Source organism: Castellaniella sp. UC4447_H14 (assembly GCF_052978285.1).
The window spans coordinates 2,483,780-2,538,616 of sequence record NZ_CM129666.1 but is presented as its reverse complement, the minus strand read 5'-3'; the positions used below and the strand labels follow the sequence as shown (position 1 = coordinate 2,538,616).

At 63.8% G+C, this 54,837-nt stretch carries 62 protein-coding genes (1 of these 62 running past the window's edge); 16 read left to right on the top strand and 46 right to left on the bottom strand.

What is annotated here, in order from left to right; translation table 11 throughout:
* Positions 1-189: 189 nt before the first annotated feature.
* The 24 genes from ACVCMJ_RS12275 to ACVCMJ_RS12160 all read right to left on the bottom strand — a co-directional run bounded on the left by ACVCMJ_RS12275 (position 190) and on the right by ACVCMJ_RS12160 (position 17,497).
* Positions 190-2,577: a cytochrome c biogenesis protein CcdA gene (locus ACVCMJ_RS12275; RefSeq protein WP_447081681.1), complete on the bottom strand. Its 2,388-nt coding sequence runs from the start codon at positions 2,575-2,577 to the stop codon at positions 190-192.
* Complete coding sequence (gene cutA, locus ACVCMJ_RS12270; protein WP_447081680.1) at positions 2,561-3,019, bottom strand: divalent-cation tolerance protein CutA; 459 nt, start codon at positions 3,017-3,019, stop codon at positions 2,561-2,563. Before cutA ends, ACVCMJ_RS12275 begins: the two co-directional genes overlap by 17 nt.
* Positions 3,020-3,233: 214 nt before the next feature.
* Entirely contained in the window at positions 3,234-3,614 is a 381-nt protein-coding gene (rplQ, locus tag ACVCMJ_RS12265) for a 50S ribosomal protein L17 (protein ID WP_447081679.1), read from the bottom strand.
* 146 nt (positions 3,615-3,760) lie between these two features.
* Complete coding sequence (locus ACVCMJ_RS12260) at positions 3,761-4,756, bottom strand: DNA-directed RNA polymerase subunit alpha (RefSeq protein WP_447081678.1); 996 nt, start codon at positions 4,754-4,756, stop codon at positions 3,761-3,763.
* A 137-nt stretch (positions 4,757-4,893) separates the two neighbouring features.
* The gene (gene rpsD / locus ACVCMJ_RS12255) at positions 4,894-5,517 is read right to left on the bottom strand and encodes a 30S ribosomal protein S4 (RefSeq protein WP_447081677.1); all 624 of its coding nucleotides are present in this window, start codon (positions 5,515-5,517) and stop codon (positions 4,894-4,896) included.
* Positions 5,518-5,527: 10 nt separating this feature from the next.
* Entirely contained in the window at positions 5,528-5,929 is a 402-nt protein-coding gene (gene rpsK, locus ACVCMJ_RS12250) for a 30S ribosomal protein S11 (RefSeq protein ID WP_291775092.1), read from the bottom strand.
* A gap of 13 nt (positions 5,930-5,942) precedes the next feature.
* Positions 5,943-6,308 (bottom strand): 30S ribosomal protein S13, encoded by a 366-nt coding sequence (gene rpsM, locus ACVCMJ_RS12245; protein WP_291775095.1) that lies wholly within the window; start codon positions 6,306-6,308, stop codon positions 5,943-5,945.
* A 33-nt stretch (positions 6,309-6,341) separates the two neighbouring features.
* Positions 6,342-6,455, bottom strand: coding sequence for a 50S ribosomal protein L36 (gene rpmJ / locus ACVCMJ_RS12240; RefSeq protein WP_003805360.1), 114 nt, complete (start codon positions 6,453-6,455; stop codon positions 6,342-6,344).
* A gap of 28 nt (positions 6,456-6,483) precedes the next feature.
* Entirely contained in the window at positions 6,484-6,702 is a 219-nt protein-coding gene (infA, locus tag ACVCMJ_RS12235) for a translation initiation factor IF-1 (protein WP_043678924.1), read from the bottom strand.
* Between the two features lie 5 nt (positions 6,703-6,707).
* On the bottom strand, positions 6,708-8,030 hold the full coding sequence (secY, locus tag ACVCMJ_RS12230) for a preprotein translocase subunit SecY (protein ID WP_447081676.1): 1,323 nt from the start codon (positions 8,028-8,030) through the stop codon (positions 6,708-6,710).
* A gap of 12 nt (positions 8,031-8,042) precedes the next feature.
* Complete coding sequence (gene rplO, locus ACVCMJ_RS12225) at positions 8,043-8,483, bottom strand: 50S ribosomal protein L15 (RefSeq protein WP_447081675.1); 441 nt, start codon at positions 8,481-8,483, stop codon at positions 8,043-8,045.
* A gap of 14 nt (positions 8,484-8,497) precedes the next feature.
* The gene (gene rpmD / locus ACVCMJ_RS12220) at positions 8,498-8,686 is read right to left on the bottom strand and encodes a 50S ribosomal protein L30 (protein WP_447081674.1); all 189 of its coding nucleotides are present in this window, start codon (positions 8,684-8,686) and stop codon (positions 8,498-8,500) included.
* A gap of 3 nt (positions 8,687-8,689) precedes the next feature.
* Positions 8,690-9,208, bottom strand: a complete 519-nt coding sequence (gene rpsE, locus ACVCMJ_RS12215; RefSeq protein ID WP_291775269.1) for a 30S ribosomal protein S5 — start codon at positions 9,206-9,208, stop codon at positions 8,690-8,692.
* A gap of 9 nt (positions 9,209-9,217) precedes the next feature.
* Complete coding sequence (gene rplR, locus ACVCMJ_RS12210; protein ID WP_447081673.1) at positions 9,218-9,583, bottom strand: 50S ribosomal protein L18; 366 nt, start codon at positions 9,581-9,583, stop codon at positions 9,218-9,220.
* A gap of 21 nt (positions 9,584-9,604) precedes the next feature.
* Complete coding sequence (gene rplF, locus ACVCMJ_RS12205) at positions 9,605-10,138, bottom strand: 50S ribosomal protein L6 (RefSeq protein ID WP_447081672.1); 534 nt, start codon at positions 10,136-10,138, stop codon at positions 9,605-9,607.
* 13 nt (positions 10,139-10,151) lie between these two features.
* Positions 10,152-10,547, bottom strand: a complete 396-nt coding sequence (rpsH, locus tag ACVCMJ_RS12200) for a 30S ribosomal protein S8 (RefSeq protein ID WP_447081671.1) — start codon at positions 10,545-10,547, stop codon at positions 10,152-10,154.
* 11 nt (positions 10,548-10,558) lie between these two features.
* On the bottom strand, positions 10,559-10,864 hold the full coding sequence (gene rpsN, locus ACVCMJ_RS12195) for a 30S ribosomal protein S14 (RefSeq protein ID WP_447081670.1): 306 nt from the start codon (positions 10,862-10,864) through the stop codon (positions 10,559-10,561).
* Between the two features lie 9 nt (positions 10,865-10,873).
* Positions 10,874-11,413: a 50S ribosomal protein L5 gene (rplE, locus tag ACVCMJ_RS12190; RefSeq protein WP_447081669.1), complete on the bottom strand. Its 540-nt coding sequence runs from the start codon at positions 11,411-11,413 to the stop codon at positions 10,874-10,876.
* A 12-nt stretch (positions 11,414-11,425) separates the two neighbouring features.
* Positions 11,426-11,746: a 50S ribosomal protein L24 gene (gene rplX, locus ACVCMJ_RS12185; RefSeq protein ID WP_447081668.1), complete on the bottom strand. Its 321-nt coding sequence runs from the start codon at positions 11,744-11,746 to the stop codon at positions 11,426-11,428.
* A 10-nt stretch (positions 11,747-11,756) separates the two neighbouring features.
* Positions 11,757-12,125 carry a 50S ribosomal protein L14 gene (gene rplN, locus ACVCMJ_RS12180; RefSeq protein ID WP_043678954.1) on the bottom strand — a complete coding sequence of 123 codons (369 nt, stop codon included), beginning with the start codon at positions 12,123-12,125 and terminating at the stop codon, positions 11,757-11,759.
* A gap of 268 nt (positions 12,126-12,393) precedes the next feature.
* Positions 12,394-13,713 carry a TRAP transporter large permease gene (locus ACVCMJ_RS12175; protein WP_447081667.1) on the bottom strand — a complete coding sequence of 440 codons (1,320 nt, stop codon included), beginning with the start codon at positions 13,711-13,713 and terminating at the stop codon, positions 12,394-12,396.
* A complete protein-coding gene (locus ACVCMJ_RS12170; protein WP_447081666.1) occupies positions 13,710-14,231 on the bottom strand; it encodes a TRAP transporter small permease subunit in 522 nt (173 codons plus the stop codon). The genes ACVCMJ_RS12175 and ACVCMJ_RS12170 overlap by 4 nt, the downstream gene beginning before the upstream one ends.
* A gap of 23 nt (positions 14,232-14,254) precedes the next feature.
* Positions 14,255-15,310, bottom strand: a complete 1,056-nt coding sequence (gene dctP / locus ACVCMJ_RS12165; protein ID WP_447081665.1) for a TRAP transporter substrate-binding protein DctP — start codon at positions 15,308-15,310, stop codon at positions 14,255-14,257.
* Between the two features lie 252 nt (positions 15,311-15,562).
* On the bottom strand, positions 15,563-17,497 hold the full coding sequence (locus ACVCMJ_RS12160) for an EAL domain-containing protein (RefSeq protein WP_447081664.1): 1,935 nt from the start codon (positions 17,495-17,497) through the stop codon (positions 15,563-15,565).
* Positions 17,498-17,696: 199 nt separating this feature from the next.
* Between ACVCMJ_RS12160 and ACVCMJ_RS12155 the strand changes: the two genes are divergently transcribed.
* The 5 genes from ACVCMJ_RS12155 to ACVCMJ_RS12135 all read left to right on the top strand — a co-directional run bounded on the left by ACVCMJ_RS12155 (position 17,697) and on the right by ACVCMJ_RS12135 (position 25,600).
* Positions 17,697-20,039, top strand: a complete 2,343-nt coding sequence (locus tag ACVCMJ_RS12155) for an acyl-CoA dehydrogenase (RefSeq protein WP_447081663.1) — start codon at positions 17,697-17,699, stop codon at positions 20,037-20,039.
* Positions 20,040-20,106: 67 nt separating this feature from the next.
* A complete protein-coding gene (locus tag ACVCMJ_RS12150) occupies positions 20,107-21,795 on the top strand; it encodes an AMP-binding protein (protein WP_447081662.1) in 1,689 nt (562 codons plus the stop codon).
* A gap of 311 nt (positions 21,796-22,106) precedes the next feature.
* Entirely contained in the window at positions 22,107-23,102 is a 996-nt protein-coding gene (locus tag ACVCMJ_RS12145) for a TAXI family TRAP transporter solute-binding subunit (protein WP_447081661.1), read from the top strand.
* A gap of 6 nt (positions 23,103-23,108) precedes the next feature.
* A complete protein-coding gene (locus ACVCMJ_RS12140) occupies positions 23,109-23,516 on the top strand; it encodes a hypothetical protein (protein ID WP_447081660.1) in 408 nt (135 codons plus the stop codon).
* Complete coding sequence (locus ACVCMJ_RS12135) at positions 23,495-25,600, top strand: TRAP transporter permease (RefSeq protein ID WP_447081658.1); 2,106 nt, start codon at positions 23,495-23,497, stop codon at positions 25,598-25,600. The genes ACVCMJ_RS12140 and ACVCMJ_RS12135 overlap by 22 nt, the downstream gene beginning before the upstream one ends.
* A 64-nt stretch (positions 25,601-25,664) precedes the next feature.
* Here ACVCMJ_RS12135 and ACVCMJ_RS12130 read toward each other — a convergent pair whose 3' ends face one another.
* Positions 25,665-25,817 carry a hypothetical protein gene (locus ACVCMJ_RS12130; RefSeq protein WP_447082726.1) on the bottom strand — a complete coding sequence of 51 codons (153 nt, stop codon included), beginning with the start codon at positions 25,815-25,817 and terminating at the stop codon, positions 25,665-25,667.
* A gap of 161 nt (positions 25,818-25,978) precedes the next feature.
* On the opposite strand from ACVCMJ_RS12130, the gene ACVCMJ_RS12125 reads away from it, so the two are divergent.
* Genes ACVCMJ_RS12125 through ACVCMJ_RS12100 form a run of 6 tightly spaced genes read left to right on the top strand, consistent with a single transcriptional unit; the run spans position 25,979 to position 32,177 of the window.
* Positions 25,979-26,671, top strand: a complete 693-nt coding sequence (locus tag ACVCMJ_RS12125; protein WP_447082731.1) for a GntR family transcriptional regulator — start codon at positions 25,979-25,981, stop codon at positions 26,669-26,671.
* 31 nt (positions 26,672-26,702) lie between these two features.
* Positions 26,703-27,491 carry an ABC transporter permease gene (locus tag ACVCMJ_RS12120; RefSeq protein ID WP_447081656.1) on the top strand — a complete coding sequence of 263 codons (789 nt, stop codon included), beginning with the start codon at positions 26,703-26,705 and terminating at the stop codon, positions 27,489-27,491.
* Between the two features lie 11 nt (positions 27,492-27,502).
* The gene (locus ACVCMJ_RS12115) at positions 27,503-28,330 is read left to right on the top strand and encodes an ABC transporter ATP-binding protein (protein WP_447081655.1); all 828 of its coding nucleotides are present in this window, start codon (positions 27,503-27,505) and stop codon (positions 28,328-28,330) included.
* A 34-nt stretch (positions 28,331-28,364) separates the two neighbouring features.
* Positions 28,365-29,360, top strand: a complete 996-nt coding sequence (locus ACVCMJ_RS12110; protein ID WP_447081654.1) for a substrate-binding domain-containing protein — start codon at positions 28,365-28,367, stop codon at positions 29,358-29,360.
* On the top strand, positions 29,357-31,006 hold the full coding sequence (locus tag ACVCMJ_RS12105; protein ID WP_447081653.1) for a GMC family oxidoreductase: 1,650 nt from the start codon (positions 29,357-29,359) through the stop codon (positions 31,004-31,006). The genes ACVCMJ_RS12110 and ACVCMJ_RS12105 overlap by 4 nt, the downstream gene beginning before the upstream one ends.
* Positions 31,007-31,013: 7 nt before the next feature.
* Complete coding sequence (locus ACVCMJ_RS12100) at positions 31,014-32,177, top strand: mandelate racemase/muconate lactonizing enzyme family protein (protein ID WP_447081652.1); 1,164 nt, start codon at positions 31,014-31,016, stop codon at positions 32,175-32,177.
* Positions 32,178-32,194: 17 nt separating this feature from the next.
* On the opposite strand, the gene ggt is transcribed toward ACVCMJ_RS12100, so the two are convergent.
* Both ggt and ACVCMJ_RS12090 read right to left on the bottom strand, forming a co-directional pair.
* Positions 32,195-34,027 (bottom strand): gamma-glutamyltransferase, encoded by a 1,833-nt coding sequence (ggt, locus tag ACVCMJ_RS12095; protein ID WP_447081651.1) that lies wholly within the window; start codon positions 34,025-34,027, stop codon positions 32,195-32,197.
* Positions 34,024-35,133, bottom strand: coding sequence for an NAD(P)/FAD-dependent oxidoreductase (locus ACVCMJ_RS12090; protein ID WP_447081650.1), 1,110 nt, complete (start codon positions 35,131-35,133; stop codon positions 34,024-34,026). The genes ggt and ACVCMJ_RS12090 overlap by 4 nt, the downstream gene beginning before the upstream one ends.
* A gap of 242 nt (positions 35,134-35,375) precedes the next feature.
* Between ACVCMJ_RS12090 and ACVCMJ_RS12085 the strand changes: the two genes are divergently transcribed.
* Entirely contained in the window at positions 35,376-36,272 is an 897-nt protein-coding gene (locus tag ACVCMJ_RS12085) for an amidohydrolase family protein (RefSeq protein ID WP_447081649.1), read from the top strand.
* Between the two features lie 44 nt (positions 36,273-36,316).
* The gene (locus ACVCMJ_RS12080) at positions 36,317-37,564 is read left to right on the top strand and encodes an MFS transporter (RefSeq protein ID WP_447082586.1); all 1,248 of its coding nucleotides are present in this window, start codon (positions 36,317-36,319) and stop codon (positions 37,562-37,564) included.
* 81 nt (positions 37,565-37,645) lie between these two features.
* Here ACVCMJ_RS12080 and rpsQ read toward each other — a convergent pair whose 3' ends face one another.
* From rpsQ to ACVCMJ_RS12025, 11 genes are all read right to left on the bottom strand, one after another.
* Positions 37,646-37,927, bottom strand: coding sequence for a 30S ribosomal protein S17 (gene rpsQ, locus ACVCMJ_RS12075; protein ID WP_447081648.1), 282 nt, complete (start codon positions 37,925-37,927; stop codon positions 37,646-37,648).
* A 1-nt stretch (position 37,928) separates the two neighbouring features.
* On the bottom strand, positions 37,929-38,120 hold the full coding sequence (rpmC, locus tag ACVCMJ_RS12070) for a 50S ribosomal protein L29 (RefSeq protein ID WP_447081647.1): 192 nt from the start codon (positions 38,118-38,120) through the stop codon (positions 37,929-37,931).
* A 9-nt stretch (positions 38,121-38,129) separates the two neighbouring features.
* Positions 38,130-38,546, bottom strand: coding sequence for a 50S ribosomal protein L16 (gene rplP, locus ACVCMJ_RS12065; protein ID WP_447081646.1), 417 nt, complete (start codon positions 38,544-38,546; stop codon positions 38,130-38,132).
* Between the two features lie 3 nt (positions 38,547-38,549).
* A complete protein-coding gene (rpsC, locus tag ACVCMJ_RS12060) occupies positions 38,550-39,329 on the bottom strand; it encodes a 30S ribosomal protein S3 (protein WP_447081645.1) in 780 nt (259 codons plus the stop codon).
* 9 nt (positions 39,330-39,338) lie between these two features.
* Positions 39,339-39,668: a 50S ribosomal protein L22 gene (gene rplV / locus ACVCMJ_RS12055; RefSeq protein ID WP_447081644.1), complete on the bottom strand. Its 330-nt coding sequence runs from the start codon at positions 39,666-39,668 to the stop codon at positions 39,339-39,341.
* A gap of 3 nt (positions 39,669-39,671) precedes the next feature.
* Entirely contained in the window at positions 39,672-39,947 is a 276-nt protein-coding gene (gene rpsS / locus ACVCMJ_RS12050) for a 30S ribosomal protein S19 (RefSeq protein ID WP_043678997.1), read from the bottom strand.
* A gap of 10 nt (positions 39,948-39,957) precedes the next feature.
* Positions 39,958-40,785: a 50S ribosomal protein L2 gene (gene rplB / locus ACVCMJ_RS12045; RefSeq protein ID WP_447081643.1), complete on the bottom strand. Its 828-nt coding sequence runs from the start codon at positions 40,783-40,785 to the stop codon at positions 39,958-39,960.
* The gene (gene rplW / locus ACVCMJ_RS12040) at positions 40,786-41,082 is read right to left on the bottom strand and encodes a 50S ribosomal protein L23 (protein ID WP_447081642.1); all 297 of its coding nucleotides are present in this window, start codon (positions 41,080-41,082) and stop codon (positions 40,786-40,788) included.
* Positions 41,079-41,702, bottom strand: a complete 624-nt coding sequence (gene rplD / locus ACVCMJ_RS12035; protein ID WP_447081641.1) for a 50S ribosomal protein L4 — start codon at positions 41,700-41,702, stop codon at positions 41,079-41,081. The genes rplW and rplD overlap by 4 nt, the downstream gene beginning before the upstream one ends.
* Positions 41,703-41,704: 2 nt before the next feature.
* Positions 41,705-42,394 carry a 50S ribosomal protein L3 gene (rplC, locus tag ACVCMJ_RS12030; RefSeq protein WP_447081640.1) on the bottom strand — a complete coding sequence of 230 codons (690 nt, stop codon included), beginning with the start codon at positions 42,392-42,394 and terminating at the stop codon, positions 41,705-41,707.
* A gap of 213 nt (positions 42,395-42,607) precedes the next feature.
* Positions 42,608-43,267 (bottom strand): GntR family transcriptional regulator, encoded by a 660-nt coding sequence (locus tag ACVCMJ_RS12025; protein WP_447081639.1) that lies wholly within the window; start codon positions 43,265-43,267, stop codon positions 42,608-42,610.
* Positions 43,268-43,488: 221 nt separating this feature from the next.
* Between ACVCMJ_RS12025 and eno the strand changes: the two genes are divergently transcribed.
* Genes eno through ACVCMJ_RS12010 form a run of 3 tightly spaced genes read left to right on the top strand, consistent with a single transcriptional unit; the run spans position 43,489 to position 46,816 of the window.
* Positions 43,489-44,787: a phosphopyruvate hydratase gene (eno, locus tag ACVCMJ_RS12020; RefSeq protein ID WP_447081638.1), complete on the top strand. Its 1,299-nt coding sequence runs from the start codon at positions 43,489-43,491 to the stop codon at positions 44,785-44,787.
* 11 nt (positions 44,788-44,798) lie between these two features.
* Complete coding sequence (locus ACVCMJ_RS12015; protein ID WP_447081637.1) at positions 44,799-45,806, top strand: phosphotransferase family protein; 1,008 nt, start codon at positions 44,799-44,801, stop codon at positions 45,804-45,806.
* Entirely contained in the window at positions 45,803-46,816 is a 1,014-nt protein-coding gene (locus ACVCMJ_RS12010) for a LacI family DNA-binding transcriptional regulator (RefSeq protein WP_447081636.1), read from the top strand. The genes ACVCMJ_RS12015 and ACVCMJ_RS12010 overlap by 4 nt, the downstream gene beginning before the upstream one ends.
* A 50-nt stretch (positions 46,817-46,866) precedes the next feature.
* On the opposite strand, the gene ACVCMJ_RS12005 is transcribed toward ACVCMJ_RS12010, so the two are convergent.
* The 8 genes from ACVCMJ_RS12005 to tuf form a co-directional block, all read right to left on the bottom strand.
* Positions 46,867-48,459, bottom strand: a complete 1,593-nt coding sequence (locus ACVCMJ_RS12005) for an acyl CoA:acetate/3-ketoacid CoA transferase (protein WP_447081635.1) — start codon at positions 48,457-48,459, stop codon at positions 46,867-46,869.
* A complete protein-coding gene (locus tag ACVCMJ_RS12000) occupies positions 48,456-49,202 on the bottom strand; it encodes an enoyl-CoA hydratase/isomerase family protein (RefSeq protein WP_447081634.1) in 747 nt (248 codons plus the stop codon). The genes ACVCMJ_RS12005 and ACVCMJ_RS12000 overlap by 4 nt, the downstream gene beginning before the upstream one ends.
* A gap of 1 nt (position 49,203) precedes the next feature.
* On the bottom strand, positions 49,204-50,571 hold the full coding sequence (locus tag ACVCMJ_RS11995) for an FAD-dependent oxidoreductase (RefSeq protein ID WP_447081633.1): 1,368 nt from the start codon (positions 50,569-50,571) through the stop codon (positions 49,204-49,206).
* Between the two features lie 7 nt (positions 50,572-50,578).
* Positions 50,579-51,898, bottom strand: a complete 1,320-nt coding sequence (locus tag ACVCMJ_RS11990) for a TRAP transporter large permease (RefSeq protein WP_447081632.1) — start codon at positions 51,896-51,898, stop codon at positions 50,579-50,581.
* Positions 51,899-51,943: 45 nt separating this feature from the next.
* Positions 51,944-52,438 carry a TRAP transporter small permease subunit gene (locus ACVCMJ_RS11985; protein WP_447081631.1) on the bottom strand — a complete coding sequence of 165 codons (495 nt, stop codon included), beginning with the start codon at positions 52,436-52,438 and terminating at the stop codon, positions 51,944-51,946.
* A 2-nt stretch (positions 52,439-52,440) separates the two neighbouring features.
* Positions 52,441-53,478, bottom strand: a complete 1,038-nt coding sequence (locus ACVCMJ_RS11980) for a TRAP transporter substrate-binding protein (protein ID WP_447081630.1) — start codon at positions 53,476-53,478, stop codon at positions 52,441-52,443.
* Positions 53,479-53,855: 377 nt separating this feature from the next.
* The gene (gene rpsJ, locus ACVCMJ_RS11975; RefSeq protein ID WP_291771496.1) at positions 53,856-54,167 is read right to left on the bottom strand and encodes a 30S ribosomal protein S10; all 312 of its coding nucleotides are present in this window, start codon (positions 54,165-54,167) and stop codon (positions 53,856-53,858) included.
* Positions 54,168-54,224: 57 nt separating this feature from the next.
* On the bottom strand, positions 54,225-54,837 hold the 3' portion of the coding sequence (gene tuf, locus ACVCMJ_RS11970) for an elongation factor Tu (RefSeq protein ID WP_447081524.1). 581 nt of this gene lie beyond the right edge of the window; the window shows 613 of its 1,194 coding nt (coding positions 582-1,194); its start codon lies off the right edge, out of view — the gene reads right to left on this strand; its stop codon occupies positions 54,225-54,227.

Below are 54,837 nucleotides of genomic sequence, written 5' to 3'. Positions count from 1 at the left end.
GAGACCGTCGGCCTCTTTTTTCCGGGGGGTGCAAAACCGTGCATAAATCGCCTGCTATGCTTCTAAACCGCCATTTGTGAGCGATTTTGCGCGTTTTCCCGGCGGCACCATCATGCTGCCGAGCGACGTCAGAAATCGGGACTGACAGGGATTGTGCCGTTCTCGACTGATAGGGATTGCCCCGCTCACTTATCCGGCCGAACGCCTGGCGGTCGCACGGTCCAGCACCTGGTCCTGCACGCGGCTGAAGGCGTCCGCCTTCAGGAACCCCACCACGCGACCCACGGGCGCCGCTCCGCCACGCGCGTCAAAGAACAGGATACCGGGCGGCCCGAACAGATCGAATTGCTTCAACAGCGCCCTATCGTCCGGCGTCATGCGGGTCACGTCGGCCTGAAGCAGCAGCATCCGGTCCATGCGGGCCGCAACCCGCGGATCGCTGAAGGTGAACTTCTCCATCTCGATGCAGGACACGCACCAGTCGGCGTAGAAGTCCAGCATCACCGGCCGGTCGGCGGTCGCCAGCCGCGACCGGAGGTCGTCCAGCGACGTCACCCGCGTGAAACGGGCCCGGATGGCGGCCGGATCAGCGGGAACGCCCACGCCCGGCAGGCCGACCGCGCCGCCAGCGCCATCGACCTTCGGGCCGTTGACCGCACCGCGAACGGCCACGAAAGGCGCCAGCGGCCTGAGCATATCGCGGCCGCCAGCCAGCAGGCCGGCGCCTTGCGCCAGCCCCCAGGCGGCCAGCACCAACGCCAACGCACGAAACAACAGCCGGAGCGGCGTGGCTGCCGCCGGCGTGACGGACCAGGAAGGATCGGCGGATCCGCCCACAGCCGCAGCGCCTGCCGACCCGTCTGCCTGGATCACGTTTCCTCGGACACCACTTGTCCAGGCTGCGTCTGCCGGGGATTCAGCCGCGCTCCACAGCAGCAACGCTGCCCAGAAGGACAGCACAATCCAGCCCGTGGTGTACAAAGCCCCGTCCAGCAGGGGGCGAGCCATCCACCAGGCCGTCGCCAGCAGCAGCAATCCGAAGCCCGTCTTGAGGGTATCCATCCAGGCGCCGGCGCGCGGCAGCAGCGCCCCGGAGCCGGCCCCGACCGCCAGCAGGATCAGCCCCTCGCCCCAGGCCATGGCGAAGAGCGCGCTGCCCCCCACCACCACGTCGCCCGTCTGCGAGATGAACAGCAGCACCCCCGCCAGCGGCGCGGCCACGCAGGGCCCCACGATGAGCGCGGACAGCATTCCCATGAGGAACACGCCGCCGGCCCGCCCACCAGGCATCCGCTGCAAACGCGTCTGGATCGCGGACTGCAGTCCTACGGGGACCTGCAGTGTGAAGACATCCAGCATGGCCAGCGCGAAGAGCGCCAGGAGCACTGCAAAGGCGCCAATGACCCAGGGGGACTGCAGCCACGCCGCCAACCCCGCCCCCAACAGCCCCGCCGCCACGCCCAGAGCGGTGTAGACCAGCGACATGCCCAATACGTACATCGCCGCCAGCCCGAGACCGCGCGCGCGGCTCGTGGCGCCCGGCCGGCCGCCCGCGACCACGGCCAACAGGATCGGAATCATCGGCAGCACACAAGGCGTCAGCGACAGCAGCAGCCCGAAGACCAGGCTGAGCCCCAGGATCTGCCACAGCGGCGCCTGATGCAGCCACGCCGCCATGCCGGTGTCGCCCAGGTTCAGCCAGCCTGTGCCGTTGCCGGCCGGGCCCGCCAGCGCAGCCGCTGCGCCGGGGGTGGCACCCGACGCGGCATCGGGCTGGGCACCAAGCTGGGCACCAAGCTGGGCACCAGGCGTGGGGCCAGAGGTGGTGTCGGTTGCTGCCCCGGGCAGGGCGCCGGATGCGCCGGGGGAAGACTGTGCCCCGAGCAGATCCAGGCTTCCCCGAGGCGCAGCCGGTACCGTCGGAACGTCACGCGCGGCCGTTTCATCCATGGGCCCCGGCACGCTGGCCCGGACCTGCGGCCCCTCTGCCTGATAGCCTCCGGTGGCGGCAAGGAGTTTCAAAGTCTGCGTCATGGGCGGATAGCACAAGCCCTGGTCGGCGCAGCCTTGGCTCGTCACGCTGACCTCAAGAGGCGCTGCCGCGCCCGCGCGCAGCGGGATGCGCAGCGTCACCCCATGGTGGTAGACCTCCATGTTCTTTTCAAAGGTGGGGTCGTATTTCACGGTTCCCCGGGGGAACACCACTGCGGCATCCCACTGCGCATCCGATGGGCGCAGATCGGGCGGCGTCAGCGTGGATGGCCGATACAGCAGCAGGTGGCCCTGGGCATCCTCCACGCGGACCTCGAACCGCTCCTGGTATAGGTAGTAGCCTGGGGCCACCGCGTAGTGGACGTCCAGCGTCTGCCGGTCGGGCATGGCCGCCGTGGCAACGAACGCAACAGCCGGATCCAGGAAGGGCTGGTCATCCGCCGATGCGAGACCGGACCATCCCGCCAGGAGCACCGACGCCAGAAGCACAGCCATCCAGCGTCCCGAGGCGCGCAGTGCGGGCTCCAGGGAGCCCCAGGCAAATGAGTGCGCGCGCCGCCTCATGGAATCATTCTTCAGCATCATGTTTCCCGGAGTGCCCGGGATGGGCCGGCTGGTCCCCATCCAGCGAACCGTGGGCAGGTGTCACCGCACGGCGCGTGGCCTGCGCCGTCCAGTCCAGATAGGCGCGGCTCCCGGCGTCAACCGGAAGCACCAGGAATTCGGGAACCTGATAGGGGTGCAGTTCGCAGAGGCGCGCATGCAGCGCCGGCACGACGTCAGCCGTGGTCTTCAGCGTCAGTGGAAATTCGTTCCCGCCCTCGAGCTTGCCTTCCCACAGATACATGGCGGTGACCGCCGCGCCCACGTGCGCACACGCGACCAGCGATTCTTCCACCAGGCAGTGCGCAATGCGTTTGCCCAGGAGCGCATCGGGGACCGCGGTGAGCACCACCACGGCATCGGTGGGCGCGCCTTGCTGACGGCGCACTGCCACCGGGTCCGCGCCAAGTGTCTGATCTTGCATGATTTTCCAACTGAACGCCGCAAGTGTGCCGTTTCCTGGCGCCCGAACCGGTCCAGGGACACACATCATCACATTGTACCCATGGCGCTCTCCACCGGGCGAGCGGGCGGGCGGGGCGCTGCGACAAGGACCAATCAGACGGATTCGGAGGAAGGCTCCAATAAACGAGGGGCCTTGCGGCCCCTGCTCTGGCGATACGCGAAACCGGCGCGGATTACGCTTCAGCGGCCTCGACTTCGGGGCGATCCACCAGTTCCACGAAGGCCATGGGCGCGTTGTCGCCCTGACGGAAACCCATCTTCAGGATACGGGTGTAGCCGCCGTTGCGGGCCTGGTAGCGCGGGCCGACCTCGGCAAAAAGCCGGGTGACCGCGTCACGGTCGCGCAGACGGGCAAACGCGAGGCGGCGATTGGCCAGCGTCGGGTTCTTGCCCAGGGTGATCAGCGGTTCCACCACGCGGCGCAGTTCCTTGGCCTTGGGCAGCGTGGTCTTGATGGCGTCGTGCGTGAGCAGCGACACGGCCATGTTGCGGAACATGGCGAGCCGATGGCTGCTGGTGCGGTTGAGTTTGCGAAGGCCTGAACGATGGCGCATTTCAATTTCCTTTGAATCTATGACCCGGATCTTCTATCGCACGAGGCGCGGCCCGGGTGGGGGTTTGAGGCGCCTGCCACGGGGCGGGCAGGCGCCGGATTAAAGCAATGAGCCCGGCGACGCGCGCCGGATTCGTGCGGGTGTGGTTACGGACGCTCCAGACCGACCGGCGGCCAGTTTTCCAGCTTCATGCCCAAAGTCAGGCCGCGTGCGGCCAGGACTTCCTTGATCTCGTTCAACGACTTGCGGCCGAGATTGGGGGTCTTGAGCAGCTCGTTTTCGGTGCGCTGGATCAGATCGCCGATGTAATAGATGTTCTCGGCCTTCAGGCAGTTGGCCGAACGCACGGTCAGTTCCAGATCATCCACAGGGCGCAGCAGCACCGGATCGATGGCAGCGTCCTGGCCCAGCGGCGTGCTGGTGGTCAACTGGCCGGCGTCCTTGTCGGCCAGCGAGGCAAACACGGAGATCTGGTCCATCAGGATGCGGGCCGACTGGCGAACCGCTTCCTCGGGGCTGATCACGCCATTGGTCTGGATGTCCAGCACCAGCTTGTCCAGGTCCGTGCGCTGCTCGACGCGGGCATTTTCCACGGCATAGCTGACGCGATACACGGGGCTGAAGGAGGCGTCCAGAACGATCTGGCCAATGGTGGCGGAATGGTCGTCGGTCAACGCGCGGACGTTGCCCGGGACGTAGCCGCGGCCCTGCTCGACCTTGATCTGCATTTCGACGCGGCCGTTGTCGGTCAGCGTGGCAATCAGATGATCGGGGTTGAGAATTTCCACGTCATGCGGCAGTTCGATGTCACTGGCGCGGAATTCGCCCGGACCCTGCTTGTTCACCTGCAGGGTCACGTCGTCGCGATTGTGCAGCTTGAAGACCACGCCCTTCAGGTTCAGCAGGATGTCGACCACGTCCTCACGGACGCCGGGGATGGTGGAATATTCGTGCACCACACCGCTGATCTGGACTTCAGTCGGAGCGTAGCCCGTCATGGACGACAGCAGGATGCGGCGCAGCGCATTGCCCAGCGTGTGGCCGTAGCCGCGCTCGAAAGGCTCCATGACGACCTTGGCGTGGTTGGCGCCCACGGACTCGACGGAGATGGTGCGGGGTTTGAGAAAACCTTGTGCAGACATGAAGGAAATTCCTTTTTCAATACCCTCGGCTCGTTACACCGATAAGGCTGACGGAAACAAGGACCGGCACGGAGACCGGAACAAGGCCACAGCCCACCAGGGCGGGTGGGCTGCGCATCGGACGATCCGCGAGGGAATCAACGCGAATACAGCTCGACGACCATGGATTCGTTGACGTCGTGGGCCACATCCTGGCGATCCGGGGCCTGCTTGTACACGCCCGACAGCTTGGCGGCATCGACTTCGACCCACTGCGGCAGGCCATTGCCACTCGCCAGCTCGATGGATTCCTTGATGCGGATCTGGTTCTTGGCCTTTTCGCGCACCGCGACCACGTCACCCGCCTGCACCAGCATCGAGGCGACGTCGGCGGTATGGCCGTTGATCTCGATGGCACGGTGGTTCACGAGCTGACGCGCCTCGGCACGCGTGGAGCCGAAGCCCATGCGATAGACGACGTTGTCCAGGCGCGATTCCAGAAGCTGAATCAGCGTCTCGCCGGTATTGCCGCGACGGCGCTCGGCTTCCTGGAAGTAGCGGCGGAACTGACGTTCCAGCACGCCGTACATGCGCTTCAGCTTCTGCTTTTCACGCAGTTGCAGACCGAAGTCGGAAGTGCGCGAACCCGAGGTGCGACCGTGCTGGCCGGGCTTGGATTCAAGCTTGCATTTGGAGTCCAGCGAGCGGCGGGCGCTCTTCAGGAACAGGTCGGTGCCTTCGCGACGCGAAAGCTTGCATTTGGGTCCGATGTAACGAGCCAAGATGTTCCCCTTAGATACGACGACGCTTGGGCGGGCGGCAGCCGTTGTGCGGCACCGGCGTGATGTCCGAAATGCTGGAGATGCGGATCCCCAGGGCATTCAGGGCACGAACGGAGGATTCGCGGCCGGGACCGGGGCCCTTGATGCGGACTTCCAGCGTCTTGATGCCGTATTCCTGGGCCACGCGACCCGCCGACTCCGCCGCCACCTGGGCCGCGAACGGCGTGGATTTGCGCGAGCCCTTGAAGCCTGCGCCGCCGGAGGTCGCCCACGACAGGGCGTTGCCCTGACGGTCGGTGATGGTGATGATGGTGTTGTTGAAGGAAGCGTGAACGTGCGCGATGCCGTCGGACACGTTCTTCTTGACCTTCTTGCGGACGCGTGCGGCGCCGCTAGCTTGAGCTTTCGCCATGTTCTATCCTTGGTTATTTCTTCAGAGACGCAGCTGCGCGACGCGGTCCCTTGCGGGTACGCGCGTTGGTGCGGGTACGCTGACCCCGCACGGGCAAGCCACGCTTGTGGCGCATGCCGCGATAAGTGCCCAGGTCGATCAGGCGCTTGATGGAAAGCTGCACCTCGCGGCGCAGATCGCCTTCGACCGAGTAGTGGTGGACCTCGGCGCGAATCTTTTCAAGTTCGTCGTCGCTCAGGTCCTTGACCTTTTTGGAGTATTCGATGCCGCTCGCGTCGCAGATCTTGCGTGCACGCGCACGGCCGATCCCGAAGATGGCGGTCAAGCCAATCTCGGCGTGTTGATGCGGCGGAATATTGATGCCAGCAATACGGGCCATGACTGTTCCTCGTGAAATCCGTGATGCCCGGCCTTAGCCTTGGCGTTGCTTGTGGCGCGGGTCGGTGCAGATGACGCGCACTACCCCGTGACGTTTGATGATTTTGCAGTTGCGGCAGATCCGCTTTACCGATGCCATTACCTTCATGGTGATCTCCTGGTTTTTGACCGGCCGCCTATTTGGAGCGGAAAACTATCCTGGCACGCGACAGATCATAGGGCGTGAGCTCCACTGTGACCTTGTCACCCGGCAGGATCCGGATGTAATGCATACGCATCTTGCCCGAAATATGGCCCAGCACCATGTGGCCGTTTTCCAGCTTGACACGAAACGTTGCGTTGGGAAGGTTCTCAATGACCTCCCCTTGCATCTGAATGACGTCGTCCTTGGACATGATCCTTAGCGCATAGGCAAGCCCGCGCCCTTGAAGTTGGCCTTCCTCAGGAGCGAGTCATACTGTTGGGACATCATGTAGGCCTGTGCCTGCGCCATGAAATCCATGGCCACGACCACGATGATGAGCAGCGACGTCCCGCCGAAATAGAACGGCACATTCCAGCGCATCTGCATCAGTTCCGGCAGCAGGCACACCAGCGTGACGTAAATGGCACCGACCAGCGTCAGACGCATCAGAATCTTGTCGATATAGCGCGATGTCTGCTCGCCGGGACGGATCCCGGGCACGAAGGCACCGCTTTTTTTCAGGTTGTCCGCCGTCTCCCGGCTGTTGAACACCAGCGCCGTGTAGAAGAAGCAGAAGAAAATGATCAGTCCGGAATACAGCGTCACGTACAGGGGTTGCTGCGGCGACAGGGCCGCCGCCAGGTCGCCCAGCCAACGCATGTTGGGGTCACTGGAGAACCAGCTCGTCACCGTGGCCGGCAGCAGGATGATGGACGATGCGAAGATCGGCGGAATCACCCCGGACATGTTCAGCTTCAGCGGCAGGTGCGAGGACTGGCCGCCGTAGAGCTTGTTGCCGACCTGGCGCTTGGCGTAGTTCACCGTGATGCGGCGCTGGCCGCGTTCGACGAACACCACGAAGTAGGTCACCGCGAACACGAGCACCAGGATGAACAGGGCTGACAGCACCGACATGGAATCGGTCCGCACCAGGTCCAGCATGCCGCCCAGTGCGCCCGGCAAGCCCGCCACGATCCCGGCGAAGATCAGCAGCGAAATGCCGTTGCCGATGCCGCGTTCGGTGATCTGCTCGCCCAGCCACATAATGAACATGGAGCCGGTCACCAGCGTGACGATGGTGGTCACGCGGAACGTGAGCCCCGGGTCGATCACCAGGCCGGGTTGCGACTGCAGCGCGACCGAAATGCCGACTGCCTGGAACAACGCCAGGAACACGGTGCCGTAGCGCGTGTACTGGGTGATCTTGCGCTGGCCGGACTGGCCTTCTTTCTTGATGGCTTCCAGACTGGGAACCACCACCGCCAGCAACTGCATGATGATCGCTGCCGAGATATACGGCATGATCCCCAATGCAAACACCGAGAAGCGTTCCAGCGCGCCGCCCGAGAACATGTTGAACAGCCCCAGGATACCGCCCTGGTTCTGCCGGAACAGGTCCGACAGCGCATCGGGATTGATGCCCGGCACAGGGATGTGCGTCCCCAGCCGGTAGACGACCAGGGCCATCACCAGGAACAGGATGCGGCGCTTGAGGTCGCCGTATCCCGCGCTGGGCTTATGAGCCTTATCCTTGGCCACTCCTGTCGCCCCTTAAGCCAGCGAACCGCCAGCAGCTTCGATCGCGGCGCGCGCGCCGGCCGTCGCATTGATGCCCTTCAGGGCAACCTTGCGGCTCAGCTCACCGGTCTTGATGACCTTGACGTAGCGCACCATGTCGCCAACCACGCCGGCAGCCTTCAGGACCTGGACGTCGATCTCGTCGACCGGCAGGGCCTGCAGATCCGACAGGCGGACCTGGGCATACAGGTGGCGGCCCAACGGCGTGAAGCCGCGCTTGGGCAGGCGACGCTGCAGCGGCATCTGGCCGCCTTCGAAACCGACTTTGTGGAAACCGCCGGCCCGGGACTTCTGGCCCTTGTGGCCACGGCCCGCGGTCTTGCCCAGCCCGGAGCCGATACCACGGCCCACGCGGCGGCGAGGACGCTTGGAGCCCTCGGCCGGTGCGAGCGTATTCAGTTGAGTGATAGCCATCTGGATTCCTTTGTTCAGGCTTCCGAGACCGTGACGAGGTAATCCACCTTGCGGATCATCCCACGGACCTCGGGAGTGTCGATCAGGACGCGGCTGCTGTTGACCTTGCCCAGGCCGAGACCGCGCACGGTATCACGGTGGGACTTGAGCGTACCGATAGTGGAACGCACCAGCGTGACCTTGATTTGTTTCTGTTGTGCCATGTCTTACCCCAGAATTTCTTCGACGGTCTTGCCGCGCTTGGCAGCAATTTCCGCCGGGGTGGAGCAGGCGCGCAGACCGTTGAGGGTTGCGCGGACCATGTTGTAGGGGTTGCTGGAGCCCAGGCTCTTGGCCACGACGTTGCGCACGCCCATGACGTCGAAGATGGCGCGCATCGGGCCGCCGGCGATCACGCCGGTACCTTCGGCGGCGGGCGAGATCAGCACCGTGGAGGCGCCGTGCTTGCCCACCACGGTGTGATGCAGCGTACCGTTCTTCAGGGCGACCTTGATCAGGCCGCGACGGGCCTGTTCCATGGCCTTCTGCACAGCGACCGGCACTTCGCGGGCCTTGCCCTTGCCCATGCCGATGCGACCATCGCCATCGCCCACCACGGTCAGCGCGGCAAAGCTCATGGTGCGACCACCCTTGACGACCTTGCTCACGCGGTTGACCGCGATCATCTTTTCGCGCATGCCGTCGTCGCGTTCCTGATCGGCGTGCTTGCGTTGTTCTTTAGCCATTTGATTTCCTCAGAACTTCAAGCCGGCTTCGCGCGCGGCCTCGGCCAGCGCCTTGACGCGGCCATGATAACGGAAGCCCGAACGGTCGAAAGCCACGAGTTCAATGCCGGCCGCCTTGGCCTTCTCGGCCACGCGCTTGCCGACCAGAGTGGCCGCAGCCGCGTTGCCGCCGTTGGCCTTCTGGCTGGCGAGCTCCTGGCGAACTTCGGGCTCCAGCGTGGAAGCGCTGACGAGCACGCGATCGCCTTCCGGCGAGATGATGTTGGCGTAGATGTGCAGATTCGTGCGATGCACCGAGAGGCGATGCACGCGCAGTTCGTGAATCTTGCGGCGAGTGGCCGCAGCACGACGCGAACGGGAGAGTTTTTTGTCCATGATTCGTCCTTGCCTGCGCGCTTATTTCTTCTTGGTTTCTTTCAGGATCACGCGCTCGTCCGAATAGCGCACGCCCTTGCCCTTGTAGGGTTCGGGTTCGCGGTAAGCGCGGATTTCGGCGGCCGTCTGGCCGACGGCCTGCTTGTCGGCGCCCTTGACCACGATTTCGGTCTGCGACGGGCACTCGATCTTGATCCCTTCGGGAATGTCGTGCAGCACGTCATGCGAGAAGCCGAGCTGCATCTTCAGGGTCTTGCCCTGGAGCTGGGCACGGAAACCCACGCCCACCAGGTTCAGGCGGCGTTCGAAACCCGTACTGACGCCCGTGACCATGTTGTGCACCAGCGCACGCACGGTGCCGGACATGGCGTTGGCTTCGCGGGAATCATCGGCCGCGACAAAGGTGAGGTGGCCGTCTTCCTGGGAGATGCGCACGCGGCCGTCCAGCGCCTGGGACAAGGAGCCCAACGGGCCCTTGACGGCGATCTGACCGGCGCTGATCGTGGCTTCCACGCCCTTGGGCAGCGCGACGGGGTATTTGGCGATACGTGACATGGTGATGACCTCCTTATGCCACGAAGCAGAGCACTTCGCCGCCCACGCCATTGGCACGGGCCTTGCGATCCGTCATCACGCCGCGCGGCGTGGAGACGATGGCCACGCCCAGGCCGTTCATGACCTGGGGAATCGTGGCGCTGCTCTTGTAAATACGCAGGCCGGGGCGCGAGACGCGGTCGATGCGCTCGATCACCGGGCGGCCGGCGTAGTATTTCAGGGTGATTTCCAGTTGCGGCTTGGCCTTTTCGCCCGCCACGCGGAAATCTTCAATGTAGCCTTCGTCCTTCAGCACGGCAGCAATGGCTGCCTTCAGCTTGGAGGAGGGCATGGAAACCGACGTCTTGTTGACCATCTGTGCGTTACGCACGCGGGTCAGCATATCGGCGATGGGATCGCTCATGCTCATGAATGGTTCTCCTACCAGCTTGCCTTGGTCATGCCGGGGATTTCCCCGCGCATGGCCATCTCACGCAGTTTGTGGCGCGTGAGCCCGAATTTGCTGAACACGCCGCGCGAACGGCCCGTGACCACGCAGCGGTTGCGCTGGCGGGTGGGGTTCGAATTGCGCGGGAGCTGTTGCAGCGCCAGGCGAGCCTGGTAGCGCTCTTCGTCGGTTTTCGACTGATCGTCGATGATCGCTTTCAGGGCGGTGCGCCTGGCGGCGAATTTGGCCGCCAGCTTGGCACGCTTGATGTCGCGATTGATGAGGGAAAGTTTTGCCACGTCAGCCCCTTAGTTGCGGAAGGGGAAGCTGAATGCGCTCAAGAGCGCCTTGGCTTCCTCGTCAGTCTTTGCGGTGGTGGTGATGCTGATGTTCATCCCGCGAATCGCGTCGATCTTGTCGTACTCGATTTCCGGGAAGATGATCTGTTCTTTCACACCGATGTTGTAGTTGCCACGGCCATCGAACGCCCGGCCGGACACGCCACGGAAGTCGCGCACACGCGGCAGGGCCACCGAGACCAGGCGGTCCAGGAATTCGTACATGCGGGCGCCGCGCAGCGTGACCATGCAGCCGATCGGGTAGTTCTCGCGGATCTTGAAACCGGCGATAGCCTTGCGGGTATGCGTGACCACGGGCTTCTGGCCGGCGATCTTGGTCATGTCGCCCACGGCGTTCTCGATGACCTTCTTGTCAGCGACGGCTTCGGAGACGCCCATGTTCAGCGTGATCTTGGTGATGCGGGGCACCTCCATGATCGAGTGATACTGGAACTTCTCCTGCAGGTCGGGAACGACCTTGGAGCGGTAGAGATCTTGTAAACGAGCCATTTATTGCGCCCCTTATGCCTTCGCGCCGACGGCGGTGCCGTTGGAGCGGAAAATGCGGACCTTGGCCCCGTCCACGACCTTGACGCCCACGCGGTCGCCCTTGCCGGTCTCGGGGTTGTAGAGCGCCACATTGGAGATGTGGATGGGCAGCGTCTTGTCGACGATCCCGCCCTGGGTGCCCGCCATCGGGTTGCCCCGTGCGTGCTTCTTCACGACGTTGATGCCCTCGACCAGGACACGATCCGTGCCCACCAGGGCCAGTACCGTGCCGCGGCGGCGGCGGTCGCGGCCAGCGAGGACGATGACCTCGTCGCCTTTGCGAATGTTCTGCATGATCGGTTCCTTACAGGACTTCGGGCGCCAGGGACACGATCTTCATGAACTTCTCGGTGCGCAATTCGCGCGTGACCGGTCCGAAGATGCGCGTGCCGATGGGCTCGAGCTTGGCGTTGAGCAATACAGCCGCGTTACCGCCAAAGCGGATCAGCGAGCCATCCTTGCGGCGCACGCCCTTGGCGGTACGCACCACCACGGCGTTGTAGATTTCGCCTTTTTTGACGCGCCCGCGAGGGGCCGCTTCTTTGACGGACACCTTGATGACGTCGCCAATCGCGGCATAACGGCGCTTCGAGCCGCCCAGCACCTTGATGCACATGACGGAACGTGCACCGGTGTTGTCGGCCACGTCCAGCGTGGTCTGCATTTGGATCATGATTTTTCCTGTTCCAACTTAACAGCGAAATCCGGGATCTGTCCCGAACCGCGCAGCCAGTTTTGGTCCCGTCAAGCCAGGGCAAAATCGCGCAAGGCTCTGGGTTGAAATTCCTGCCCGGCAAGCTGTGAACAGCCGCGCAAGGCAATGTCGCTAATCCGGCCCGCCGCAGCCACCCCGATGGAAACCCATCGGCATGCAAGGCGGACCAAGAGCGCAATTATAGGCTGGAAATCTGGAGAATGGCAAGGGGACACGGTGGGCCCGCTCAGAACCCCACGACCCGCTGCGGCAGCCAGGTCGCCAGGGACGGGAAGCCCGCCACGAGCGCCAGCGTCAGCAACTGGACCAGAATGAAGGGCACCACGCCCTTGCAGACTTGGCCATACTTCATGTCTGGTGGCGCGATCGACAGCAGATAGAAGATGGACGAGGCCATGGGCGGAGTCAGGTAGCTGCTCTGGATGACGATGATCATCAGCGTGCCGAACCAGATCGGATCCACGCCCGCCGCGGTCAGCACCGGCAGGAAGAGGGGCACGCAGATCAGCACGTTCGCCGTCCAGTCGAGGACGAACCCCAGCAGGAAGACGATCCCCAGGAACAGCACCAGCGTACCGGTCAGTCCCAGCCCCATGTCTGACACCATGGCCTGAATGAGACGGGACCCGCCGTTCGCGGCGAAGATGCCCGTGAACATGATGCCGCCAGCGACGATCAGGAGGATCATGGCCGAAATCCTGACGGTGATCGCCAGGGACTCCTTCAGCATCCCCATGCTGAACTGCCCATAGCAGATGCACAGGATCAGGGCGCCCAAGGCCCCCACCGCCGCCGCTTCCGTGGGCGATGCAATGCCCGCCATCAGCGACCCCAGCACCGCGACAATCAGCAGCATGGTGGGCACCAGGCCGGCGGCCGTGACCTTGAGCTTCGTCCAAAGCGGCAGGCGCATGTCCTCGGAGTCCGCGCGCGGCCCCATCCCTGGCCAAATCAGGCAGACGCCGATGATGTACAGAATGAAGAGGCCCACCATGACCAAGCCGGGGAACAACATGGCGGCGAAGAGCTCGCCCACCGAAATCTGGGCCAGCGATGCATACACGACGGCCACCACCGAAGGAGGGATCATCGTGCCCAGTGAACCGCCCGCGCAGATGGTCCCGGCAATCAGGCTGTTGTTGTAGCGGAAACGCTGCATCGCCGGAATGGCCATGAGCCCGACCATGACCTCGACGGCACCGACCACGCCCGCAGCGGCCGCGAAGGTGGCCCCCATCGCAATCGTCGCAACCGCGAGGCCGCCGGGCAAACGGCCGAGCCACAACTGCATGGTGCGGAACAGCCGCGCGGCGATCCCTGAGCGCTCCAGTATCGCCCCCATCAGGACGAACATCGGAATGGCGGAGAGGATGTAATTGGTGGCGGCGGAATACAGGCCACCGTAGAGCTGGTCGAAAACGTGGGTCCCAAAGGCAAACCAGCCAGCCACCAGGGCCGGGATGATCAGCGAAAGGGAAACGGGGATACCCAGGAATATCAGCAGGAACATCCCGGGGAACATCAGGGCGGCGACCATCGGGTTCATGCAGCATCCTTGTGTTCGCCGCCGGCACGCAGCCCGGCGAATGCCCGCAGGCCTTCGGCCGCCAATTGCAACGCGAAAGCGACCAGGCCAATGGCGATCAGCAGATAGAAGGGCCACATCAAGGGTGCCCACGGACTGACGGTCTCCACTTCGTGCCGCACCCAGGCTCGCCAGGTGTGAGACAACGCGATGGAGGCCAGTGCCGCGAAAAACGGCGCCAGTATCAACAGGTAGGCCGTTCCTTCCACCCAGGCGTTGACATGGCGCGGCAATTTGTTGCGGAGGACGTCGATACGGATGTGAGCGTCCTCGCGCAGGACATAGGCGATTCCCAGGAGAAACAACGCCCCATTGCTCATGTAGGCAATGTCGAAGGCCCAGACCGTCGGCGCATCGAACAGATACCGGGCAAAGACCTCATAAACCATGGAGATGGTGAGCACCGCGGCCGACACACTCGCGAGCTGCGAAGCGAACCATGACACCCCATTGGCGATCCGGGCCAGAGCGTTGATCATGACGATTTTCCCGTCGACCGTCTTCAGTCCGCGATCAGGTAGCCGCTCTCGGCTTTCCAGCGCTTGTGGTAGGCCTCATAGTCGGCCAGGACCTCGGACATCTCGGGTTTGCCCTTTTCCTTCTGGGCGGCCGCGGTTTTATGCATCCATTCGTAGCCCGCATCCGAGAGCTGCTTCACAAAGGCGGAATCCAGCGTGATGATTTCATTACGGCCCTTGCGATACTTTTCCATGGCCTTCATGTCGGCATCGTAGAAGTAATCCAGGCTCTGCTGCGTGGTGAGTTCCGCCGCCGCTTCAACCAGCGGCTTCAGTTCGGCGGGGACCTTGTCCCACGTCGCCTGCTTGAGGACTACTTCCCACATGAACGTCGGCTGGTGCACGCCCGGCACCACGATGTATTTGGCAGCCTGGTGGAAGCCCTCCGGCATGTTCGCCGACGGAGGCGCCCACTCTACGGCATCGACGCCCTTGCGCTGCAGCAGCGTGTAGGTCTCGCCGGCGGGCACCACGGTCGGAACGGCACCGAAATAGTCGCGCATGACTTCCGCCCATGCACCGGACGTCCGGTACTTCAGGCCCTTGAGGTCGGCGGCATTGCGGATCGGCTTATTGGCATGCGCCAGGATTTCCGTCGACCCTATCCCCACGATCATGGTTTTGAGGCCCTGCTGGGCCCGCAGCTTTTCGAGTCGTGCCTTGCCGCCGGCATCGTAGAGCCACGCCTTGTAGGCATTGGGACCCATTCCGCCCGGGAACCCGGCAAAAATGGCGTTCTCGGGGTTCTGATTGACAAGGTAGCTGGACGTCGAATGGCCGGCCTCCACGACGCCATCCTGGACGGCATCAAAGACCTTCAGCGCCGGAACGATGACGCCCGCCCCAAAGGGCTGGACCTCTACCCGGCCGGCGGTGAGCGTCTTCACGTTGTCCGCAAAACGGACGAGGAAATTTTGATAAAACGGAGAACCCTCGGGAACCGAGGTCGGTACCCGCCAGGTAATGTCAGCCGCCCCAGCGGTCCCGGTGGCGCATGCAAAAACCGTCGCTGCCGTCAGCGCCCGAATCAGCTTCTTCATCTTCCCTCTCCCAAGGTTGAATGATGATGTCAAGTCATTCGGCACAGTCTAATATGTAGATAATATATTTACAACATATCTATAGTAAGGGTTTACCTGCAACCGCCAGGCGCGGTTGCAACAAAAGAAAGAAACAGGGTGGATGGTGGGCCGCCGGACAGGCGGCGCGCCGTGACGGGGGCCGCGGGCCCTACGCCACGTACAGAGGCAACGGATATGACCCGCGATAAGCCCGTGCTTCGGGCCGGCGCCTCAGGCGGTATGGGTCTCGCTGGCGGCCGGCCGGCGGCTGGCGACTCTGGGCAGGGCCCCGTATTCCATGACCATGCGGCGCGTGGCTTCGTCGTCGGCGTCGTCGACGTAGACGCGCATCCCCATGCCAATGGCCGTTTCAGTGATGGCGACCATCATCTGCACGCCACCAGGGCTGGACAGCAGATCGTGGACGAAGGTGCCTCCCAGCTTCACGTAGGCAAAATCGACTTCATGAAGCTGCAGCAGGGCATCGGTCTGCTGGTCCAGTCCGCGCAGGCCAATATGCAGGCCGGCCGCGATCACCCCGCTCGCGAACTCGCGGAACACCTCGAGATGGCGGCACAAGCCGTAGGCATCCAGTTCCACGATGATGTGGCTCGTGAGTTCCGGGTCGGCGTGTTCGCAGACCTGGCGGACCTCGTCCAGAAACTGGGTGTCCAGCAATGAAGATACCGACATGCGGATGACCAGCAGCGCATCGGGGTGTTCGCCCAGCCATCCCAGCGCCAGGCACAGTGCGCGCACGTCGCAGGCCGATGTCAGCCCCAGCCGGGTCGCGGCCGGCATGAACAGGTGGCCGGACAGTGGCGGTTGCGAGGGATCGTCTTCCTCCAGGGACAGCGCGCCCTCGTAGCGAGAGGAGATGTCGTCTCCCTCGTATTCGACCCGCTGCACCTCGAGCGACAGCCGATCATGGTCCAGCGCGCGCGTGATGAGCGAACGCCACGAGGCTTCGCCCATGCGCAAGTCGCCGTCCTCATGGTCGGCATACGAGAGGAATTCGACCTCGGAATGGCCGGCGGTTTCAGCGAACATCAGCGCCTGATCCAGCCGCGTCAGGACTTCCTTGGGAGTGCATTGCGCGGTGTAGTCGGTGAGCGCAAAGGCCCACCGCGACAGGTTGTGGCTGTCGAGCTTCACCCGCAGCGTCTCCAGGACTTCGCGCAGGCGCTGGATCGGGCGCATGACCTCGGGACCGCCGCCCACCGGAAACAGCACCACGAAATCCGCTCCGTTCAGACGCGCCGACAGAGCGTGCGCATTCGGATAATCCTGCAGGACCTCCGTCAGGCGCCGCCCCAGAAGGCGCAGCCAGTCATCCAGATCCTTGCGGTCTGTCTGGTTCTGCAGACGCGCCATGTCGCGCTGTCGCACCAGCAGCACGTAACCGCTGACGGCACCCTGGCGCAGGTCGTCGCGCAGCCGGCGCTTGAGCTCGTTGAAAAAATAGGCGCGGTTGGCCAACCCCGTGACCGGGTCCCGATTGAGTTCGATCTCCAGCATCTCGATGCGCGCCATCTGCTCATCGACCGTCGGCGGAACGGGTTCGGGCGTTTCAGCCAGCAGCTCGGCCGACTCGCCATCGGACTCCGGTTTGAGCTTGATTTCGGGGGCCGCATCGGCAGCCAGATCCGCGAATGCGCGGTGCAGACGCGACAGCATCGCGGCCACGAACAGAGCCCAGAACGCCGCAATGCCCAGCGCCAGCCAGGTCCATTGCAAGGCATGCGCCCACAGTGCATCGCGCGCAGGCCCCGGATCCAGGACCAGCGAGAGCTGGCCCACCCCCGAAATGCTGCGCGTGGCGACGTGCGGCGCGACGGTCGCCCATGCGCCGAACCAGCCGGGGGCATCCCCGCCCCGCAGGGCCGGATGGCGCGCCTCGAAAGCCGCGGCCCCGTCCGCCGAGACAAGCGTCAGCCGGGCAAAGCGACCCTGCTGAAAAGCCGCATCCAGCACCCGCTGCCGGGCCGCGGCATCAGGCTGCGCGCTGACCAGCAACGCCAGGGTGGCGGCCGCGTTTTCGCTGTCCAGTTGAGCCTGGGCGTCGAGCTTGCGTTCCATCAGGCTGGTCCCGGCGGCCAGCATCCCGACGAGAATGCAGGCGATCACCAAGGACGAGATCACCAGCAATTGACGTATGGAAGCCATCCGAAACCCTCTAGTGTGCTATTCGATGGAAGATGAACGCAAAGTGTATCCTCTGCGGCGCCTTTCCCCAAGAAATTGCCGTGGCGGCGAACGGGTACTGCGCATCGCGCTATCCTTGGCGGTACCGGGCGTACTGTTTGGCTCCGCCTTCGGCACATTCTCGAAGAAGAACGCTCGCACTGTACCGGAGAGGCCCACCATGGCGATTCTGCTCATCCTGATTGTCCTGATCATCCTGGCCGCAGCCATCGTGCTGGCGCGCCGCGAGCTGCGCCTGCGCTGGCTCAGCCGGCCCCTCTTCCGAGTATTCCGCCGCGCGCTGCCGCGCATGTCCGATACGGAACGCGAGGCGCTGGAGGCCGGTACCGTCTGGTGGGATGGCGCACTCTTTGGCGGCCGCCCCAGCGCCCGCGCCCTGCACGCCATCCCCGCCCCGCGGCTGACCGGAGAGGAGCAGGCCTTCCTGGACCACGAGGTGGAGACGCTGTGCGCCATGGTGCACGACTGGACCGTGTCGCGGCAGGATCTGGATCTGCCGCGCGATGCCTGGGAATACATGCGCAGCCACCGCTTCTTCGGCATGATCATCCCGAAGAGCTACGGCGGCCTCGGGTTTTCGGCCATCGCGCACTCGGCGGTCATCACGCGGTTGGCCTCGCGCAATTCGGCGCTGTCGGCCACTGTGATGGTGCCCAACTCGCTCGGGCCGGCCGAGCTGCTGCTGCACTACGGCACCGAGGCCCAGAAGGACCACTACCTGCCGCGCCTGGCGCGCGGCGAGGACATCCCTGCCTTTGCGCTCACCAGCCCATGGGCTGGGTCGGACGCCGCCGCCATCCCGGATCACGGGATCGTGTGCAGGGGGGACTGGCACGGCGAAGAGGTCCTGGGCATGCGCGTCACCTGGGACAAGCGCTACATCACGCTGGGGCCGGTGTGCACGGTACTTGGGCTGGCATTCCGCCTGTACGACCCGGACGGCCTTCTGGGCGGCGTCCCGGACATCGGGATCACGTGCGCCCTGGTGCCCTCCGACCACCCGGGGGTGGAGATCGGCCGGCGGCACTTCCCGCTGGACGCGATGTTCATGAACGGCCCCACGCGCGGCCACGACGTCTTCATGCCGCTGGACTTCATCATCGGCGGTCCGGAACGCGCGGGCCAGGGCTGGCGCATGCTGATGGAATGCCTGGCCGCCGGCCGTTCGATTTCGCTGCCGTCATCCTATGCCGGGATGGCACAACTGACGGCCCGCGCCGTAGGCGCATACAGCGTGGTGCGCGACCAGTTCCGTACGCGCATCCACAAGTTCGAAGGCGTCATCGAGCCGCTCGCGCGCATTGCCGCACATACCTACCTGATGGACGCGGCGCGCACCATGACGGCCGGCGCGGTGGACCTGGGCGAAAAGCCGGCCGTGGTCTCGGCCATCGTCAAATATCACGTCACCGAGCGTGGCCGTCTGGTGGTCAACGATGGCATGGACGTCATCGGCGGCAAAGGCATCATCCTGGGACCGCAGAACTTCCTCGGACGCGCCTACCAGCAGGTGCCGGTGGGCATCACGGTCGAGGGCGCCAACATCCTGACCCGCAGCCTGATCATCTTCGGCCAGGGCGCAATCCGCTGCCACCCCTACGTGCGGGCGGAGATGCAGGCGGCGCAAGCCGATGACCCCGACCAGGGCCTGCAGGACTTCGACCGCGTTTTCTGGAGCCACGTGCGCCACACAGCCGGCAACGCATGGCGTGCGAAGCTGCACGGGTGGACGGGCGCCGTCTTCGCCCGGCCGGATAGGGAGGTTGCACCCGGGATGGCGCACTATTACCGCCAGCTCACCCGCTTCTCGGCCGCATTCGCCACAGTGGCGGATGTGGCCATGCTGACGCTGGGAGGCGCGCTCAAACGCCGGGAATCGATCTCCGCTCGACTGGGCGACGTCCTGTCGCAGCTCTATCTGATTTCCGCCACGCTCAAACGCTACGAGGACGAAGGCCGCCAGGCGGAGGACGCCCCGTTCGCACACTGGGCCATCCAGGACGCCTTCTGCCGGGCGCAGGACGCCTTCACCGGTGTGCTGGCCAATCTGCCGAACCGATTCATGGCCAGCGCGCTGCGGTTGATGCTGTTTCCCTGGGGCCGCCCATTCGCGGCGCCATCGGACAGGCTGTCGGCAGCGGTGGCGAATGCGCTGTGCCAGCCGGGCGGCGCCCGCGATCGCCTGACCCGTTCCGTTTTTATCCCGGCCGCCGCGGATGAACCCGTCACGGCCATCGAGGCCGCACTGCAGGCGGTGCTGGACACCCAGGCCTTGGATGCCCGGATGCGCGAATTCGAAAAGGCCGGCAGAATACCGGCAGGCGATCCGCGGGCCAACGTCCGCGACATGGCCGACGCCATCCACGCGGCGGGAGGCCTGACAGACGAGGAATACGACCGCATCCGAGCCCGCAACGCGCTGCGCGACCGAGTGATCGCCGTGGACGACTTCGCGCCCGACTTCCAAGGGCTCTCCAGCACCGAGGCACCGCGCCGATCATGAGACCACCGAGACAACCCGCCGCCCGGTGGGACGAAACGCAACCGCATGGCCACAAGGAGCCCCCATCATGGACCGCATCTGGCTGGAACATTATCCGACGGGAGTGCCGGCTGACATCACCGACCAGGCAGCGGCGTACGGCTCACTGGCCGATCTGTTCGAACAAAGCTGCCATGCCCACGCGGACAATGTCGCCTACACCAGCCTGGACGTTTCGCTGACCTACGGTCGATTGCGGGAAATGGCCCACGCCTTTGCCGCGTGGCTCCAGGCACAGGGGGTCGCCAAAGGGGACCGGGTGGCGCTGATGCTGCCCAACCTGCTGCAATATCCGGTCTGTCTGTTCGGCACGCTGGCAGCGGGGGCCGTGGTGGTCAATACCAACCCCCTCTACACGGCGCATGAACTCACTCACCAACTGAAGGATTCGGGCGCCACAACCGTCGTCGTGGCTGAAAATTTCGCGCACACGCTGCAGGCGGCGATGCCAGGCACCGCCGTCCGGCGTGTCATCGTCACGTCGATCGGGGACCTGCTGGGATTCCCCAAAGGGCTGCTCACCGATTTCGTGGTGCGCCATGTCCGCCGGCAAGTACCGGCCTGGCGCATTTCTGGCGCCCACCGATTGCGCGATGTACTGGCGGCGGGCGCCCGATCGCGGTTCCAGCCCGCGACCCTCACTCACGAGGATCTCGCCGCCCTGCAATACACAGGCGGCACCACGGGCGTGGCCAAGGGCGCCATGCTGACGCATGGCAACCTCGTCTCAAACGTCTGCCAGGCTCACGCCTGGGTGCGTCCATTCCTCCAGGGGGAGGAAGAGTGCATCGTGACCGCCCTGCCCCTCTATCACATCTTTGCACTGACGGCGAACTGTCTGACCTTCATCGTGCTGGGCGCACGCAATCTTCTCATCGCCGATCCGCGCGACATTCCCGGCTTCGTGAAGAGCCTGGGCAGCGTCCCGTTTACGGCACTGACGGGCGTGAATACGCTGTTCAACGCGTTGCTGAACAACACCGCGTTCGCCACACTCGACTTCAGTCGGCTCAAGGTCTCCCTGGGCGGAGGGGCGGCCGTGCAGGACGCGGTGGCACGACGCTGGCTGGAGCTGACGGGCGTGCCCATCGCCCAAGCCTATGGCCTGACCGAAACCTCGCCGGCCGTCACCATCAACCCCCTGGATCACGTCGCTTTCAACGGTTCCATCGGCCTGCCGGTGCCCTCCACCGACGTCGCCATCCGCGAGCAGGGGCGCACGCTGCCACTGGGCGAGCAAGGCGAAATCTGCGTCAAGGGACCGCAGGTCATGAAGGGCTACTGGAACTGCCCCGACGAGACGGCCAAGGCGTTCGACGCGGACGGCTGGCTGCTGACCGGCGACATCGGCACCATGAACGAGCAAGGCTATGTGTTCATCCTGGATCGCAAGAAGGACATGATCCTGGTGTCCGGCTTCAACGTGTACCCCAACGAGGTCGAGGCCGCCGCGCTGGAACTTCCCGCCATCCGCGACGCCGCCGCCATCGGCGTGCCCGACGAGCACTCGGGAGAAGCCGTCAAGCTCTTCGTGATCCGCAAGGACGCCGCGCTGACCGAGGCCCAGGTCATCGCGCACTGCCGCACCCTGCTCACCGGCTACAAGGTGCCCAAGTACGTGGAATTCCGCGAGGACCTCCCGCGCAGCAACATCGGCAAGGTGCTGCGGCGGAAGCTGAAGGATGAGGCAGGACACACGTCAGTCCCTGCGGACTGACGTGCGCCTGACGAATCCGAACCGCTTGCAAACGGTGAGGTGGGGGGGCGCTGAAGCTCTGAATCTTGCGCGCTCCGGCAAAGCGAACGCAGATGGCCGGACTAGCAAGATCCCTGATTGCCACCCGCCGCAGGTTACATGACAATCAAGACTACCTGCCGAGTATCCGCGTCCGCAGCTTCGACGCGTACCAGACAGAACGCTCAAGCTGGCGTTGGCGTGGTGCATCGCGTGGCTTCGCGATCTTCACGTTGCAGGGTCATTCACATCACAAGTTTCCAGCCAGAATAAATAAATTGGGGAGGCATATCGTGAATAAACTGAGGCTTTGGATCGGCGCATTCCTGGTTGCAGCGCTTGGATCCGGTACCGCGTTCGCGGACCAGGTCGTCATCGGTACGGGCGGTACCGGGGGCGTTTACTTCTACTACGGCACCCAGGTGGCGCAGATCATCAGCACCAACACGAAGCTGAACGCCACGGCCATCCAGACGGCGGCTTCGGTGGACAACAACCTGCTCCTGCGCGACAAAACCAACGCCAAGCGCGGCATGTATTATTGCGGGCTGTCACTGCCCGACACGGCGCTGGTCGCCTACAACGGCACGCACGAAAAATTTGTCGGCAAACCGGCGCCCATACGAATCCTCTTCGTGATGTATCCGAATGTGCTGCAGATCGTCACGACGGCGGATTCGGGGATCACCCAACTCAGCGACCTGGCCGGCAAGCGTGTCTCGACCGGGGCCCCCAGCTCCGGTACCGAGTACTCGTCGCTCGGTCTGCTGAAGGTCGCGGGGGTGGACACAAAGTCGTTCGCGAAGTGGGCACGGCTTGGCGCGGGCGAATCGGCCGACGAGCTGTCCAACGGCACACTGGACGCCTATTTCTGGTGGGGTGGCATCCCCACGGGCTCCATCACCGAGCTTGCGACCACGCTGGAACGCAAGGGCAAGAAGCTCGCCCTGATGTCCCTGGATCCGCAGGGCAAGGTGATCCAGGCTTTCGACAAGGAGTTCCCCGGGCTGGGCAATCCCGTCACCATCCCGGCCAAGGTCTACGGTACCGCGGGTGACGTTGCCACGTTCGGCTTCTGGAACCAGTTCGTGTGCCCGGCGTCCATGCCGGACGACGACGCCTACGCGATCACGAAAGCGATATTCGAGCACACGGACGGGCTCAGCAAGTCCATCGCAGCCGCGAAGGACACCACAGTCGCGAACAATGTGCGGTTCATCCAGCACTCCGCCATACCGTTCCACGACGGCGCCCTGCGTTACTTCAAGGAAATCGGCGCCATCAAGTAACCGACGATGGTTCACCGGCTGCGCTGGCTCGCTGCAGCCGCGCTCGTGCTCACCGCCTCCGCCCTGTCCAGGCCGGTCGCGGTGCGCGGCGACGGCGTGGACAGCACGATATGGCTCTGGGCCTGGCAACACGGCAGCGCCAGCTTCGTCAACTCCGTCACCCACGTGCCGGTGCGTATCGATTTCGGTCTGGTCACGGGCTTTGACCATTTCAGCATGACCACGGACGAAAAGACCGAGCATTACTACACGAGCGGCGGCTACGATATTGACAGCCGTCTGATGGGACAGCGCACTGATACGCTCCAGTACTGCTCGATGGTCGGCATCACGGTGCAACTCGGCCGCCGCCAGTTTCAGGTGGCGGACGGCTGTCTGGAACTGAAGACTCTATGGCCACCACAGCTCCCATGATGACATTCCTCAAACGGTTCACGTTCGGCGTACTGATAGCGGCCTCGCTCTATCACCTGTACTTGGTCATCCATCCGTTCACGCCCTGGTCGGGCTTCCATGCCTCGATCCTGGACCTGACTCAGGTGCAGCGCGCCACGCATGTGTTCCTCATCGTTTTCGCGGGCTCGCTGCTGTCGGTCGTCAAACCGGCGCCGCACGGGTCCGGAAAGGTGGGCGTCGGGCTTTGGGCCTATGCGGTGCTTTGCGCCGTCCCGTTGTGGTCCTTCTGGACGCTGGAGCTGCCTCTCGCGCCGACGCTCGTGGGCACTCTGTACTGGATCGTGGCGGTGCTCCCCGCCATCTTTCCCCGATTGTCCAAACCCTTCAACCTGTTGGCCGCCGCGCTCAGCGTGGCGCCGTTTCTCTATCTTCTGATCGATTTCACGGAACTGGTCAACCGCGCCATGCTGGCCACGCCTTGGGATCTGGCGATGTCCTTCGGGCTCGTGTTCCTGGTGCTGGGCATCGTTCAGCGGCTGCTGGGACCCGTGCTGCCGAGCATCGTATTGGTCTTTCTGCTCTACAACCTCTTCGGCTACGAAATCCCTGGCCCCTTCAAGAGCCCGGGCTTCCCGCTCGACATGCTGCTGGGCAAGCTTTACGCGGAAACCGAAGCCGGGCTGTTCGGCATCATCACCGGGGTTTCGCTCAAATACCTCGTCTACTTCACCATCATGGGGGCCATCATCTCGGCGATGGGGTACGGCCGGGTCATCGCCAACATCGCATTCCGCCTCGTGGGCGGCAGCCCGGCGGCTCCTGGACGCGCCACATCGGTGATGGCGATCATGATGGGCCTGTTTTCGGGTTCGGGCGCGGCCGACACGCTGTTTGTCTCGACGCTGAACAAGCCGCTCTATGAGCGTGCGGGCTATCGGCCGTTGATTGCGGCGGGTATCTCCGCCACAGTGGGCACACTGGGCTACATCACCCCCCCGGTATTGGGATCCATCGCCTTTGTGATGGTCGAGCTGCTGGGCATTCCCTACACCGACATCATGATCATGGCGCTGGGGCCGCTGGTGCTGGTGCTGCTGGCGGTCTGGACGTACAACGAGCTCTACGTGCGCAGCGAGGAGCTGCCGGCGATCGCCCCCTCCGAAGAAGTCCGCCCCGGCTACCTGCGGCGCTACAGCTACGTTTTTCTGCCGGTCGTGCTCATTATCTTCATGATCTTTCGCGGCTATACCGTCAATCTGGCGGTGACGCTCGCCATCTTCACCTTCATCGTGTTCGGATTCGCCGACCGCAGCGTCCGGCCGCCGCTGCGCAAGCTCTGGGAGGGCCTGGCCGAAGGATTCGAACACCTCATCCCCATCGGAGCGGCCGTGGTGGCCGCCAACGTCATCATGACGATGATGGTTCTGACCGGCATCGCCCCCAAGGTGTCCGAAGTGCTGCTCTCGATCTCGGGCGATTCCCTGGTGGTAGCGACGGTGCTGGGCGCACTGTTCAGTCTGATCCTGGGGATGGGAATTCCTCCCATCGCTACCTACGTGCTGACCTCCGCGCTGGTCGCCCCGGCGATCCAGCAACTCATCGTCGCGCATGGTGTACCGCAGGGCGCCGCTCTGCTGGCAACCCACATGTTCCTCTTCTATTACGCCGTGCTTGCCGACATCACGCCGCCCGTGGGCCTGTCGGGCTATGCGGCCGCCTCGGTGTTCCAGACCGATCCCATCAAAACCTGCGCCTACGCCGCCATGGTGGCCCTGCCAAAATACCTGTTCGGTTTTGCGTTCCTCATCTCCATCCCGGGCATGGCGCTGCTCATCGTGCCGGTACTCCAGACCGTCGACACCGGACAGGCTATCGCGTTGATTGCCTCGCGCTTCGTGTTCACGATCGTAGGGATCGTGCTGCTGGCGGCCTGCGAGGTCGGCTTCCTGCGCCGACGCCTCAGGCCAGGCATGCGCTGGGTGTTTGGAATTTCCGGGCTGCTGCTCATCTATCCCGAGACGGCGCTGAACGTGGTGATGCTCATCGTTGCCGCGCTGCTGATCCTATATCAATTTCGCCGTCCAGTGCTGCGCGGAGCTTGATGAAGCCGCGGGGTGGCGGGAGGCGTTCGGGGAGCAGCAGCCGGCGAATTTGGCGGATCCGCCCTCAGTGCCCCAACGTCGCCCCATCAGGATTACGGGGGTCCGACGCCCCATAGAGCACGCCGTCCACGATCTGGATGGTCTGTGTCTTGCCCATGGTGAGTTTGACCACCACCTGCTGCCCGTAGCTGCGCAGCAGACAGCGTCGTACTCTCACACGGCTCTGCTCGGCGACACTCGTTGATCAGTCAAAGTTCAGCAATAGGAAAATAACCTATTGCAAAGTCATATTGTGCTTATTACCATACACATATGACTATTAGTCCAGAACGCACGCAACAAAGCCGCATCCCTCTATACGTTCAGACGGCGAAACTGATGCGCCAGAAGATCGAGCGTCAAGAATGGCGCTTGGGTGATCAGATCCCGACACTGGTACAACTTGAGGAACTGTACAAGGTCTCGCGCATAACCCTACGAGGCGCACTCGACTATCTTGAAGAGTCTGGCATTGTTCGGCGCGAACGCGGGCGGGGCACGTTCGTCACCCGGGACCTCTCAGAGGAGCGTTGGTACAAGCTTCCCAACACGCTCGATGAGCTGATCGAAACGGTCTCGGGGCTGAAAGTGGAATTGCTGCAAGTCGGCGCGTCCGACGAACCCCCCATTCCCGCGTTCGCATTCGGCACGCTGGGCGATGCCTATCGGTACCTCCGGCGGGTGCACTACCACGATCGGCAACCCTATTGCCTGATTGACCTTTATCTCAGGAAATCGTTGTTTGAGTCGGACCCGGAGGGTTTCCTTGGCTCGCCAGCAGTGGCGATTCTCGCGAAGCGGCCCGACGTGCGAATTGCGGGTGCAAAGCAGATCATGCGCATCGGGGTGGCTCAGGAGGAAACGGCAGCCTATTTGCACATCGGCGTGGGTGAACCGGTGGCTGAAGTGTGTCGAACGTTCGTCGACGATTCCGGCGAGATCTTCTATTACGCGCACATCATTTACCCGACTCAGACCATACAGATCGAAACAGACCTGCTAGGCGCAAGTCATCGCGAGGCCAAACCATGACTATTGGCGTGCACAGAAACAAGGAACATGAATGAAACCCGGGACAACAGCGCACAAGTCGATTGTCGAACGCATCCTAAGGCCCACATTACCCTTTGTCTGCCTGATCATTGTCTGGGAACTGTTTCGCGCCTCGGGTCTCATGAACCCCGAATTGCTACCCTCACCGCTTCAGGTGCTGCAGACCTTCTGGTACAGGCTCACCCAGGCCGGGCTGATCGTCGATATGGCGATGTCTACGCAACGCGTCTTGCTCGGGCTCGTGCTGGGCATGATCGTCGCCATCCCCGTGGGATTCCTCATCGGCTGGTATCGGCCGGTGCGGCGATTCGTGGATCCGCTCATCAATTTCTTTAGAGCATTGCCGCCCATTGCGCTGATTCCGCTCGCCATCGTCTATTTCGGGATCGGCGAGATGGCAAAGGTGCTGATCCTGTTTTATGCGTCGTTCTTTTCGGCCGTCATCGTCATGTACGAAGGCATGACCCAGATCAGCCCAGTATATGTGCGCGTCGCCCGTACTCTGGGGGCCACCGACATGGAGATCTTCCTGAAGATCGTGGTTCCGATGTCTGTTCCGCACATGCTGACGGCCATGCGGGTCGCCCTGGGCGTGGGTTGGGCCACATTGGTCGCCGCCGAGCTCGTTGCCGCGCAAAAGGGATTGGGCGCCATGATTCAGAACGCCTCGTCATTTTTCGATTTACGCACCATCTATCTGGGGATCATCTGCATCGGAGCGATCGCTCTACTGATGGATGTCATCCTGCGCCGCATTTCCGACCACTTGGCGGGCTGGCAAGAAAAGATCACACGTTGAAACAGATGAATATGGAAACGACCAATCAATTCCGCGAACGCATACGTTTCGAAAACGTGTCGATGGAGTTCCAGACCGCCTCGGGGCCGCTGGAAGTCGTACATGAAGTATCGTTGTCGATCAACCAGGGTGACTTCGTCTCGCTGGTCGGTCCCTCGGGCTGCGGAAAGACGACCCTACTGAGCATCGCGGCAGGATTCATTAGCCCGGCCGGCGGCTCGGTCACGCTTGATGGCCGTCCCATCGTCGGGCCTGGCCCGGATCGGGGCGTCATGTTTCAGGAATATGGCGTGTTTCCGTGGCTGACCGTTGAGCAAAATATCGCATTCGGCCTGAATCTGAAGGCCAACCGCGGTCAAGATCCCCAACAGAAGAAAGAAATCGTCGACACCTACCTGAAGCTGATGCGTCTGGAAGCGTTTCGCAAAGCCTATCCGAAGCAGCTGTCGGGCGGCATGCGGCAGCGCTTGGCGCTGGCGCGCACCTATGCAGTGCATCCGGAATTCGTCCTGATGGACGAACCCTTCGGGGCACTGGATGCGCAGACGCGCAGCGCCATGCATGACCTCCTTCTGGATGTTCTCTACGCCGAAGGCAAGACAGTGCTTCTCATCACGCACTCAGTGGAAGAGGCCGTGTACTTATCCAATAAGGTGTTCATTATCTCCGCACGCCCCGCGCGCATCCGGGAAGTCGTCGAGATTCCGTTTCCGTATCCGCGGCATCACGATCTGCAAGAGACAGAAGAATTCGGTGCCCTCCGTTCGCACATCCACCAGATGGTCATGCGCGAATACGCCGCTCAAGAGGCGCAATCGTCGCCCCCAGGCACCGCTTAATGCAGTCACCATCCAATGACAGGAGACATCAACCATGAAACGTCGCTCGTTCCTACAACTTTCGCTCGCCGGTGCTGCCACGGCGGCCATGCCCTCGCTCGCCTTCGCCGCTGCCGATGAAATCAAGGTCGGGTACCTGCATACGCTCGCAGTCGATGGACAAATGTGGACTGCCGACTTACAGGATCTGTGGAAGAAGAACGGTTTGTCTCCGAAATTCATTCAGTTTCAGACGGGACTGGAGCTTTTCCAGGCCATGAGTGGCGGAAGCATCGATGTGTTGAGTACCGGAGCGGTGATGTCGAACTTTCCGGCTCGTGGACAGGGCAAGGTTTTCCTCATCAACGATATTGAGTACGCCACTGCGCAGCTGTGGGTACACCCCGATATGGGAATCCATACGTGGGAAGACCTGAAGGGTAAGAAAATCTCCACCACCACCGGCACGACCGCCCACGTATTTCTTGATACGGCGCTCCGGGCACACCATATCGATCCGGAGAAAGATGTTCAGATCATTAACCAACGCATGCCAGATGCAGTCACCGCGTTCATCTCGAAAGCGGTCGCTGCCGTCGCTCTATGGGTACCATTCAATATCCCGGTGGAACAGAAATCCCCCAGTGCAAAGATGCTGGGCGACGCGTCCGCATACTATCCCGAAGCCGCCATTGTCGATGGGTGGGCCGCGCGAAACGACTTTTTCGAGAAACATCCGGACATCCTGAAGCGGATCATCCGCACCTGGATCCCGGCCAATGACTATCTTGTCACCCACTCCGACAAGGCACTGGCGGCCCTGGAAAAGGCTCATTACCCAGACGTACCGCTCAAGGATCTGCAGACGCAATATAAAGCGCAGAAGATGTTCTCGTCCGACGAATGGGTGAAGGTTTATGCCGACGGCACCGTCACCAAATGGCTGCAGCAGGTCACCGACTTCTTCGCACATTTCGCGAAGATCCAAAACCCGGTTCCCGCGTCGCAATATTTTGATCCCAAACTCTATCTCGAGGTGAAAAAGGCATGAAGTCCGTTTTGGGTGTATCCGCGCCCGTTTACGACTACATCATCGTAGGGGCAGGATCTGCCGGGTGCGTGCTCGCCAACCGGCTCTCCGCCGATCCATCCGTTCGCGTTTTGCTGCTCGAGGCCGGGGGACAGGATCGGAATTTCTGGCTGCACTTGCCGGTCGGCTATTTCAAGACCATCTACGATGACCGATTTTCGCGTCTGTTTGAGACAGAGCCGTGTGAAGGGACCGCGCAGCGTCGCATCACGTGGCCTCGTGGGCGCGTGATCGGGGGGTCCAGTTCCATCAACGGACTCATCTACATCCGCGGCCAGCACGCTGACTATGACGATTGGGCCCGTATGGGCGCGACCGGATGGGACTACCAGAGCGTGCTCCCCTACTTCAAGCGTTCCGAGAACTACGAGAATGGCGAGGACACGTATCACGGCGCCTCCGGGGAGCTCGGCGTCTCAAACCTGAAGAACGACCACCCCTGCTGCAAAGCCTGGCTGGACGCAGCTCAGCAGGCGGGCTTTCCTTTCAATCCGGACTTCAACGGGCAAAGCGATTATGGCGTAGGCGCCTATCAGCTGTCGATGCGCGGCGGCTGGCGTTCGAGCGCTGCCGTTGCCTTCTTGCGCCCAGCTCTCAAACGCCGCAATCTTACCGTGCTGATCCACAGCCACGTGCGCCGCGTGCTCTTCGAGGGGACGACGGCGGTTGGTGTGGAGTGGAAGAGTCGGCACGAAACGCAGAGCGCGCGGGCGGAACAGGAAGTCATTCTTGCCGCTGGCACAATCCAGTCTCCGCAACTGTTGCAGCTCTCGGGTGTCGGCCCGGCGAACCTGCTGCGCAAGTACGGCATCGACGTACGGGTCGATGCTCCCGAGGTCGGCGAAAACCTGAAGGACCATTATCAAGCGCGTACGATCGTTCGCCTGAAAGACAAGCTATCGCTTAACGACGACGTACGCAACCCTTTCAAACTCGCGTCGATGGGATTGCAGTGGCTCCTTCAAAACCGCGGCCCCCTGACTGTCGGAGCTGGCCAGGTCGGTGGTTTCGTCAGCACGCAGCATGCGACAGCCGGGCGAGCAGATATGCAATTCAATGTGATGCCGCTGTCCGTCGACAAGCCCGGAACACCACTGCACAACTATTCGGGATTCACTGCGTCGGCCTGCCAGTGCCGTCCCGCGTCCAAGGGACGGCTTACCATTCAGTCCACCGATCCCTCGGCTCCTCCCAGGATCGAATCGCGCTATCTGAGCGAGGAACTCGACCGCAACACCCTCGTGGACGGAGTTGAGATCCTCCGAGAGATCTACCACCAATCGGCGTTTCACGGCCTGATTGATGCAGAAGTACTACCCGGCGCCGCACGCAAGAGCCGGCCCGACCTACTTGACTCCGTACGTGAGATCGGCGGCACCGTTTTCCACCCAGTGGGAACCTGCCGCATGGGGTCCGATAATCGCGCAGTCGTCAGCCCGACCCTGCAAGTGCAGGGCGTCCAGAGGCTTCGCGTCATAGATGCCTCCGTCATGCCAGAGATCACCTCTGCGAACACCAATGCGGCGTCCATCATGATTGGGGAGCGCGGGGCAGCCATCGTCCTGGGCCAAATTCCAAGTAACGCGAGGCGCGAGAATGCCGCATGATGGAGCAGTGCTTCCCCCCTTTGGCTTTCCGCACTACCCGCCGATCAATCTGGTCAAGGTGGAGGCGCAGGTCTATCGAATCCCCATCGCAGAGCCCGTTCAGACCTCCTTTGGGGAAATGCGCGACCGACCTGCGGTGTTCATACGGCTGGAAGACGACCAGGGCGCACATGGATGGGGAGAGATCTGGTGCAACTTTCCCAACGTCGGAGCGGAACACCGGGCGCGCATGGTGGCCGCATGCATCGCGCCCTTGCTGAAGGCTCAGCCCTGGCAACATCCGACGCAGGCCTTTCAGGCCGTCAGTCAACAACTTGAGGTGCTCGGAATACAAACAGGCGAACCCGGCACCATCGCTCAGTGCATCGCTGGGCTCGACATTGCGCTCTGGGATCTTGTGGCCAGGCGCCAGGGCCGGCCGCTCTGGCAAATCTTTGGCGGCACCCCGGACGTGCAGGTCTATGCGTCCGGCATCAATCCACAGAACCCCGTAGAGGTCGCAAGACGCAAGCAAGCTGAGGGATACCGTGCCTTCAAACTCAAAATCGGGTTTGACGCACAACACGATCTGGCCAATTTTAGCGCGATGCGTGAAGCGCTTGGACCGAGCGCCGTGCTCATGGTGGACGCCAACCAGGCTTGGTCGCTGGATACTGCACTTCGCCTATGTCCGCAGTTCGCCCCGTTTGATCCGCAATGGATAGAGGAGCCGATTCGCGCCGACTCTCCTCCCGATGCGTGGCGCCACTTGGCACAAGCCACTCGTATCCCCCTGGCCGCCGGCGAGAACCTGCGCGGCGCGAGGGCTTTTAAAGCCGCGGTGGATGAAGGCACCCTGCGCGTCATTCAACCCGATATCGGCAAATGGGGAGGATTCAGCGGATGCCTGCCGGTCGCGGCGTATGCAGTCCGCGAGGGAAGAGTCTTCTGCCCCCATTGGCTTGGTGGCGGTATCGGTCTCTTGGCCTCCATGCACCTCAAGGCGAGCATAGGGCATGCAGGTTATGTAGAAGTTGACGCCAACCCGAATCCCTTGCGAGATGTGACAGGGCCGAATCTGCTGCAACCAAAGGCCGGGGTGGTCACCCTCCCGGACGCTGCGGGACTGGGAGTGGAACCCGACTTTAGCGCGGTGAAAGAATTCAAGAAGCTGACGTGCGCGGCCGCGTGATCACATGGAAACCGCCGTCAATACCCCACGGTCGCCCCGTCCGGGTTGCGCGGATCCGACGCCCCATAGAGCACGCCGTCCACGATCTGGATGGTCTGTGTCTTGCCCATGGTGGGTTTGACCACCACGTGCTGCCCGTAGCTGCGGAGCAGCGCCAGCGTATCGGGGCTGATGCCTTTCTCCACGCGTAGTTCGTCCGGCCACCATTGGTGGTGGAAGCGCGGCGTGGCGGCGGCCTCGGCGGGATTCATGCCAAAGTCGATGGCGTCCACCACGGTCTCCAGCACAGTCGTGATGATGCGTGCTCCGCCGGGGCTGCCGGTCACCAGCCAGGGGCGGCCATCCTTCAGCACGATGGTGGGCGTCATGGAGGACAAGGGCCGCTTGCCGGGCTGGATCGCGTTCGCCTCCCCCCCGATCAATCCGTAGACGTTGGCCACGCCTGGTTTGGCGGAAAAATCGTCCATCTCGTTGTTGAGCAGGATCCCCGTGCCCGCTGCCACGATGCCGCTGCCGAAATTCGTGTTCAGCGTGTAAGTCACGGCAACCGCGTTGCCCGCCGCGTCCACGACGGAATAGTGGGTGGTCTGGTCGCTCTCATAAGGTTGCGGGCGGCCGGGCTGAATGTCGGCCGAGGGGCGAGCGCGCGTGGCGCTGATGGTGGCCGCCAGCGTCCTGGCATAGGCTTTCGACGTGAGGCCGGCGACAGGCACCGTGACGAAGTCCGTGTCGCCCAGATACCTGGAACGGTCGGCATAGGCCAGCTTCATGGCTTCGGCCATGTGCTGAATCGTCTGCGCGCTGTCGGCACCCCAGTCATGGACCGGCCAGCCTTCCATCATGTTCAGGATCTGCACCAGATGGACGCCTCCCGAACTGGGCGGAGGCATGGTGACCACGTGGTAGCCACGATAGTCGCCCACGATGGGCTTGCGCTCCACCGCCTTGTAATGAGCCAGGTCCTCCAGAGACATCAGGCCGCCATGTCGCGCCATCTCGGCGGCGATCTTCTGTGCGATGGTGCCTCGGTAGAAGGCGGTACTGCCCTCCTGTGCGATGCGCTGCAGCGAAGTTGCGAGATCCCGCTGAACCAGTGAAGCGCCCGCTTTCAGCGGCTGGCCGTCGCGCCAGAAGATCGCGCGAGTTTCCGGCCACTGGCCCATGGTCTTCGCCGACTTCTCCAGCGCCTCGGCCAGCGTCGCGCTGACCGGATAGCCCTGTTGCGCCAGATGAATTGCAGGTGCCATGACTCGCGCCAGCGGCAACGATCCCCAGCGCTGCAGCGCGTGCGTCAGGCCGGCAACGGTCCCCGGCACGCCCACCGCCAGCGGCGTGAACAATGAGCGCCCATCGACTACGTTGCCCTGCGCGTCCAGATACATGTTGCGCGATGCGCGGGCTGGGGCCTTCTCGCGGAAGTCCAGCGCGATATCCTGGCCAGTCCTCGCCTCGTGCACCATCATGAACCCGCCGCCGCCCAGATTTCCGGCATTGGGCAGGGTCACGGCCAGCGCGAAGCCTACCGCCACGGCAGCGTCCACGGCGTTGCCTCCCGCCTTCAGGATCTCGAGCCCCGCCTGGCTCGCCAGCCGGTTCTCGGTCGCGACCATGCCATGGCGCGCCACGACCGGATGGAAGATGTCCAGGTCGTAGTCGTACGCGGCGGCAGCCGTCCGCGCGGCGGGCGTGGTGGCGGGCGGGCGGGACGCCAGCGGGCCACCTGCGCCAAGTGCCGCCGCGCCGGCATCGACTGGAACCGACACGGCGCACACCGACAGGACGGCCGCCAGCAAGGCCGGCAGCCAGGAGCGGACCGCCCGCACAACCGAGACTCGGCGTAAAACATTCATGGATGAACCTCCATCTGGTGCAGCACCGCATCGGCCAGCGCCAGCGACGAGGTCAGCCCCGGCGACTCGATGCCGAACAGGTTGACCAGCCCCGCAACCCCATGATCGCGAGGCCCCTGGATGACGAAATCGGCATCGGACGCCGAAGCCGTCTCGATCTTCGGGCGGATGCCGGCGTAATCCGGGTGCAGCGCATCGTCCGGCAAGTCCGGCCAGTACCTTCGGATCGAGGCGTAGAAACTTTCGGCCCGATGGGGATCGACGGCGTACTCGATCCGGTCCACCCGCTCGACGTCCGGGCCGAAGCGGGCTCGCCGCCCCAGGTCCAGGGTGAGGTGAACGCCCAATCCGCCTCTCACGGGAATCGGGTAGATCAAATGGGAAAACGGCGACGTCCCCGACAGCGCGAAGTAGTTTCCCTTGGCCAGTCGCATGCGAGGGACGAGTGGAGCCGGCATGCCCGAAATCTGCGCGGCCACAGATGTCGCCTCCAAGCCGGCGCTGTTGATCACATGCCGCGCCCGGATTTCAACGGATTCCGCACCTCCCACGCGGAGCACCAGTCCTTCGGCATCGGCGCGGCCTGACAGTACCGGCGAACACAGGGCCAGCATGCCGCCGGCCCGTTCGAAGTCGCCCAGCAGCGACTGCATGAAGGCATGGCTGTCCACGACCCCGGTGGAGGGCGACCTGAGCGCAGCGACGCAACGCAGGGCGGGCTCTTCGCGGCCCGCCTGCGCGGCATCCAGCCACTGCAGGTCATCCACGCCATTGGCCGACGCATGGGCGGCCAATGACCGAAGATCGTCGATTTGCCCCTCGTCCGTCGCGACGATCAGCTTGCCGCAGTGCCAGTGAGGTACCGCATGGCTTTCGCAATAGGCATAGAGCGCTTGGCGCCCCTGTACACAGAAGCGCGCCTTCAGTGAACCGGCAGGGTAATAGATGCCGGCGTGGACGACCTCGCTGTTGCGCGAACTGGTCGCCGTACCGATCGCCGACTCGGCTTCCAGCAGGATGGTTTCGTGGCCGGCCATCGCACAGGCCCTGGCAACGGCAAGCCCCACGACACCCGCTCCCACCACCACGCAATCAACGTCGTCCACGCCACCTCCCCTCAGGCTACCGGCCCTTATGCTACCAACTGGCCCCCTGCGATGCCAGCTGCCTGACTTGAGACCACCCGCAGCCGACGGTGGCGGCCATCAGGACCGCGGACCCGAAAGGACGGACGGCCTTACCGACCCGCGGGTGATGGATGCACGATTGACGAATCGAACGCAAGGTATCAATAATCTGTCGAATGATCGACAGATCATCGTTCCCCTCTTTTCGTTGGGTCCGTTGCATGCCAGTTCCTGATCACACCCTTTGCCTGGGCCCGCGACCCGACATCGAACGTCCGTCCTTCACTGTTCCACCCGGCGCCTGCGACACGCACGCCCACGTCATCAGTGACGGGATACGCCATCCTTTCGTGGAAGAACGCAGCTACACCCCGCCGCCAGCCCCCGAAGAAGATTATTTGCGCATGCTCTCGAAGTGCGGCATGTCGCGCGGCGTGCTGGTCCAGGTCAGCGTGCACGGCACCGACAACCGCTATCTGCTCAGCGTGCTGCGCCGCCACCCGGACCGCCTGCGCGGCGTGGCGGTGGTCGGGGCGGACGTCGCGGATCACGAACTCGAAGCCCTGCACGCCGCCGGCGTGCGCGGACTGCGGCTGAACGTCCTGTTCGGCGGCGGCGTGGATTTTGGCGCCCTCGAAACCCTGGCCGAGAAAATCGCGCCGCTGGGCTGGCATCTTCAATTCCTGATGAACGTGCAGAACCTGCCGCCCCTCGTTCCCCGGCTGAGCCGGCTGCGGGTGCCATGCGTTTTCGACCACATGGGACACATGCCGGTCGCCCTGGGAATGTCGGAGCCGGGCTTCCAGGCATTGCTGGCCGGCCTGCGGGACCACGACTGGTGGGTGAAACTCTCCGGCGCCTACCGGATCAGCGGCCATTTCGACCGAGACTTCGACGACGTGATCCCCTTTGCGCAGACGCTCATCGCCGTCGCGCCCGACCGCATGGTCTGGGGCAGCGACTGGCCCCACGTGGCGATCCCGCGCATGCCCGACACCGGTCATCTGCTCAACCTGCTCGCGCGCTGGGCGCCAGACCCGGCGCAACGCCGGCGGATCCTGGTGGACAACCCGGCACGGCTCTACGATTTCGAAGCACTCCGCCTCAACACGCACTGAGGCCCACACACCGCAAGACTGACCTGCATGAGGGAACCATCATGATGAGTTGGTACCAGGAGCTGGACGCAAACGGCAAGCGCACCTTCAAGGCCTCGTTTCTGGGCTGGGCGATCGACGCGCTGGATTACATGGTGTACACCTTCGCCATCGCGACGCTGATTCAGCTCTGGCATATCGACCGCGGACAGGCCGGCCTGCTGGGAACCATCACGCTGCTGTTCTCGGCCATCGGGGGCTGGGGCGCGGGCATCCTGGCCGACCGCTTCGGGCGCGTCCGGGTCCTGATGGTGACCATCCTGTGGTTTTCGATCTGTACGGTCGCCGTCGGCTTCACACAGAACTTCTGGCAGATCTTCGTGCTCCGGGCACTGCAGGGCCTGGGCTTCGGGGGCGAATGGGCCGTGGGGTCAGTCCTGATGGGCGAGGTCATCTCGACCGCCAATCGGGGCAAGGCAGTCGGCACCGTCCAGAGCGGCTGGGCCATCGGCTGGGGGGTGGCGGCGCTGCTGTACTCGCTGCTCTTCTCGGTCCTGCCCGAGGAATACGCCTGGCGCGCGCTCTTCTGGATCGGCGTCCTGCCGGCGGGGCTGGTCTTCTACATCCGCAAGCACGTCCGCGAACCCGAGGTCTTCGTCCAGGCGCGCAAGCGGCATGAAGCCGGTGCCGAACGCTATTCGCCCTGGCTGATCTTCTCCCCCGGCGTGATCCGCACCACGATCCTCTCGGCATTGCTGTGCACCGGCATCCAGGGCGGCTACTACGCGGTCACGACATGGCTGCCCACCTATCTGAAGACCGTCCGGCACCTGTCGGTCCTGAATACCGGCGGCTACCTGCTGGTCATCATCGCGGGATCGTTCTGCGGCTATCTGGTGGGTGCCTGGCTGACGGACAAGCTGGGACGGCGCATGAACGTCATCATCTTTGCCATCCTGTCGGCGATCTCGCTGTACATCTACACCCAGGTGGCCCTGGGCGACGCTGAAATGCTGGTCATGGGATTCCCGTTGGGGTTCGCCGCATCCGGCATCTTCAGCGGGCTGGGCGCCTACCTGACGGAACTCTTTCCCACCGAGATCCGCGCCAACGGCCAGGGATTCGCCTACAACTTCGGGCGGGGCATAGGCGCGTTGTTCCCGACACTGGTCGGCTACCTGAGCGAAAGCCTGGGGCTGGCCGCCGCCATCGGCATCTATGCGGGAGGCGCCTACATCATGGTCCTGATCTGCACGACGCTGCTTCCGGAAACCAAAGGCCTGGAGCTGAAGAACCTCGCGGACGTCCGGTAGCGCTTGCGCCGCTGGCCCCCGCGGCCCACAAAAAAACCGGCAGGCCCCTGGCGGGACTTGCCGGCTTTTCCGTAGGGCCGATCAGATGATGCGGACGGCCTCGATCAGGCGCACCACCGTCCAGGACTTGGTCTTGGAGATGGGGCGGCCTTCGGCGATTTCCACGGTATCGCCCTCGTTGTACTGGTTGCTTTCGTCATGCGCCTTGTACTTGGCGGAACGCTTGACGAATTTGCCCAGCACGGGGTGCTTGACGCGGGTCTCGACGCTGACGACGACCGTCTTGTTCATCTTGTTGCTGACGACCTTGCCAACCAGCGTGCGTTGACGCTTGGCGGTGCTCTTTTCGGTTGAGGGTGTCATATTACTTTCCTGCGTTCTCAGTCACGATGGTGCGGATGCGCGCGATGTCGCGGCGAACCTTCCCCAACTGGCTGGTATTGGAAAGCTGCTGGGTGGCACGCTGCATGCGCAGGTTGAATTGTGCCTTCAGCAGGCTCTCGAGCTCGGACTGCAGCCCGGCGGCGTCTTTTTCGCGCAGTTCACTGGCTTTCATGTTGGACTCCTAGGCGCCCACGCGACGCGACACGAACGTCGTGGCGAGGGGGAGCTTGGCTGCGGCCAGGCGGAACGCTTCGCGGGCGGTGGACTCGTCCACGCCTTCCATTTCGTACAGCACCTTGCCGGGTTGAATTTCGGCGACCCAGAATTCCGGATTGCCCTTGCCGTTACCCATCCGGACTTCGGCGGGTTTCTGCGAAATGGGCTTGTCCGGGAAGATGCGGATCCAGATGCGGCCGCCGCGTTTGATGTGGCGGTTGATGGCGCGGCGAGCGGCTTCGATCTGGCGAGCGGTCAGGCGGCCACGACCCGTGGCCTTCAGACCGAATTCACCAAAGGAAACCTGTGCGCCGCGCGTGGCCAGGCCGGTATTGCGGCCTTTTTGCTCTTTGCGATATTTCCTGCGAGCGGGTGACAGCATGTTTTATTCTCCTTCAGGCGCCGGCGCTGCGGCAGCAGCGTCGCGACGCGGGCCACGGCCACGGCCACCGGGGCGGCCAGGGCGGTCGCTGCGCGGACGGCGCGGACGGCGTTCATCGTCGCGCGGAGCGGCGGTCTCGGGCGGCATTTCGCCGTTGGGCAGCATGTCGCCCTTGTAGACCCAGACCTTGATCCCGATGATGCCGTAGGTGGTCTGCGCTTCCGAAAAACCGTAATCGATGTTGGCGCGCAGCGTATGCAGCGGCACGCGACCTTCGCGGTACCACTCGGTACGGGCGATTTCGATGCCGTTCAGACGACCGGAGCTCATGATCTTGATGCCCTGGGCGCCGAGACGCATGGCGTTCTGCATGGCGCGTTTCATGGCGCGGCGGAACATGATGCGCTTTTCGAGCTGCTGGGCGATCGAATCGGCGACGAGTTGGGCATCGGTTTCCGGCTTGCGGATTTCCTCGATGTTGACGTGCACGGGCACGCCCATCAGACGCTGCAGATCGGTCTTCAGGTTCTCGATGTCCTCGCCGCGACGGCCGATCACCACGCCCGGACGCGCCGAGTAGACGGTGATGCGGGCGTTCTTGGCCGGGCGCTCGATGACGATGCGGCCGACGGAAGCCTGCTTGAGTTTCTTCTTCAGGTACTCACGCACACGGATGTCTTCGGCAAGCATGCTGCCGTAGACCTTGTCGTTGGCGTACCAGCGGGAAGTCCAGTTGTGGTTGACCGCGAGGCGGAACCCAATCGGGTGAATTTTCTGTCCCATTGCGACTCCTTAAGCCCCGACCTTGACCACGATGTGGCAGGTCTGCTTTTCAATGCGGTTGCCACGACCTTTGGCGCGGGCCGAAAAACGCTTCATCGACTGGGCCTTGTCGACGTAGACCGTCGTGACCTTGAGTTCGTCGATGTCGGCACCATCGTTGTGTTCCGCGTTGGCGATGGCCGACTCCAGCGCCTTCTTCAGGATGCCGGCGGCCTTCTTGGGGCTGAACGTCAGGATGTTCAGGGCGTGCGCCACGGATTTGCCGCGGATCAGATCCGCCACCAGGCGGGTCTTCTGCGCGGAAATATGGACGCCGCGAATGACTGCGCTAGTTTCCATGGCTTACCTCTTGGCCTTCTTGTCCGCCGCGTGGCCCTTGAAGGTCCGCGTCAGGGCGAATTCGCCGAGCTTGTGGCCGACCATGTTCTCGTTGATGTAGACGGGAACGTGCTGGTGGCCGTTGTGCACGGCAATCGTCAGCCCAATGAATTCGGGCAGGATGGTGGAACGGCGCGACCAGGTCTTGATCGGCTTTTTCTCTTTGCCCCCGACGGCGGCATCGACCTTCTTGATCAGATGCGCATCGACGAACGGGCCTTTCTTGATCGAACGTGACATAGCTCGCCTCTTATTTCCGCTTGCGCCGCGAGACAATCATATTGTCTGTGCGCTTGTTACGACGGGTCCGGTAGCCCTTGGTGGGAGTGCCCCACGGGCTGACCGGCTCACGGCCCTCGCCAGTGCGGCCTTCGCCGCCACCGTGCGGGTGATCCACCGGGTTCATGACCACGCCACGAACGGTAGGACGAATCCCGCGCCAGCGCGTGGCACCGGCCTTGCCGATCTGGCGCAGGCTGTGGTCGCCGTTGCCGACTTCGCCGATGGTGGCGCGGCAGTCGATATGCACGCGACGGACCTCGCCGGAGCGCAGGCGGACCTGTGCGTAAACGCCTTCACGAGCGAGCAGCACCGCCGATGCACCGGCCGAGCGGGCCATCTGGGCGCCCTTGCCCGGCAGCAGCTCCACGCAGTGAATCGTGGAACCCACCGGAATGGCGCGGATGGGCAGCGTGTTGCCGACGCGGATCGGAGCCTCGAGGCCGGAGACGACCTTGGTGCCGACTTCCAGACCACGCGGGGCGATGATGTAGCGGCGCTCGCCATCGGCATAGCACAGCAAGGCCAGGTGGGCGGTGCGGTTGGGGTCATATTCCAGGCGCTCGACCTTCGCCACGATGCCGTCCTTGTTGCGACGGAAATCGACGACGCGATAGTGCTGCTTGTGGCCGCCGCCACGATGGCGCACGGTGATGTGGCCATTGTTGTTGCGGCCTGAACCGCGCGACTGGCTTTCCAGCAGCGGGCCGTGGGCGGAACCCTTGTGCAGCTCGGGGTGCACGACCTTGACCATGCCGCGGCGGCCCGCCGAGGTAGGTTTGACTTTGATCAGCGGCATTTAGTGGACCTCCGAGAAGTCGATTTCCTGGCCGGCTTTCAAGGACACATAAGCCTTGCGGTCGTTGCGGCGACGGCCCATGAAGCGGCCAAAGCGCTTTTCCTTGCCCTTGCGGTTGGCGACCTGGACGGAGGCGACCTCGACCTTGAACAGCAGTTCGACGGCGGCCTTGATTTCCGGCTTGGTGGCATCAGCGACCACGCGGAAAACGACCTGGTTGTTCTTTTCGGCGAGCATCGTGGACTTTTCCGTCACGATGGGCGCCAGAATGACTTGCATCAAACGTTCGGCATTCATCCCAGCAACTCCTCGAGTTGGGCGATCGCCGGCTTCGTGATCAGCACTTTCTTGTAGTGGACCAGAGACAGCGGATCGGCGTAGCGCGTTTCAATCACTGCCACATGCGGCAGGTTGCGCGTTGCGAGGTAGACGTTTTCATCCAGCGCGTCGGTGATGATCAGGACGGACTCATTGATCCCGAGATCCTTCAGCTTGGCAGCGGCCAGCCGGGTCTTCGGGGTCTCGAGCGCGAACGATTCCACCACGGCCAGACGATCCTCGCGCACAAGCTGCGAGAAAATGGCGCGCAGGCCCGCGCGGTACATTTTCTTGTTGACCTTGTGGCTGAAGTTCTCGTCCGGGGAATTGGGGAATGTGCGACCACCCCCCCGCCAGATCGGCGAGGACGTCATGCCCGAACGGGCGCGGCCGGTGCCCTTCTGGCGCCACGGCTTCTTGGTGGAGTGCTTGACGTCGCGGCGATTCTTCTGCGCGCGGTCGGCGGTGCGGGCGTTGGCCTGGTAGGCGACCACGACCTGGTGCACCAGGGCCTCGTTGAAGTCGCGGCCGAAGATTTCGTCGGCGGCGGCCACGGTGGCCGAGGATTGACCCTGATCATTCAGGAGCTTGAGTTCCATGATTAGGCTCCTTTCTTGGGCGCTGCCTTGATGGCAGGGCGCACGATGATGTCCGCGTTCTTGTGGCCCGGGACGGCGCCGCGCACGAGCAGCAGCCCGCGCTCGACATCCACGCGCACCACGTCCAGGTTCTGCACGGTGACGGTGTCATCGCCCAGATGGCCGGACATGCGTTTGCCGGGGAAGATGCGGCCCGGATCCTGGGCTTGACCGATCGAACCAGGCACGCGGTGCGAACGCGAGTTGCCGTGCGAGGCGCGCTGCGAACCGAAGTGGTGGCGCTTGATCGTGCCGGCAAAGCCTTTACCGATCGTGGTACCGGTTACGTCGACCTGCTGGCCGACCTCGAAAACCGATTCCACCGTCACGACCGAACCGGCCGTGAATTCGGCGGCCTTGGACGGATCCAGACGGAATTCCTTGAGGATGCTGCCAGCCTCGACGCCGGCTTTGGCGAAGTGGCCGGCCAGAGCCTTGGTCACACGCGTAGCGCGTCGGGTGCCATAGGCAAGCTGCACGGCCGCGTAGCCGTCGATGTCAGGTGTCTTGACCTGGGCCACGCGGTTATTGGACACGTCCAGCACCGTGACCGGGATGGACTCACCATCGTCGGTAAAGATGCGGGTCATGCCAACCTTGCGCCCCACAAGCCCGAGCCGCCAGGCAGCGGGCGTAGGTGTCGAATTCGACATTGTTTTCTCCGGGGGATGTTTTCCCCACAGTTTTCATTCCCGACTACGATTGGCCGGGGCTAGGGTACTGATTGCACCATGCGGCTGTGTCGCCGCTGCAATGCACAGCAAAAATCGCCGATACAGACGGCGAAGCTCTAAATCGTATCACGATTCACATTGCAGAGCAATACCCGTCCGCCCGGATCGTCAAGGCGGGGGGCCGGCAGGCACCTACGCGGCGTCCAGCAACAGCCGGCGGGTAAACGCCTCGGCGATGTCGCTCACGTGGGTACTGCACTGCTCGGTACGAACGACGTCCCCGGAAGCAATGGCGCGGGACAGCTCTGCATGCGCATTGCCGACTTCTTCGAGGTTGTTGAACCGCTGATGGTAAATGAAATAAAAGCGTTGCGAGAAGGTATGCAGCGGCTGCAAGGCCCGGGCCGCGTAAGGGTTGCGTGAATACACCGCGACGAGCCGCTTGAGTTCAAAATGGGACAGCAGGTAATCCCGCACGTTGTCCCTGCGCCCGGCGGCCTCGATGGTGTCGGCAATTTCCAGCAGATGCTGCCGTTCACTGTCGAGCGCGCATCGGGCCGCGCGCACGGACACCACCGCCTCCAGCGCGCGGCGGGCCTCGACGACGCAGAGCTGATCCTGGATCGAAACGGTCGAGATCACGACACCGGCGCGCTTGAGTATGGTCACCAGCTGGTCCGACGCCATGCGCAACAGCGCTTCGCGCACGGGCGTGCGTCCGATGCCCACGAGTTCGGCCAGTTCGCTTTCCTTCCAGATGGTGCCCGGCGCCAGTTCAAGCGTCACGAATCGCCGTTCGAGCTCGCGATGCGCGATGTTCACCAAAGTTTCTTTTTTGTTTTCTTTAGTCATGCGTCATTCGACGAAGAATGGGATGCCGGAAGCGATCGGGAATCGGGGGAAACGCCCATGAAGGAAAGGCTGCCACCCGCATTGTACCCGTAGCGTTTGCTTGGCTTGAAATGGCGCCGGGCCAGCAGACTCGCCCTTCCGGACCCGTGCCGCGAATCGTTGCACACGTGTGCAATGCATGCTGTAATCCGCCCATCGCCGTTTGCCCACGAGATCTCCCGATGCTGACCGCCATCACGACCGTAGCCGCTCGCCAGATCCTGGATTCCCGGGGCCGCCCGACCATCGAAGTCGACGTCGGCCTGGCCGGAGGCCATCGGGGCCGGGCCTCCGTCCCGTCGGGCGCCTCCACAGGCACCCACGAAGCCCACGAACTGCGGGACGGAGACCCGAAACGGTACTGGGGCCTGGGCGTGCGGCAGGCAGTGGCCAATGTCGACGGCGAGATCGCGCAGGCAGTGACAGGCCTGGACGCGATGGACCAACGCGGCCTGGACACGAAGCTGCGCGAACTCGATGGCACGAATCAGTTGCGCAGACTCGGAGCCAACGCCATCCTGGGCGTGTCTCTTGCGGCCTGCCGGGCGGCCGCATCCGCGTGCAACCGTCCTTTGTACATGCACATCGCGGATCTGGCCGGCAATCCGCGGGTCCTCATGCCGCTCCCGATGGTGAATATCCTCAGCGGGGGCATGCACGCCGGCGGCGGCATGGATGCACAGGATTTCCTCGCCATTCCCGCGCGCGCCTCCAGCATCGAAGACGCCATTCACACCATATCCCTGGTCCGCGGCGCCGCATCGAGCGTCTGCCAGGCGCGAGGTCTGCCCACATTGCTTGCGGACGAGGGAGGCCTGAGTCCCGGCTGTCGCAGCGGCCGCGTGGCGCTGGAACTCATGTGCCTGGCCATCGAGGCCGCCGGACTGAGGCCGGGCGAGGACGTGCTCATCGCCATCGACGTTGCGTCCACCGCGCTGCGCAACGACCGGGGCGACTACCGGCTGGCCCGCGAAGGCGTGACACGAACCACGGACGAAATGATCGCCATGCTGTGCGAGTGGGTCCGGGACTACCCCGTCGTCTCCATAGAGGACGGCCTGGGCGAAGAGGACTGGGCCGGCTGGAGCGCGCTCACCGCCGCGCTGGGCTCGAAGGTTCAACTGGTAGGCGATGATTTGTTCACGACCCATCCGGATCGCCTGCGCAGGGGCATCGAGAACCGGGCCGCGAACGGCGTGCTGGTCAAAGTGAACCAGAACGGGACGCTCTCGGGCACACTGGACGTGATCGCCCTGGCCAGGCAGCACGGCTATTCGACGATCATCTCGGCCCGGTCGGGCGAGACCGAGGATTCCTTCATCGCCGATCTGGCAGTGGGAACCGCCGCCGGCCAGATCAAGATCGGCTCGTTGCGCACGTCGAGCACCCTGAGCAAATACAACCAGCTCCTGCGCATAGAGGCCGCCAGCAGCGCACCCTACGCCGACGTGCTGTCGCTGCCGGCCCGGGTCCAGCGGTGAGCGCCGCGCCGATGCAACCCGACCCGCGCCTGCCGGAATTCCTGCGAGTCCACGGGCTCGCGGGTCCCCGGGATCGGGTGCGCTGGACGCCCCTCACCGGAGGCGTCGCCTCCGACATCTGGCGCGTCGACGTCAACGATAGCTCCCTGTGCGTCAAGTGCGCCCTCCCCAAGCTGCGCGTGGCCCGCGACTGGTACGCGCCGACATCGCGCAACGGCTTCGAATGGGCCTGGATGAAATTCGCCTTCGGGCATCTGCCGGAATCCGTCCCGCGTCCGCTGGCACACGATCCCGGGATCGGCGCATTTGCCATGTCGTTCCTGGACGGCGCCACCCACCCGGTCTGGAAGTCCAGGCTTCTGGCGGGGCACGCCGATCCGGATTTCGCGCGGGGAGTAGGAGCAAGGCTGGGCCGGCTGCATGCCGCCTCCGCAGGCGATCCCGCTGTCCCCGGAGCGTTCCCGACCGACGATATTTTCCAGTCCATCCGCCTGGAACCCTATCTGATCGCCACCGCTCAGGCGCATCCGGACCTGGGCACGGTCCTGCGTGACATGGCGGCGGACACGCTGGGCACACACAAGGCGCTCGTGCACGGCGACATCAGCCCCAAGAACATTCTGGTGGGCCCCTCCTCGCCGGTCTTCCTCGATGCGGAATGCGCCTGGTACGGGGACCCCGCCTTCGACCTGGCGTTCTGCCTCAATCATTTCCTGTTGAAATGCCTGCCTCGGCCGGATCGCCGCGACGCATTCCTGCGATGCTTCAAGGCCTTCACGGACGGCTATCTGGAGAAGGTCGACTGGGAGCCGGCCGCGGACCTGGAAGAACGGGCGGCGCGGCTGCTGCCCGCCCTGTTTCTGGCGCGCATCGACGGCAAATCTCCGGTGGAATATGTCACCGACACGTCGCAGAAGGACCTCGTGCGCCAGGTCGCACGGCCCTTGATCTCCCGGCCGCGCCGGCACCTGGGTGAGATCGCCGCGGCATGGCGCGGGGCGTTGTCCCAAAAGGCATGAAGAACGTCACGATCAAGGATATTGCCGCCCGACTGGGCGTTTCGCACCCAACAGTCTCCCGTGCCCTGCGGGACTCCCCGTCGGTGCGGCCGGAAACCCGCCGGCGAATCCGCGAGACCGCCGACGCGCTGGGCTATATCCCACACTCCGGCGCCAGGATGCTGCGGCGCACGCGCAGCGAGCTGATCGGCGTGATCTTCCCCGACGTCGCCAACGACTTCTACAGCCGGATCATGTCGCGGCTGTCCGCATCGTTCCTCCAGCACGAATACAAGCTGGTGCTGGCGACCTCCGAGGATGAGCCGGGAATCGAACGGGAACAGATCAGAAGCCTGCGCGAGGCCCGGGTGGCCGGCATCATCATCGCCCCGACCGCCCACCCGTGCGCGGAATCCATCGGGCTTCTTGCGGCCATACCCACCGTGCAACTGCTGCGCCGGCACCCCCGTCTGGCGGCACCGGCGGTGGCCCTGGACGAGCGCGCCGGGATCGCCATGGCGGTGCGGCACCTGGCCGCGAGATCGCACGCACGGATCGGCTACATCGGCAGTTCATCACAGCTGAGCACGGGCCGCGAACGGGCCCAGGGCTATCTGCGAACCCTGCGCGGCATGTCGCTGGACAGCGATCCCGGCCTGCTGCGCCAGGGCCCGCCCAGGCCGGATTTCGGCCACCGGGCCATGATGGAACTGCTGTCCTTGCCCGCACCGCCCACGGCCGTCATCCTGGCCGGCCCCGAACTCGCCGTGGGGGCGCTGGCGGCCATCCGCGAGCAGGGTATCCCCGTGCCGGGCCGGCTCGCCCTGATGGCCTACCACGATCCCGACTGGTTCGAACTCTGGGGCCCCGGCATCAGCTGCATGCGCCTGCCGGTCGATGCGATGGCGTCCGCAGCCACGTCCTTGCTGCTGGAGAGCCTGCTCATCGGGGATGCCGGCACAGCCGCCCGCTCTCGCACCGCGCGGATCAGCCGCTTCCAGTCCACCCTCATCGCCCGCGGCAGCAGCTGAACGGCCTCGCGGGCGCGTAGCCCGAAAAACCGCCGCGCGGCCGCGGACTGTCACGGAAGCGCCGAAACCGCCGGACATTCATCCCTGAATATCCAGTCGTCCATCGACTTCAGACTGTCGCTGATCCGGGGCACAAAGCCCATCTGGTCCAGGATGTCGCGCTGCAGATCCACGCCCGGGGCGATCTCGATCAGTTCGAGCCCGCCGGCCGTGACCGAGAATACGGCCCTCTCGGTGATCACGAGGGCCTGCTGGTTCCTGTCGGCCACTCCCGCATGCACCGGATAGGTGATATGCCCGACCCGCTCGACCAGTTTCTTGTTCTTGCCCTCCCGGTCAATGTGCAGGACGCCATCCCGGGCCGAGACACTCAGCCCCCCGGTCGTGAACGTGCCGGCGAAGATGAGCTTGGAGGCGTTGTGGGCGATGTCGATGAAGCCGCCGGCACCAGGATTGGCCGACCCGAACTTGCTGACGTTCACATTGCCGGCCGCGTCGAACTCGGCAAAGGCCAGCGCGGTGCACTCACACAGGCCGCCGTCGATGGCATCGAATTGGGTGACCCCATCAACGAGCGCCTCGGGCCACATGTTCGCCGAAAACTGCCATCCGGTCATCACGACCCCCCCATAGGAGCCGTGCTCGGTGGTGAAGCGGTAATCTCCCATCGTGCGCTCGGTGAGCACGCCATCCTCCGCCATGACCAGAGGCATGTCGGACGAGGCTCCGAAACCGAGAATGGTCAGGGTGTGCTTGGGGATTTCGAGGTAGGCACGCCGGCCGATGATCTTGTCCGGACCGAACGGGATCCTGGGCAGCGAATCGAGCTGCAGGTTCCGGGGAGACAAGTACCGGGTGTCGTGGGGTGTGTCCGTCACCATCACCTGATCCGGCACGATCACCACGTCGTCCACGAAATCGCCAGGTATCCGGACCGTGCCCGCGGCACGCGTGTAACGTTCCACGGACCGGGTGACCTGGGCGACGACACGGCCGCCGCACGCCTTGGTCGCCAGGGCCAGGGCCAGTGCCGAAGACATCAGCCCCTCGTCCTCGAACGACAGATTGCCGAACTCGTCGGCGGCGCTGGCGCGGATGAAGCAGCAGTGGATCGGCCAGGTCGGATAGAACAGATACTCCTGACCCTCGAACGACACCTTGCGCACCAGGTCGTCCTTGGCCAGAGTGGTCAGCCGGCCGCCATCCTGGTCCGGATCGATGTAGCTGCCCAGGCCGACCCTGGTGAGATAGCCGGGGCTCTTGCGGGCCAGCTCGCGCAGCCAATGCATCGATGCGCCGATGGGCCAACTGTAGGCCTCTATGGCGTTTTGCCGGATCAACTGCATCAACTTGGGCCGCTCGCCGGTCTGCGGATGAACCGGGTTGATATAGGAGCCCGAAACGATGCGCTTCATCAGGCCCCGCTTCGCCACCCGGTCCATTCCGCCGATTTCCATGGCGTCGCCGGTGCCGCAGGGAAAATAGAACGTCAGATCGCGCGGGGCGCCTTCGCGTTCATAGCGGTCGCCCAGCGCCTGAAGCAGCGCATCCGGCGTGATCCACCCGATGACGCCCACACTGGCGACGGTCTGGCCGTCTTTCACATGGGAGACCGCCTGTTCCAGAGAGCAGAACTTGCTCATGTACGCACTCCAAATTTTTTCAAGGTAGAAAGGGCGACGGGGTGCCTGCAATTGTCCGCAAACATCCGGTTGGCGACCACATCGCCGGTCTCGCCGTCGCGGCCCGCATGCGGCGCGAAATACGACTTCACCGATGCCACCGAAACGTCGGGCAGAGCGGCCAGCCGCTGCGCCAGTTCCAGTGCCCGGTTCAGGGCCTGGCCATCATCGGCCAGATAGTCGGCAAGCCCGATGCGGTGGGCCTCCGTACCGTCCATGGCTTCGGCCCCCCAGGCCAGGCGGCGTGCGGCCACCGGGCCCACCCGCGCGACGACCATCTCGAGTCCCCACGGAGGAATCCAGCCGATCTGGACCTCCGGCAAGTGCCAGCGGCAGGAAGCGCCACTGACGACCACGTCGCATGCCACCGCGAACACGAAGCCACCGCCCAGCGCAAAGCCCTCGACGGCCGCGATCACCGGCTTGCGCGACTGGCTGATGGACCGGCAGAACGAGCCGGTGTCCGCCTCATGCGCGCACATGCCCGCCACGTCCATGGCGGAAAGCTCCTTCAGGTCGCTGCCGGCGCAGAATCCCGGCGGGCTTCCGGTGATCACCGTAGCGCGCACCGAGGCATCCGCCTCGATGTCCCGCAGATGCTGCTTCAGGGACAGCACCGCGTCCTCGCTGAGGGCATTGCGCCGGTTCGGGCGGTCTATGGTCAGCACCGCAACCGCGTCTTCCGTACTGCGTCGAATCGTCATGTCAAACTCCCAATTGCGCGCCGTCGCGATTGACGAGCTCGCGGATGTCCCGCCCCTCGACCTCCCCGACGGAAAGGTTCTCTTTGACGGCCAGCGCCGCGGCGTGGCCGATGGCATGTCCGTAGCTGAAGCACTGCGCGGTCACGCGCGCCGAGGCCATGGCCTCGTGCTCCGCCGACAGACAGCGCCCGGCGAACAGCAGGGACTCGCCCCGGACGGGTACGAAGCATTCGTAGGGGATCTCGTAGTAATCGTCGAACAGCCAGGACAGGCGCGGCTTCTCGGCGCTGTGCAGTTCGATGGGCCAGGCCGAGCGGGCAATCCCGTCGCGATACTTGGTCCCCACGACAACGTCCTTGTTGCCCAAGGTCTGCCTTCCCACGACCTGGCGCGTCTGGCGCACCCCGACCTGCACGCCGGTATCGTTCAGGTAGGCCTGTTCGCAGCCGACGAGATGATCCCGGAAAAAGCGCTCGTATTCGCGGACCTGTTTGCGGCCCTCGATTTCCGCCTCGGTGAAGTCCCGGGCTCGCAACGGATTGAGCTCGCGCCCATCGGCCCCCACGACACGGGTGGCATTGCAGATGAGCTCGTTCGGGCGCGGGGTCGGGAACAGGAATATCTTGGCGCGCGGCAGACGGTAATCTCCGGCGGCATTGCACGACAGGATCAATTGCGTGACCCGATCGGGCAGGATCGAATCCTCGCCGTATTCCGCCAGGAAGCGCGCCACATCCACGCCCGACAGGCGGAAGATCATGGTCGGATTCTGCACCTGACCATCCTGGCCCACCCGAGTATCCAGCCCTGCCATCACCGCCAGGTCGGCGTCGCCGCTGGCATCGATCGTGATCCTGGAGCGGACCTCGAGCTTGCCCTGCTTGGTGTAGGCGATCACGCCCGCGACGCGGTCGCCGCCCTCCATCAGCACATCGGTGACGATGGTGTGATAGAGCACCTGCACCCCCTGATCCGCCAGCAGGCCATCGGCGGACTCGCGCCATACATGCGGATCATGCACCCGCGTATGGGTGAGGCCATAGCGCACGGGGTCGGCCAGGCCGCCACGCGACTCCATGGCGGCGATGAAGGTGTCGACGAAGCCATGCACGAGCCGTTCAGGGGCATGACCGGGGTCTTCATGCGCCAGATACAGGCCGCAGATCGTGCCTGAGAGGCCGGCCACCGCGCCGCCGCCACAGAATCCATAGCGCTCGAGGACGGTGACCTTCAGCCCCTGACGGGCCGCGGTATGGGCCGCCGCGACGCCTGCGGCCCCTCCTCCGACGATCAGGACGTCGGTATCCAGCCGCCAGGCGGGCCGCGCATCCTGTGCGACGGCCTGGCGGGCAATCAAGTGTTGCTGCATGACGGTATTACCTCCCTATCATGGTTTGGGGCAGCCACAGGGCGATGGATGGGAAGGCCATCACCAGGCCCAGCGCAATCAGCTGCAGCCCCAGGAAGGGCCACACGGACCGGAAGATGTCGCCGATGGTGATGCCGGCCGGCGCCGCCCCTTTGAGATAGAAGGCGGCCGGTCCGAAGGGGGGCGAGATATAGCTGATCTGCATGTTCATGCAGAACAACACGCCCAGCCAGATCGGGTCGAAGCCGAGCTGGATGGCCACCGGTACGAAAACCGGCGCGGTCAGCAGCAGGATCCCGATCCAGTCCACCACGCATCCCAGCACGATCCAGATCAGATTGATGGCGATCAGCACGCCCCAGCTGCCGCCCGGCATGCCGAGCAGCATTTCCTTCAGGTACTGCGTGCCGCCGGCCATGGTGTACACGCCCACGAGGACGGATGCGCCGAAGAACAGCCAGTACAGCATGCAGGTCACCTTGGTCGTGTCCACGACCGCGGCATACAGCCCCTTCCAGGTGAAACGCCGGTTGATCACCGATGCCAGCAGCGCGCCCACGACGCCGATGCCTGCCGCCTCGGTGGGCGTCGCCCAGCCCAGGTACAGCGAACCCAGCACCGAGAAGGCCACGAAGCTCGGCAGGATGAGGTTCTTCAGATAACCGAGCTTCTCGCGCAGGGAGATGTTCAGTTCCTCGGGCGGGGCGCTGGGCGCCACCGCGGGCTTGAAGTAGCTGAGGGTCAGGATGTACACCACGTACAGCCCGCCCAGCAGCAGCCCGGGGAGCACCCCCGCCATGTAGAGCTGGCCGATGGAGGTGCCCGACGTGAGGGCGTACATGATGAAGACCACGCTGGGCGGAATCAGCGTCGCCAGTCCGCCGCCGGCGCAGATCGACCCCAGTGCCAGGGACTTGCCGTAGCCACGGTTCAGCATCGCCGGCAACGCGACGACGCCCATGGTCACGATTTCCGCGCCGATCACGCCGACCATGGCAGCCATGAGCGCGCACGAGATCACGACCGCCACCGCGAGACCGCCGCGAAGCTTTCCCGACCACACGTAGGCCGCCTTGAAGATGTCCTCGGCGATGCCGGCTTTCTCGAGGACATAAGCCATCAGGATGAACAGCGGGACGGACAGCAGGATGTTGTTCCCCATCAGGGTGAACACCCGGCTGACGATGATGTTCAGGGTATTCAGATCGAACTGCCAGATCGCCAATCCCACGGCGACGGCCGCGGTTGCGAACGCAATCGGCAAACCGACGATCAACGCCGCGATCAGCGCTCCGAATACGACGAGCGTCAAAAGTCCTATAGACATAATCTCTCGCTATCTTTGAGCAGGAGGGAGGCGCGCTTTACCGCTTTACCGGTCTTTGCGCTGCTGGAAGTTTTCGAGGAGGTTGGCCACACCCTGCAGGAATAACAGGGCTCCCGCGATCGGAATGGCGAACTTCACGGGCCAGATCGGCGGATTCCACAAGGTGCCCGAGGTTTCGCCCTGCAGGAACGACGTGACGGCCAGGTCCCACCCATACACGATCAGGGTCAGGCAATAAGCGGTGAACAGGACGAAGGCGATCAGATCGCAGACGCGGCGTCCGCGCCACCCGAACAGCTCGTAGACCATGTCCACGGTGACGTGGCGGCGGTGCAGCAAGGCATACCCGCCGCCCAGCACATAGACGAAGCCCGCGATGTAGGTCGTGGACTCGTCCGCCCAGACGGCCGGCGCATGGAATACGGTGCGGGCGATCACCTCGCGCGCGATGATCGCCACCACGAGCAGGATGAGCAGGCCGGCCAGACGGCCAACCCACTCATTCACCCGCCCGATGATGCGTATGAATGAGTGGATCATGTTCACGCCAAAAGTTTGATTTCGCGCAGATAGGCCTGCTGGGATTCCACCGCCTGCTTGGCGAGGGGACTCTTCTTGGCCCATTCCGCCCAGACCTGGTGGGCCAGCTCACGGCTACGCCGGCGGCTTTCGTCGCTCCAGTCGATCAGCTCCACGCCCTTTTTCTTGACCTCGGGAACGATCGCCTCGTCGTTCTTGGCGATGGTGGCTACCTGGTAGGCCGAGAACTCCTTCCAGGTCTTTTCGACAATGCCCTTGATATCGTCCGGCAACGCCTTCCACGCAGCTTTGTTGACCGTGAAGTCCTGAATCGGCATCGAGTGGAAGCCCGGGTAGGTCGCGTATTTGGCGACCTCAAAGAAACCGATCTTGTTATTGACCGACAGGGTGGACCAGTCCACGGTGTCCACGACACCCTTCTCGAGCGCGGAATACGCCTCGCCGCCCGGAATCACCACGATGGATGCCCCCATCTTTGCGATGGTTTCCGCCGCCAGGCCCTGCGCCCCGCGGTGCTTGAGGCCCTTGAAGTCGTCCGGGCCGCGCACCGGCACCTTGCAGGACAGGGACTCGACCCCCCACCAGGTGCAGCCGACGGTATGGGCATTGAACTTGTCGTAGGCCTTGCGGATCATGTCGATGCCGCCTTTTTCGTATAGCCAGGCGTTCTGCTGTGCGGGTTCGGTATAACCGAAGGCAAAGTCGCCGATCACGGCCAGCGCCGCTTCTTTGCCCGCGAAGTATCCCGGATACGTGGAATGCCCCTGGATCACATTCTGGCCGACGGCATCCAGAGTCTCGAAGGTGCCCACGATGGCGCCCGCCGAGAACGGCGTGATCTCCATGCGGCCGCCCGTGTTCTTCTTCACGTTGTCGCAGAACTTCTGGAACATGGCGTAGGTGTCTTCGCCTGCCCCCCACAGGACCTGGACCCTCCACTTGATGGTTTTCTGCGCCAGGGCGAGCACCGGCGCACCCAGCAATGTCGTCGCTGTGGCGGCGGTCGCCGCCTTGAGCAGCGAACGGCGGTTTATTTGCATGGCATGTCTCCAATATATTCACATAGGCGACGAGAGCTCCAGTTTCTCTGAACTGGGTGCCTGCGTCAGGATCCACCGAGCCCCCGTGACGTCCTTGCATGCGCCCCGCCAGCGGGTTCCATCCGGCCTTTCGGGGCGCTGTGCGAAAGCGCTCGGGGTCGAGCTGATTTAACTATATCTGTGATATATGTAAGAGTCAACCGGGGTTTTCAGGCAGAGCCGACCATAGCCGGGGGGCGCTCGACGAGAGCCTTTTCGAGCGCCCCCGGTGCCCCTGTGCGGCGGACGGACAGGCGCGCCGCACAAAGAAAAACGCCATGCCCGAAGGCATGGCGTTTTTCCCGGCGAGGCACCGAACCGGTGCCTCGATGGGGGTTTTACTGCAGCGCGATCTCGACGTCGACACCGGCCGGCAGATCCAGACGCATCAATGCGTCCACGGTCTTGTCGGTGGGATCGACGATGTCCATCAGCCGCTGATGGGTACGCATTTCGAACTGATCACGGGAAGTCTTGTTGACGTGCGGCGAGCGCAGGACGTCATAGCGGCGAATGCGCGTGGGCAGCGGCACGGGGCCACGGACCACGGCGCCAGTGCGCTTCGCCGTCTCGACGATCTCGGCGGCGGACTGGTCGATCAGCTTGTAGTCGAACGCCTTCAGGCGGATGCGGATTTTCTGGCTTTTCATGGGAATCCCTAAAGAACGAAAACCGGCGGGGGCATGGCCCCCGCCGAGGCATCAAAATTACTTGATGATTGTGGCGACGACGCCGGCACCGACGGTGTGGCCGCCCTCGCGGATGGCAAAGCGCAGGCCCTCTTCCATGGCGATGGGCGCAATCAGCTGCACCGTCATCGTCACGTTGTCGCCCGGCAGCACCATCTCCTTGTCGGCCGGCAGCTCGATGGTGCCCGTCACGTCGGTCGTGCGGAAGTAGAACTGCGGACGGTACCCCTTGAAGAACGGCGTGTGGCGACCGCCCTCCTCCTTGGACAGGATGTAGACTTCGGCCGTGAAGTTCGTGTGCGGGTGAATCGACCCCGGCTTGGCCAACACCTGGCCGCGCTCGACGTCCTCGCGCTTGGTGCCGCGCAGCAAAATCCCCACGTTGTCGCCCGCCTGTCCCTGGTCGAGCAGCTTGCGGAACATCTCCACGCCCGTGCAGGTCGTCTTCTGCGTGTCGTGAATGCCGATGATCTCGATCTCCTCGCCCACCTTGATCACGCCGCGCTCGACGCGCCCCGTCACCACCGTGCCCCGGCCCGAGATCGAGAACACGTCCTCGACCGGCATCAGGAAGGCCCCGTCGATGGCCCGCTCCGGCGTCGGAATGTAGCTGTCCAGCGTCTCGGCCAGC

What these genes read in the sequence shown, in the direction of transcription:
- ACVCMJ_RS12275 (WP_447081681.1), bottom strand. Translation starts at nt 2,577, where the DNA reads ATGATGCTGAAGAATGATTCCATGAGGCGGCGCGCGCACTCATTTGCC.
- cutA (WP_447081680.1), bottom strand. Translation starts at nt 3,019, where the DNA reads ATGCAAGATCAGACACTTGGCGCGGACCCGGTGGCAGTGCGCCGTCAG.
- rplQ (WP_447081679.1), bottom strand. Translation starts at nt 3,614, where the DNA reads ATGCGCCATCGTTCAGGCCTTCGCAAACTCAACCGCACCAGCAGCCAT.
- ACVCMJ_RS12260 (WP_447081678.1), bottom strand. Translation starts at nt 4,756, where the DNA reads ATGTCTGCACAAGGTTTTCTCAAACCCCGCACCATCTCCGTCGAGTCC.
- rpsK (WP_291775092.1), bottom strand. Translation starts at nt 5,929, where the DNA reads ATGGCGAAAGCTCAAGCTAGCGGCGCCGCACGCGTCCGCAAGAAGGTC.
- rpsM (WP_291775095.1), bottom strand. Translation starts at nt 6,308, where the DNA reads ATGGCCCGTATTGCTGGCATCAATATTCCGCCGCATCAACACGCCGAG.
- rpmJ (WP_003805360.1), bottom strand. Translation starts at nt 6,455, where the DNA reads ATGAAGGTAATGGCATCGGTAAAGCGGATCTGCCGCAACTGCAAAATC.
- infA (WP_043678924.1), bottom strand. Translation starts at nt 6,702, where the DNA reads ATGTCCAAGGACGACGTCATTCAGATGCAAGGGGAGGTCATTGAGAAC.
- rplO (WP_447081675.1), bottom strand. Translation starts at nt 8,483, where the DNA reads ATGGCTATCACTCAACTGAATACGCTCGCACCGGCCGAGGGCTCCAAG.
- rpmD (WP_447081674.1), bottom strand. Translation starts at nt 8,686, where the DNA reads ATGGCACAACAGAAACAAATCAAGGTCACGCTGGTGCGTTCCACTATC.
- rpsE (WP_291775269.1), bottom strand. Translation starts at nt 9,208, where the DNA reads ATGGCTAAAGAACAACGCAAGCACGCCGATCAGGAACGCGACGACGGC.
- rplR (WP_447081673.1), bottom strand. Translation starts at nt 9,583, where the DNA reads ATGGACAAAAAACTCTCCCGTTCGCGTCGTGCTGCGGCCACTCGCCGC.
- rplF (WP_447081672.1), bottom strand. Translation starts at nt 10,138, where the DNA reads ATGTCACGTATCGCCAAATACCCCGTCGCGCTGCCCAAGGGCGTGGAA.
- rpsH (WP_447081671.1), bottom strand. Translation starts at nt 10,547, where the DNA reads ATGAGCATGAGCGATCCCATCGCCGATATGCTGACCCGCGTGCGTAAC.
- rplE (WP_447081669.1), bottom strand. Translation starts at nt 11,413, where the DNA reads ATGGCTCGTTTACAAGATCTCTACCGCTCCAAGGTCGTTCCCGACCTG.
- rplX (WP_447081668.1), bottom strand. Translation starts at nt 11,746, where the DNA reads ATGCAGAACATTCGCAAAGGCGACGAGGTCATCGTCCTCGCTGGCCGC.
- rplN (WP_043678954.1), bottom strand. Translation starts at nt 12,125, where the DNA reads ATGATCCAAATGCAGACCACGCTGGACGTGGCCGACAACACCGGTGCA.
- ACVCMJ_RS12175 (WP_447081667.1), bottom strand. Translation starts at nt 13,713, where the DNA reads ATGAACCCGATGGTCGCCGCCCTGATGTTCCCCGGGATGTTCCTGCTG.
- ACVCMJ_RS12170 (WP_447081666.1), bottom strand. Translation starts at nt 14,231, where the DNA reads ATGATCAACGCTCTGGCCCGGATCGCCAATGGGGTGTCATGGTTCGCT.
- dctP (WP_447081665.1), bottom strand. Translation starts at nt 15,310, where the DNA reads ATGAAGAAGCTGATTCGGGCGCTGACGGCAGCGACGGTTTTTGCATGC.
- ACVCMJ_RS12160 (WP_447081664.1), bottom strand. Translation starts at nt 17,497, where the DNA reads ATGGCTTCCATACGTCAATTGCTGGTGATCTCGTCCTTGGTGATCGCC.
- ACVCMJ_RS12155 (WP_447081663.1), top strand. Translation starts at nt 17,697, where the DNA reads ATGGCGATTCTGCTCATCCTGATTGTCCTGATCATCCTGGCCGCAGCC.
- ACVCMJ_RS12150 (WP_447081662.1), top strand. Translation starts at nt 20,107, where the DNA reads ATGGACCGCATCTGGCTGGAACATTATCCGACGGGAGTGCCGGCTGAC.
- ACVCMJ_RS12140 (WP_447081660.1), top strand. Translation starts at nt 23,109, where the DNA reads ATGGTTCACCGGCTGCGCTGGCTCGCTGCAGCCGCGCTCGTGCTCACC.
- ACVCMJ_RS12135 (WP_447081658.1), top strand. Translation starts at nt 23,495, where the DNA reads ATGGCCACCACAGCTCCCATGATGACATTCCTCAAACGGTTCACGTTC.
- ACVCMJ_RS12125 (WP_447082731.1), top strand. Translation starts at nt 25,979, where the DNA reads ATGCGCCAGAAGATCGAGCGTCAAGAATGGCGCTTGGGTGATCAGATC.
- ACVCMJ_RS12120 (WP_447081656.1), top strand. Translation starts at nt 26,703, where the DNA reads ATGAAACCCGGGACAACAGCGCACAAGTCGATTGTCGAACGCATCCTA.
- ACVCMJ_RS12115 (WP_447081655.1), top strand. Translation starts at nt 27,503, where the DNA reads ATGGAAACGACCAATCAATTCCGCGAACGCATACGTTTCGAAAACGTG.
- ACVCMJ_RS12110 (WP_447081654.1), top strand. Translation starts at nt 28,365, where the DNA reads ATGAAACGTCGCTCGTTCCTACAACTTTCGCTCGCCGGTGCTGCCACG.
- ACVCMJ_RS12105 (WP_447081653.1), top strand. Translation starts at nt 29,357, where the DNA reads ATGAAGTCCGTTTTGGGTGTATCCGCGCCCGTTTACGACTACATCATC.
- ggt (WP_447081651.1), bottom strand. Translation starts at nt 34,027, where the DNA reads ATGAATGTTTTACGCCGAGTCTCGGTTGTGCGGGCGGTCCGCTCCTGG.
- ACVCMJ_RS12085 (WP_447081649.1), top strand. Translation starts at nt 35,376, where the DNA reads ATGCCAGTTCCTGATCACACCCTTTGCCTGGGCCCGCGACCCGACATC.
- ACVCMJ_RS12080 (WP_447082586.1), top strand. Translation starts at nt 36,317, where the DNA reads ATGAGTTGGTACCAGGAGCTGGACGCAAACGGCAAGCGCACCTTCAAG.
- rpsQ (WP_447081648.1), bottom strand. Translation starts at nt 37,927, where the DNA reads ATGACACCCTCAACCGAAAAGAGCACCGCCAAGCGTCAACGCACGCTG.
- rpmC (WP_447081647.1), bottom strand. Translation starts at nt 38,120, where the DNA reads ATGAAAGCCAGTGAACTGCGCGAAAAAGACGCCGCCGGGCTGCAGTCC.
- rplP (WP_447081646.1), bottom strand. Translation starts at nt 38,546, where the DNA reads ATGCTGTCACCCGCTCGCAGGAAATATCGCAAAGAGCAAAAAGGCCGC.
- rpsC (WP_447081645.1), bottom strand. Translation starts at nt 39,329, where the DNA reads ATGGGACAGAAAATTCACCCGATTGGGTTCCGCCTCGCGGTCAACCAC.
- rplV (WP_447081644.1), bottom strand. Translation starts at nt 39,668, where the DNA reads ATGGAAACTAGCGCAGTCATTCGCGGCGTCCATATTTCCGCGCAGAAG.
- rpsS (WP_043678997.1), bottom strand. Translation starts at nt 39,947, where the DNA reads ATGTCACGTTCGATCAAGAAAGGCCCGTTCGTCGATGCGCATCTGATC.
- rplB (WP_447081643.1), bottom strand. Translation starts at nt 40,785, where the DNA reads ATGCCGCTGATCAAAGTCAAACCTACCTCGGCGGGCCGCCGCGGCATG.
- rplW (WP_447081642.1), bottom strand. Translation starts at nt 41,082, where the DNA reads ATGAATGCCGAACGTTTGATGCAAGTCATTCTGGCGCCCATCGTGACG.
- rplD (WP_447081641.1), bottom strand. Translation starts at nt 41,702, where the DNA reads ATGGAACTCAAGCTCCTGAATGATCAGGGTCAATCCTCGGCCACCGTG.
- rplC (WP_447081640.1), bottom strand. Translation starts at nt 42,394, where the DNA reads ATGTCGAATTCGACACCTACGCCCGCTGCCTGGCGGCTCGGGCTTGTG.
- ACVCMJ_RS12025 (WP_447081639.1), bottom strand. Translation starts at nt 43,267, where the DNA reads ATGACTAAAGAAAACAAAAAAGAAACTTTGGTGAACATCGCGCATCGC.
- eno (WP_447081638.1), top strand. Translation starts at nt 43,489, where the DNA reads ATGCTGACCGCCATCACGACCGTAGCCGCTCGCCAGATCCTGGATTCC.
- ACVCMJ_RS12015 (WP_447081637.1), top strand. Translation starts at nt 44,799, where the DNA reads ATGCAACCCGACCCGCGCCTGCCGGAATTCCTGCGAGTCCACGGGCTC.
- ACVCMJ_RS12010 (WP_447081636.1), top strand. Translation starts at nt 45,803, where the DNA reads ATGAAGAACGTCACGATCAAGGATATTGCCGCCCGACTGGGCGTTTCG.
- ACVCMJ_RS12005 (WP_447081635.1), bottom strand. Translation starts at nt 48,459, where the DNA reads ATGAGCAAGTTCTGCTCTCTGGAACAGGCGGTCTCCCATGTGAAAGAC.
- ACVCMJ_RS12000 (WP_447081634.1), bottom strand. Translation starts at nt 49,202, where the DNA reads ATGACGATTCGACGCAGTACGGAAGACGCGGTTGCGGTGCTGACCATA.
- ACVCMJ_RS11995 (WP_447081633.1), bottom strand. Translation starts at nt 50,571, where the DNA reads ATGCAGCAACACTTGATTGCCCGCCAGGCCGTCGCACAGGATGCGCGG.
- ACVCMJ_RS11990 (WP_447081632.1), bottom strand. Translation starts at nt 51,898, where the DNA reads ATGTCTATAGGACTTTTGACGCTCGTCGTATTCGGAGCGCTGATCGCG.
- ACVCMJ_RS11985 (WP_447081631.1), bottom strand. Translation starts at nt 52,438, where the DNA reads ATGATCCACTCATTCATACGCATCATCGGGCGGGTGAATGAGTGGGTT.
- ACVCMJ_RS11980 (WP_447081630.1), bottom strand. Translation starts at nt 53,478, where the DNA reads ATGCAAATAAACCGCCGTTCGCTGCTCAAGGCGGCGACCGCCGCCACA.
- rpsJ (WP_291771496.1), bottom strand. Translation starts at nt 54,167, where the DNA reads ATGAAAAGCCAGAAAATCCGCATCCGCCTGAAGGCGTTCGACTACAAG.